The organism is Haloarcula sp. CBA1127 (assembly GCF_001485575.1).
Taxonomy (GTDB): Archaea; Halobacteriota; Halobacteria; order Halobacteriales; family Haloarculaceae; genus Haloarcula.
This window is the reverse complement of sequence record NZ_BCNB01000008.1, coordinates 1-40,595: the sequence shown is the minus strand read 5'-3', so window position 1 is coordinate 40,595 and position 40,595 is coordinate 1. Positions and strand designations below refer to the sequence as shown.

General features: G+C 62.5%; 63 protein-coding genes and 1 pseudogene. 14 read left to right on the top strand and 50 right to left on the bottom strand.

Going from position 1 to position 40,595, the window contains the following annotated elements:
- The 40 genes and pseudogenes from AV059_RS20700 to AV059_RS22850 all read right to left on the bottom strand — a co-directional run.
- A partial coding sequence (locus AV059_RS20700; protein WP_050038760.1) for a hypothetical protein occupies positions 1-1,162 on the bottom strand: 1,162 nt, incomplete at its 3' end.
- Positions 1,162-1,737, bottom strand: a complete 576-nt coding sequence (locus AV059_RS20695) for a hypothetical protein (RefSeq protein ID WP_050038759.1) — start codon at positions 1,735-1,737, stop codon at positions 1,162-1,164. The genes AV059_RS20700 and AV059_RS20695, both read right to left, overlap by 1 nt.
- Entirely contained in the window at positions 1,737-2,816 is a 1,080-nt protein-coding gene (locus tag AV059_RS20690) for a hypothetical protein (RefSeq protein WP_050038758.1), read from the bottom strand. Before AV059_RS20690 ends, AV059_RS20695 begins: the two co-directional genes overlap by 1 nt.
- 176 nt (positions 2,817-2,992) lie before the next feature.
- Entirely contained in the window at positions 2,993-3,493 is a 501-nt protein-coding gene (locus AV059_RS20685) for a hypothetical protein (RefSeq protein ID WP_058997851.1), read from the bottom strand.
- Between the two features lie 24 nt (positions 3,494-3,517).
- Positions 3,518-4,420: a phage tail tube protein gene (locus tag AV059_RS20680; RefSeq protein ID WP_228841859.1), complete on the bottom strand. Its 903-nt coding sequence runs from the start codon at positions 4,418-4,420 to the stop codon at positions 3,518-3,520.
- 366 nt (positions 4,421-4,786) lie between these two features.
- Positions 4,787-5,434 (bottom strand): tyrosine-type recombinase/integrase, encoded by a 648-nt coding sequence (locus AV059_RS20675; RefSeq protein ID WP_255356218.1) that lies wholly within the window; start codon positions 5,432-5,434, stop codon positions 4,787-4,789.
- 42 nt (positions 5,435-5,476) lie between these two features.
- On the bottom strand, positions 5,477-6,721 hold the full coding sequence (locus AV059_RS23060) for a glycosyl hydrolase family 28-related protein (protein ID WP_058997849.1): 1,245 nt from the start codon (positions 6,719-6,721) through the stop codon (positions 5,477-5,479).
- A gap of 2 nt (positions 6,722-6,723) precedes the next feature.
- The gene (locus AV059_RS20665) at positions 6,724-7,050 is read right to left on the bottom strand and encodes a hypothetical protein (protein ID WP_058997848.1); all 327 of its coding nucleotides are present in this window, start codon (positions 7,048-7,050) and stop codon (positions 6,724-6,726) included.
- Between the two features lie 9 nt (positions 7,051-7,059).
- Complete coding sequence (locus AV059_RS20660) at positions 7,060-7,314, bottom strand: hypothetical protein (protein ID WP_058997845.1); 255 nt, start codon at positions 7,312-7,314, stop codon at positions 7,060-7,062.
- Between the two features lie 12 nt (positions 7,315-7,326).
- Complete coding sequence (locus tag AV059_RS20655) at positions 7,327-7,851, bottom strand: hypothetical protein (protein ID WP_058997844.1); 525 nt, start codon at positions 7,849-7,851, stop codon at positions 7,327-7,329.
- A complete protein-coding gene (locus tag AV059_RS20650; RefSeq protein WP_058997842.1) occupies positions 7,848-8,360 on the bottom strand; it encodes a hypothetical protein in 513 nt (170 codons plus the stop codon). The genes AV059_RS20655 and AV059_RS20650 overlap by 4 nt, the downstream gene beginning before the upstream one ends.
- 1 nt (position 8,361) lies before the next feature.
- Positions 8,362-9,111 carry a hypothetical protein gene (locus tag AV059_RS20645; protein ID WP_058997839.1) on the bottom strand — a complete coding sequence of 250 codons (750 nt, stop codon included), beginning with the start codon at positions 9,109-9,111 and terminating at the stop codon, positions 8,362-8,364.
- Positions 9,112-9,117: 6 nt separating this feature from the next.
- Positions 9,118-9,486 (bottom strand): hypothetical protein, encoded by a 369-nt coding sequence (locus AV059_RS20640; RefSeq protein ID WP_058997837.1) that lies wholly within the window; start codon positions 9,484-9,486, stop codon positions 9,118-9,120.
- A gap of 11 nt (positions 9,487-9,497) precedes the next feature.
- A complete protein-coding gene (locus AV059_RS20635) occupies positions 9,498-9,680 on the bottom strand; it encodes a hypothetical protein (protein ID WP_058997835.1) in 183 nt (60 codons plus the stop codon).
- 11 nt (positions 9,681-9,691) lie between these two features.
- Positions 9,692-10,726 carry a hypothetical protein gene (locus AV059_RS20630; RefSeq protein ID WP_079990832.1) on the bottom strand — a complete coding sequence of 345 codons (1,035 nt, stop codon included), beginning with the start codon at positions 10,724-10,726 and terminating at the stop codon, positions 9,692-9,694.
- Positions 10,726-12,417 carry an XkdF-like putative serine protease domain-containing protein gene (locus tag AV059_RS20625; protein ID WP_058997833.1) on the bottom strand — a complete coding sequence of 564 codons (1,692 nt, stop codon included), beginning with the start codon at positions 12,415-12,417 and terminating at the stop codon, positions 10,726-10,728. Before AV059_RS20625 ends, AV059_RS20630 begins: the two co-directional genes overlap by 1 nt.
- Before the next feature lie 67 nt (positions 12,418-12,484).
- Positions 12,485-12,670, bottom strand: a complete 186-nt coding sequence (locus tag AV059_RS22855) for a KTSC domain-containing protein (protein WP_228841858.1) — start codon at positions 12,668-12,670, stop codon at positions 12,485-12,487.
- Positions 12,583-14,301 carry a phage portal protein gene (locus AV059_RS20620; protein ID WP_228841857.1) on the bottom strand — a complete coding sequence of 573 codons (1,719 nt, stop codon included), beginning with the start codon at positions 14,299-14,301 and terminating at the stop codon, positions 12,583-12,585. The genes AV059_RS22855 and AV059_RS20620 overlap by 88 nt, the downstream gene beginning before the upstream one ends.
- A 96-nt stretch (positions 14,302-14,397) precedes the next feature.
- The gene (locus AV059_RS20615; RefSeq protein ID WP_058997831.1) at positions 14,398-15,990 is read right to left on the bottom strand and encodes a hypothetical protein; all 1,593 of its coding nucleotides are present in this window, start codon (positions 15,988-15,990) and stop codon (positions 14,398-14,400) included.
- Positions 15,983-16,687: a hypothetical protein gene (locus AV059_RS20610; RefSeq protein ID WP_058997829.1), complete on the bottom strand. Its 705-nt coding sequence runs from the start codon at positions 16,685-16,687 to the stop codon at positions 15,983-15,985. Before AV059_RS20610 ends, AV059_RS20615 begins: the two co-directional genes overlap by 8 nt.
- 102 nt (positions 16,688-16,789) lie before the next feature.
- On the bottom strand, positions 16,790-17,035 hold the full coding sequence (locus AV059_RS20605) for a hypothetical protein (RefSeq protein WP_228841856.1): 246 nt from the start codon (positions 17,033-17,035) through the stop codon (positions 16,790-16,792).
- Positions 17,035-17,352, bottom strand: coding sequence for a hypothetical protein (locus AV059_RS20600; protein WP_058997824.1), 318 nt, complete (start codon positions 17,350-17,352; stop codon positions 17,035-17,037). The genes AV059_RS20605 and AV059_RS20600 overlap by 1 nt, the downstream gene beginning before the upstream one ends.
- Positions 17,353-17,578: 226 nt before the next feature.
- A complete protein-coding gene (locus AV059_RS20595; RefSeq protein ID WP_058997823.1) occupies positions 17,579-17,938 on the bottom strand; it encodes a hypothetical protein in 360 nt (119 codons plus the stop codon).
- Positions 17,939-17,943: 5 nt separating this feature from the next.
- The gene (locus tag AV059_RS20590; RefSeq protein ID WP_058997821.1) at positions 17,944-18,510 is read right to left on the bottom strand and encodes a hypothetical protein; all 567 of its coding nucleotides are present in this window, start codon (positions 18,508-18,510) and stop codon (positions 17,944-17,946) included.
- A gap of 166 nt (positions 18,511-18,676) precedes the next feature.
- Positions 18,677-18,907: a helix-turn-helix domain-containing protein gene (locus AV059_RS20585; protein WP_058997819.1), complete on the bottom strand. Its 231-nt coding sequence runs from the start codon at positions 18,905-18,907 to the stop codon at positions 18,677-18,679.
- Complete coding sequence (locus AV059_RS20580) at positions 18,904-19,638, bottom strand: ParB N-terminal domain-containing protein (RefSeq protein ID WP_058997818.1); 735 nt, start codon at positions 19,636-19,638, stop codon at positions 18,904-18,906. The genes AV059_RS20585 and AV059_RS20580 overlap by 4 nt, the downstream gene beginning before the upstream one ends.
- On the bottom strand, positions 19,631-20,032 hold the full coding sequence (locus tag AV059_RS20575; RefSeq protein WP_154021062.1) for a hypothetical protein: 402 nt from the start codon (positions 20,030-20,032) through the stop codon (positions 19,631-19,633). Before AV059_RS20575 ends, AV059_RS20580 begins: the two co-directional genes overlap by 8 nt.
- Positions 20,025-21,089: a hypothetical protein gene (locus AV059_RS20570; RefSeq protein ID WP_154021061.1), complete on the bottom strand. Its 1,065-nt coding sequence runs from the start codon at positions 21,087-21,089 to the stop codon at positions 20,025-20,027. The genes AV059_RS20575 and AV059_RS20570 overlap by 8 nt, the downstream gene beginning before the upstream one ends.
- An 817-nt stretch (positions 21,090-21,906) precedes the next feature.
- The gene (locus AV059_RS20565; protein ID WP_058997812.1) at positions 21,907-22,218 is read right to left on the bottom strand and encodes a hypothetical protein; all 312 of its coding nucleotides are present in this window, start codon (positions 22,216-22,218) and stop codon (positions 21,907-21,909) included.
- Positions 22,218-23,060, bottom strand: a complete 843-nt coding sequence (locus AV059_RS20560; protein WP_058997809.1) for a hypothetical protein — start codon at positions 23,058-23,060, stop codon at positions 22,218-22,220. Before AV059_RS20560 ends, AV059_RS20565 begins: the two co-directional genes overlap by 1 nt.
- Positions 23,053-23,631 (bottom strand): hypothetical protein, encoded by a 579-nt coding sequence (locus AV059_RS20555; protein WP_058997806.1) that lies wholly within the window; start codon positions 23,629-23,631, stop codon positions 23,053-23,055. Before AV059_RS20555 ends, AV059_RS20560 begins: the two co-directional genes overlap by 8 nt.
- An 84-nt stretch (positions 23,632-23,715) precedes the next feature.
- Positions 23,716-24,000, bottom strand: coding sequence for a hypothetical protein (locus tag AV059_RS20550; protein WP_058997805.1), 285 nt, complete (start codon positions 23,998-24,000; stop codon positions 23,716-23,718).
- Positions 23,997-24,239 (bottom strand): hypothetical protein, encoded by a 243-nt coding sequence (locus AV059_RS20545; RefSeq protein ID WP_058997803.1) that lies wholly within the window; start codon positions 24,237-24,239, stop codon positions 23,997-23,999. Before AV059_RS20545 ends, AV059_RS20550 begins: the two co-directional genes overlap by 4 nt.
- Before the next feature lie 191 nt (positions 24,240-24,430).
- Positions 24,431-25,285: a hypothetical protein gene (locus AV059_RS20540; protein ID WP_058997800.1), complete on the bottom strand. Its 855-nt coding sequence runs from the start codon at positions 25,283-25,285 to the stop codon at positions 24,431-24,433.
- Positions 25,285-25,416 (bottom strand): hypothetical protein, encoded by a 132-nt coding sequence (locus AV059_RS23055; RefSeq protein WP_255356217.1) that lies wholly within the window; start codon positions 25,414-25,416, stop codon positions 25,285-25,287. Before AV059_RS23055 ends, AV059_RS20540 begins: the two co-directional genes overlap by 1 nt.
- The gene (locus tag AV059_RS20535) at positions 25,413-26,102 is read right to left on the bottom strand and encodes a hypothetical protein (RefSeq protein ID WP_058997797.1); all 690 of its coding nucleotides are present in this window, start codon (positions 26,100-26,102) and stop codon (positions 25,413-25,415) included. The genes AV059_RS23055 and AV059_RS20535 overlap by 4 nt, the downstream gene beginning before the upstream one ends.
- Entirely contained in the window at positions 26,099-26,524 is a 426-nt protein-coding gene (locus tag AV059_RS20530; RefSeq protein ID WP_058997795.1) for a hypothetical protein, read from the bottom strand. The genes AV059_RS20535 and AV059_RS20530 overlap by 4 nt, the downstream gene beginning before the upstream one ends.
- Positions 26,521-26,709 carry a zinc-ribbon domain-containing protein gene (locus tag AV059_RS20525; RefSeq protein WP_058997793.1) on the bottom strand — a complete coding sequence of 63 codons (189 nt, stop codon included), beginning with the start codon at positions 26,707-26,709 and terminating at the stop codon, positions 26,521-26,523. Before AV059_RS20525 ends, AV059_RS20530 begins: the two co-directional genes overlap by 4 nt.
- Position 26,710: 1 nt before the next feature.
- A complete protein-coding gene (locus AV059_RS20520; protein ID WP_058997791.1) occupies positions 26,711-27,001 on the bottom strand; it encodes a hypothetical protein in 291 nt (96 codons plus the stop codon).
- A 224-nt stretch (positions 27,002-27,225) separates the two neighbouring features.
- Positions 27,226-27,492, bottom strand: a pseudogene (locus AV059_RS22850) (PadR family transcriptional regulator); the annotation flags it as partial.
- Between the two features lie 676 nt (positions 27,493-28,168).
- Between AV059_RS22850 and AV059_RS22185 the strand changes: the two are divergent.
- Positions 28,169-28,336: a ribbon-helix-helix domain-containing protein gene (locus tag AV059_RS22185; RefSeq protein WP_154021060.1), complete on the top strand. Its 168-nt coding sequence runs from the start codon at positions 28,169-28,171 to the stop codon at positions 28,334-28,336.
- 129 nt (positions 28,337-28,465) lie between these two features.
- Here the strand turns inward: AV059_RS22185 and AV059_RS20510 are convergent, their stop codons facing one another.
- The 8 genes from AV059_RS20510 to AV059_RS20480 all read right to left on the bottom strand — a co-directional run bounded on the left by AV059_RS20510 (position 28,466) and on the right by AV059_RS20480 (position 32,161).
- Positions 28,466-29,458 (bottom strand): Cdc6/Cdc18 family protein, encoded by a 993-nt coding sequence (locus AV059_RS20510; protein ID WP_195156699.1) that lies wholly within the window; start codon positions 29,456-29,458, stop codon positions 28,466-28,468.
- Positions 29,459-29,598: 140 nt separating this feature from the next.
- Positions 29,599-30,015, bottom strand: coding sequence for a hypothetical protein (locus AV059_RS20505; protein ID WP_058997787.1), 417 nt, complete (start codon positions 30,013-30,015; stop codon positions 29,599-29,601).
- Positions 30,016-30,324: 309 nt separating this feature from the next.
- Positions 30,325-30,522: a hypothetical protein gene (locus AV059_RS20500; protein ID WP_058997785.1), complete on the bottom strand. Its 198-nt coding sequence runs from the start codon at positions 30,520-30,522 to the stop codon at positions 30,325-30,327.
- On the bottom strand, positions 30,519-30,683 hold the full coding sequence (locus AV059_RS22180; protein WP_154021059.1) for a hypothetical protein: 165 nt from the start codon (positions 30,681-30,683) through the stop codon (positions 30,519-30,521). The genes AV059_RS20500 and AV059_RS22180 overlap by 4 nt, the downstream gene beginning before the upstream one ends.
- Positions 30,680-31,015: a hypothetical protein gene (locus tag AV059_RS20495; protein ID WP_058997783.1), complete on the bottom strand. Its 336-nt coding sequence runs from the start codon at positions 31,013-31,015 to the stop codon at positions 30,680-30,682. The genes AV059_RS22180 and AV059_RS20495 overlap by 4 nt, the downstream gene beginning before the upstream one ends.
- Positions 31,015-31,344, bottom strand: a complete 330-nt coding sequence (locus tag AV059_RS20490; RefSeq protein WP_058997782.1) for a hypothetical protein — start codon at positions 31,342-31,344, stop codon at positions 31,015-31,017. Before AV059_RS20490 ends, AV059_RS20495 begins: the two co-directional genes overlap by 1 nt.
- Positions 31,344-31,622: a hypothetical protein gene (locus AV059_RS20485; RefSeq protein ID WP_058997781.1), complete on the bottom strand. Its 279-nt coding sequence runs from the start codon at positions 31,620-31,622 to the stop codon at positions 31,344-31,346. The genes AV059_RS20490 and AV059_RS20485 overlap by 1 nt, the downstream gene beginning before the upstream one ends.
- Positions 31,622-32,161: a hypothetical protein gene (locus AV059_RS20480; RefSeq protein WP_228841855.1), complete on the bottom strand. Its 540-nt coding sequence runs from the start codon at positions 32,159-32,161 to the stop codon at positions 31,622-31,624. Before AV059_RS20480 ends, AV059_RS20485 begins: the two co-directional genes overlap by 1 nt.
- A gap of 122 nt (positions 32,162-32,283) precedes the next feature.
- Between AV059_RS20480 and AV059_RS20475 the strand changes: the two genes are divergently transcribed.
- From AV059_RS20475 to AV059_RS20425, 13 genes are all read left to right on the top strand, one after another.
- Positions 32,284-32,526, top strand: a complete 243-nt coding sequence (locus tag AV059_RS20475) for a hypothetical protein (RefSeq protein ID WP_228841854.1) — start codon at positions 32,284-32,286, stop codon at positions 32,524-32,526.
- Entirely contained in the window at positions 32,510-33,139 is a 630-nt protein-coding gene (locus AV059_RS20470; RefSeq protein ID WP_058997775.1) for a J domain-containing protein, read from the top strand. Before AV059_RS20475 ends, AV059_RS20470 begins: the two co-directional genes overlap by 17 nt.
- On the top strand, positions 33,129-33,413 hold the full coding sequence (locus AV059_RS20465) for a hypothetical protein (protein WP_050038772.1): 285 nt from the start codon (positions 33,129-33,131) through the stop codon (positions 33,411-33,413). The genes AV059_RS20470 and AV059_RS20465 overlap by 11 nt, the downstream gene beginning before the upstream one ends.
- Positions 33,414-33,439: 26 nt before the next feature.
- Positions 33,440-33,637 carry a hypothetical protein gene (locus tag AV059_RS22175; RefSeq protein WP_154021058.1) on the top strand — a complete coding sequence of 66 codons (198 nt, stop codon included), beginning with the start codon at positions 33,440-33,442 and terminating at the stop codon, positions 33,635-33,637.
- Entirely contained in the window at positions 33,634-34,149 is a 516-nt protein-coding gene (locus AV059_RS20460) for a 3'-5' exonuclease (RefSeq protein WP_079980896.1), read from the top strand. The genes AV059_RS22175 and AV059_RS20460 overlap by 4 nt, the downstream gene beginning before the upstream one ends.
- Positions 34,142-34,516 carry a hypothetical protein gene (locus tag AV059_RS20455; protein WP_050038769.1) on the top strand — a complete coding sequence of 125 codons (375 nt, stop codon included), beginning with the start codon at positions 34,142-34,144 and terminating at the stop codon, positions 34,514-34,516. Before AV059_RS20460 ends, AV059_RS20455 begins: the two co-directional genes overlap by 8 nt.
- The gene (locus AV059_RS20450) at positions 34,509-34,700 is read left to right on the top strand and encodes a hypothetical protein (protein ID WP_058997771.1); all 192 of its coding nucleotides are present in this window, start codon (positions 34,509-34,511) and stop codon (positions 34,698-34,700) included. The genes AV059_RS20455 and AV059_RS20450 overlap by 8 nt, the downstream gene beginning before the upstream one ends.
- Positions 34,697-35,335, top strand: coding sequence for a DUF6884 domain-containing protein (locus AV059_RS20445; protein WP_058997768.1), 639 nt, complete (start codon positions 34,697-34,699; stop codon positions 35,333-35,335). The genes AV059_RS20450 and AV059_RS20445 overlap by 4 nt, the downstream gene beginning before the upstream one ends.
- Positions 35,332-35,526, top strand: coding sequence for a hypothetical protein (locus AV059_RS20440; RefSeq protein ID WP_050038767.1), 195 nt, complete (start codon positions 35,332-35,334; stop codon positions 35,524-35,526). The genes AV059_RS20445 and AV059_RS20440 overlap by 4 nt, the downstream gene beginning before the upstream one ends.
- Positions 35,513-36,175 carry a hypothetical protein gene (locus tag AV059_RS20435; protein ID WP_058997766.1) on the top strand — a complete coding sequence of 221 codons (663 nt, stop codon included), beginning with the start codon at positions 35,513-35,515 and terminating at the stop codon, positions 36,173-36,175. Before AV059_RS20440 ends, AV059_RS20435 begins: the two co-directional genes overlap by 14 nt.
- Complete coding sequence (locus tag AV059_RS22170) at positions 36,172-36,309, top strand: hypothetical protein (protein ID WP_154021057.1); 138 nt, start codon at positions 36,172-36,174, stop codon at positions 36,307-36,309. The genes AV059_RS20435 and AV059_RS22170 overlap by 4 nt, the downstream gene beginning before the upstream one ends.
- A 174-nt stretch (positions 36,310-36,483) precedes the next feature.
- Entirely contained in the window at positions 36,484-37,311 is an 828-nt protein-coding gene (locus AV059_RS20430; RefSeq protein ID WP_058997765.1) for a ParA family protein, read from the top strand.
- A complete protein-coding gene (locus tag AV059_RS20425; protein ID WP_058997763.1) occupies positions 37,312-37,752 on the top strand; it encodes a hypothetical protein in 441 nt (146 codons plus the stop codon). It abuts the gene before it with no gap.
- Between the two features lie 480 nt (positions 37,753-38,232).
- Here AV059_RS20425 and AV059_RS20420 read toward each other — a convergent pair whose 3' ends face one another.
- On the bottom strand, positions 38,233-38,448 hold the full coding sequence (locus AV059_RS20420) for a hypothetical protein (RefSeq protein ID WP_058997761.1): 216 nt from the start codon (positions 38,446-38,448) through the stop codon (positions 38,233-38,235).
- Positions 38,449-38,500: 52 nt separating this feature from the next.
- A partial coding sequence (locus tag AV059_RS22575; protein WP_195156698.1) for a hypothetical protein occupies positions 38,501-40,595 on the bottom strand: 2,095 nt, incomplete at its 5' end.

The window sequence follows — 40,595 nt, the reverse complement described above, 5'->3', positions numbered from 1 at the left end:
ACTCTCTCACCTCGGATTTGGCGACGATATCGGAGACTTGGCCGGATACCCACTCATAACCTGCAGCTATTGGGTCGAGTCGAGTGACCAGTCCGGAGGGCGGTGCTGTGCCGTTGTCCGGGACGGTAAAGAGTGCGTTGTCCTCACCTCGCCAGACATTCATATCGAGACGATGCGTGTCGTCGTTTGCCGTATTCAGCCATTCAGTCTGGGCTGTGACTCGTTCAACACCAATCCGTTCGAAGTCGATAGACCTGATTCGCCAGTCGGATGCCCCGAGCGAAACTTGGCTGTATGTATCGTTTGAGCCGTCCCAGCGATAGGCGACGAGCTCGTCATTGATATTACTGTAGTCCTTGGTGTCGATGTTGAACTCGAGCTTCAGGTTCTCATTCTTGACCACGGGGTGGCCGATGAACTCGTGGCTACTGACAAAGCACCGCTGCCACGCTGGATCGATAGTCTGGACGCTGCCGTTGACAGTTTCGTTGATCGCTTTGTCTCGATTGTACGTGTCCCAGACAGTGACGTCAGCCTGCCACTCATCTTCGTATGGAATCTCGTACAGTAAGACCGGGTTGTCTAGCCCGTTGCGAGCATCGTGAATGTCGATGTACGTATGCTCTCCCCAGACAACCCGCTCTGGGCTTGCATTGACCTTTGAGCCAGTGACGTGGTCCCACCAGACCTCATTGTATGCATCACGCGGAATCGCGGCACGGGCGTCTGTGCCAGAGCCGAACGGGTTGTCGACCTGCTGTGGGCTGCAGTACAGCGCTCGGTAGTGTGAGTCGCGGGTGCCAGCAAGCGAGAGGCGCCCGTCGAAGCGTTGGAGTCGGGACTCCTGAGCCGTGGACTGTTCGAGCGTGACGTCCTCGAGTGCGACGTACGCATCCGTCTGGTCCTCGCGGTCGCCGTACCACGGCACGACTTCGATGCCGGTTGCGCTGAAGAGTTCCTCAAACTCGCGGGCGATCATGTTGCTGTACTTGCCCGCGACGACGCCTGCCAGCGGCCGCGAACCCGGGTCTGCGCCGAGGGTATCGACCTCTGGGGCGTCGCTGTTGAGCGGGGAGTTACTCGCGATCTGAAGCGATTGCGACTGACTCGGCTTTTCCAACGCTGAGTCGGGAACTCTGAGTGCGTATAGTGTCCGCGCCATTATCCTGTTCGCTCCGTTGCACTGACTGCTTCGCTGAGGTCAAGCGTCCGGATGCAGGTCAGGCTCATCGGGACGGTGCTACTCTTGTTGCGGTCCACAGAGCCCTGTGGATCCTCAATGTAGACGTTGACGTAGTCCTCGGGCATGATGCCGTCTGGTGCGTAACCGCCGTAGATGAGCCGCGCCGGCGTCATCGAATCAGGTTCCCCTTTTTCGAGGTAGTTGAGCAGTACCTGCTTTTTTTGGTACCGGTCGCCGGCGGTCGCGCTCCCAGAGTCGAGCACAGACTCGTCAGCTGTGTATCCCCACTGCCCGTCGTCGCCGTCGTCGCGGATCTCAACGTCCAGGTCCCAGTAGCGTTGCCCGGCACCGTTGTTGACGGTGATCCCATCAAGCTGCTGCTCGCCGATGATCTCGGAGATGGCGGCGAGTGCTTGCGAGAACCCATTATCGACGAGCGGGCCCGTGCGGATGCCGCCCTGAACTTTTGCCTTGCGCATCTCGAAGCGTCCGGTGCGCTGGGCACCCTCTATCTCAGCTTCGATCTGTAGGATGGGATATTCTTGCGCCGGCATCAGAGGGACCTCTCAAGGTCACGGCGCACTTCGTCGACGGTGCTGCTGATGATATCTTCCTTCTGACGCCGGTCGAGGCTCGCGTCCTGCTGGACGTTGACTGTCGTATCGCTGTTGATCGTTGTCTCACGGGTTTCAGCTTGCCTATTGCCTCGGCCAGCGCCGAAGCCCGGGAGAGTCCGATCAGTGAAATCGTTGGCCGTGTCTAACAGCTTGGGTAAGATGTTCACCGGCGGGATGATGCCGCCGGGCACACCTGTCGGACTGCCGCCGCTGCCACTGAATAGCTTCGCTGCACCGGCGCCGGCACCAACGATCCCACCAAGACCGAGTGCTTTGAGGATATCAGACGCAGAGATATCGGTCACCGGATCGATAATATCTCCAATGCTGGGGGATGCAGGGGACGATATCACATCGCTTGCAGTGACTGCAGCCTTCGTCCCAATGACTGCAGCTGGCCCAAGGACTGCACCTTGCGACACGACCGCCGACGCAGTCACAACTGCTTGGTCGCTGATGAGATCATTCGACAGGATCGACGCCGGGTCAGTAATGATATCGGCGACTGTCACCGATGCAGGCTCTTTGATGATATCCGACACAGTGACAGCTGTCGGACTGGGCGTCGGCTGTGGTGACGGTTGCGGACTCGGCTGCGGTGCTGGCTGCGGGCTTGGTGATCCGCCATCTCCGGGTGGTGGCGTTCCAGCATCCTGACCACCCGTCGGCAGACTATCGAGCAGTCCAGTCAGCGCACCAGAGAGGCCGGCGATCGCCCCGCCGACAGCGCCGAACCCGGCCCCGAGCAGCCCCAGTGTCCGGCCGCTGCCTCGGGCCCTCGAAAACCGCTGTGACTCAGACGACTCCAGCAGCTCACGCAGGAGATCGTTGCGTGTCTCGTTGAGGTCGAGATTGCGGTCGAGGTGGTCGACGGCCTGCTGAACTGCTCGACCGCCGGAGCGGCTCGAGCCGTTTGCCGCCGAGGACGCACTCACTTCAAACGCATCCTCGATTTCGGCCTGTGCGCCTTCGATACTGTCGATAACGAGCGTACCTGTCGCGTCGAATCCGGTCATAAGTCAGTCACCTGTCCACCCCAGCGTCCCGCGGACGTCGAGGATATCATGGATCGCGAGCCAGTCCAGCACCGCAGTCCAGTCCATCTTGTCAAACGCCGACGGATCGCCGCCCCTGTCGATGTAGACCGCACGAGCGTACCGATAGACAGTCTGCTGGTCCAGCTCATCGTCAGTCAGGTCTCCTCGGGCGAGTCGCTGGAGCCGATCACGTTTCCCTCGGGATCCATCAGCTCATCTATCCGCGAGCTGGCCCAGTCGCGGTAGTACGGATGCAGTTGCCCGACTGCCGCAGCGGTCATGTCGTCGTCGCCATCGTCGTCGACGTACGGTGCGTCGACCGTGCCGTCGGCGATGAGCAGGAGGTCCGTCCCCTCGCCATCGCGTTGGGCGGACTCTTTTTCGATGCCGGCGAACGCGCCGGCCCGAACACCGCTGAGAGTGACGCCGTCGACGTCCACGTCCCACATCGGGAAGTCATCGCTCTCATGTGCACGGTCTCGGGCCCAAATCGCACCCTTTCGTTGCGTCGCGAGCTGTGATCGCTGGCTCTGCAGGCCAGGTACGACTGGGTTGTCGTCGTCCAGGTCGTCCAGCTGCTCGGCGATCTCTTCGATCTGTTCCTCGAGCGCCTCGATTGAGTCGTCGAAGCTGATGTATGTCTCGTTGAACGTCATGTGATGCTCACCGCCGGCTCGCCGTCAGCGTTCCAGCTGATTGATTCGGTCGTGTCGTCCTCGGAGATGACGTTGTTCCAGGCCTCGGTCGCGACCGTCAACGCCGAGAAGTTGTACGTCGAGACTGGCGTCCCGTCGATGGGTGATGTCGACGGATCCGGGCACGGAGACCAGCTGGTCTTGTGGCGAGGTCGCGTCGGCAGCTCCGAGCGCGTACTCCAGCCGCGAGGGGCCGGTGAAGATGCCCTCCGTCGTGACCTCTGTCTCTGGCTTCTCGATGACGGCGTCGACGGGCTCGGGCCCGACCGAGCCGTACTGGAACCGCGCGATGTTGCTGATGGATATCTCGGCCGACTGCAGCTTCGTGATCGTCGTGCCGTCGATGTCCACGGTGATCGCGTGCGACGGTGCGGACGTCCCGCCCGCGACCGCCGTCACGTTCGACGGCGTGATCGACGTGTCGAGATTCTCGGTCGCGTACAAGAACGATATCGAGAACGTCGTCATCCCGCCCTGCTCGTAGCTGACGGGTGTGAAATCGACCGGGATGCAGCCGACCAGTTCGCGCTCGGCGACGCCGTCCAGGTAGTCGACGCCGGCGTAGATCTTCGCCGAGTTGGGGCGGCCGTTCGTGAATTGCGTGCCGCCGTCGTTGAAGACGAGGTCCTCGACGTCGTTGAACGTGTCCGACGAGATGGCTGCCTCGACCTCGACCGAACCCTCGAAGTTCTGTTTGACCGATTCGACGCTTTCGACAGCCCCGGCCTCGTCGAGGCGCTGGAGTTGGTTGTCCAGCGAGAGGTCGCTCAGCGTCTCGTCGCGACCGAACTGCCAGTACTGCGGGTCGCTGTTGGCGTCGGTCTCCAGCGAGCCCTTGAACGACTGCTCTTTCCCGAACGCTAGGCTTCCAGAGCCGGCGCTAGTCATGCTGTACCTCCGCTAATCGTGTGTCTCATGATCATGAATAAGTCCTCGAAAACGCCGCGTGGTATCCTCGACGCCGGCCGCGGCCACTGGCGCGTCATCAGTGTCACTTAGTCTTTACTTCCGCTGTGGGGCGGTCGTTTAACCGCCCGACGGCCGACGGTCTACACGAGCACGGTATTGCCATCTAGGAAACAGTGGCCGGGTGCTAGAACACCCGACCGTGCTTGGCTGCACCAAGCATGTCGACGTACGATTCCGGGCCATTTAGTCGTGGCCCCACGACAGCGAGCAGTACTGACTGCTCAATAGCACCCAATCCATCGCCGAACCGCTGAAAGAAAGGCCGCGAAAAAACGAACTATGTCCTCAGAACTGGATGTCTCGGATGGCGCGAGCGGTCGCCTCACCCGACCGTCGGATGTAGTTGTGGGCGGTGCTCAGGTTGCTCCACCCGAACATGGATTGGAGCGCGACGGTATCCAGCCCCCTCGAAGCGAAGCGCGTCGCCGCCGTCGCTCGGAGACCGTGGGGCGTCACCATGTCGGGGTCCAGCTCCTCGGCGATCTCTGCCGCGCGGGTTACCCGGCGGTTGATCGCTGTCTGGCTGGCCTGGAAACGACCGTACTTATCCAGATAACGCTCGACGGCGAGCTCTGCGCGGGGCTCGGCGTCGAAGGGCACCTCGCGTGCGGCGGCCGACGTCTTCGGACTCCACATCGACTCGCGGGCCTGCTCGAGGTCGACGTCGTCGTTGTGCTCGGCCTTCTGGCGAGCCGATTGCTCGCACGCGCCGCAGATGCCGCCGTCCTTGCCCTTCTGGCAGGATTGGTGAGCCGGGATGACGATCATCCGGCGCCGCTCGTTGAGCCACTCCTCGCGCATGTGGCAGATTTCGCCCGACCGAAGGCCGAGGCGGCCGGCGGCGAGGACGATGAAGCGACTCTCAAGGCCAAAGTAGTCGTCGTCCATTCGGTAGGTCGCTTCCAAGAGGAGTTCGAATTCGCGGTCGTCCAGCGCATACTCTTTTGAGTGGTGGACGCCGTCAGAACACTCCGATTAGACGATCTGATCCCATCCACCAGTCTGATCGGGGACCCAGACAGTCCCGTCGTCGGTGTTTCTGACCTGATTCACAGATAGACGTTCCCATCGGTCGATCCAAGTCGGGCTGTTACCTAAGCCAGCCGCCTCCTTGCCGATCCCGTCGATTGCGCAGAACGATCCGTTGTTCACTGGGGTCTCGAACCCTCCACCAGTCGGGATAGTGTAACTTTCGAGGGTGCAAATGGATGCCTCAGAACCCAACTCGATGGGCGTTGTTATCGCCTCTCCATCCGGACCAGCGAGAATATGCGCCCCACTAACCGTCGCATCTTTAACACCAAAAGTCCCGTCAAGAGCATCAAGAAGGATCCCACGCTCCATTCGTGAGGATGCTTTTACCCAGTTATCCGTGACTGAGACGCCTTTGCACTGCTCGACCCCTATCCCAACACGCGCATCGTTGACAAAATTGTGTCCGACGAAGATTCCTTCAGCTACTTTTGAGTCACCCGTCTGTTCGAGGATAATCCCGAACTCTGCTGTGTCGGTAACTTCATTGCCGACAATCCAGGTCGGGCACGGCCCAGTCACTTCCCCAAGTCCAATCCCGATGCCGTTTCCGCCCGTTGTCTCCCCATCAGTCCCCGCACCCTCAACGATGTTGTATCGGTAATGCTGGTTGATAATCGAGTCGCAACCGATTGCTGACGCGGGAGTATCGTGTGCGTAGCAGCATTCGATGACGAGATTCCGCGTCCCGTCATCGGTCGCCCCCGGCTTCAAGAGCCAACATTTCTCACTGGGCCAGTATTCCACACCATTCCATCCAGTAGATCCGTCAACCTCCAGACCGTAGAAATAGAGGTTCTGGAACCCATCAACGTTTTTGTAAACTGCTTCGTCATAACTGAGATTCGGGCCTGCGTAGAGTTTGGCTCCCGTCCACGGTTCGGGAGCGATGTGTGCGGTATTTGACTTGGGCTTGAGATGTGAGTCGATTAGGTAGCCGTCGTTGGGAGTCGGGTAGTAAACGACGCCCATGCCGTCAGCGGATGCAGCGTCGTCTATTGCGGCTTGGATCGCAGGTCCGTCGTCGGCAACACCGTCTCCAACAGCACCGTACTCGGTCACGTCGAACCACGGCTTTCCTTTGAAAGAGGCGTAATTGGCATGTCCTTCGTCTGTACTGAGCGCTGGCCCTTCGAGTTCTCCGTCTTTCTTTTCTCGCCACTGATTGATGAATCGAAATAGTCCCATTGTTAGTGTGCCTGCTGAATTGTGATGTCCGCCGTCTCACCAGCCGCTGCCGCGTCGGTCACCCGGATGCGAACGTGAGCGTCGCCGGCGATGAACGTATCCCGGATGTCTTGGGGATCGTCGACGTCGGCCTGGTCGTAGATCTCTTCGCCGTCGAACCAGTCGCCGGCGTCGCCGGTTGGACTGACGTCGAGGGCGTACGATGCATCAGCTGTCGCGTCGATGTTGAGCGAGACAAGCGCATCGCCGGGCGTCTCCGCTGTCAGCACCACGCCAGTCGTGCTGATATCGGCGTCGCTCTCTCGGGTCGTTGACTGTTTTTGAACCATCTGCAGCTCCTAATTCGTGGACGTGTCGCCGTCGAACCAGACGACGCTGTCCTCGTCTTCGAGGTAGTAGAAGCCGGGCTCGCCATCAACCAGATCGCTTGCTGACGCGACCGTCGTCGCGCCGACTTGGCCGTCGGCCAGCAACTGATCGATCTGCTCGAAGGCCTGCCCGTACAGCGTCGCCCAGTCCGGCGTTGCGTCGTACCCTGTGACCGGGTACTCGATGCCGTGGGTATCTGTCGTATCAGTCGTGTCGTTTGCCATACTAAGTGCTCCTCAAATATCCGGAAGCCGTTCGAAGCCGTCGAAAATGACGTCGACATCCCAGCGATAGTAGTCGGACCAAGTCTGGCTCTGGGGCGCTGCGTTCGCTAGCTCCAGGTGCGTGTAGTCGATGCTGGGGGTGCCTGTGTCGGGATAGCTTCGGACACGCAGGATCGCCCGCCGGATCACCCGGACCAGCGAGGACCACGGTGCCCCGTCGTCGCCGCTGTCGTCGACGTAGCCGAACTCGTCGGCGTCCAGCCCTTCGATGCGGATGCCGGCAACTCGCTCGATATCGTGGTCGTACTCAGTCCCGATCGGCGACGTGGATTCGTCGACGCTAGCGATTGAGACGATGTTGCCCCGCGTCAGCTCGCCTTTGCGCTGCTCGATATCGTCTTCATCCTCGATGTTTTGCCGGTCGATCAACGCCAACGGCGGTGGATCCTCGCCAGCTGGCCGCAGGCCGGCCGGCAGGCTGCCGGCGCCGTACTCCTCGCGGATCCGCTCGATCAGAAAATCGACTTCCTCAGTCATGCTTGGCCAACCTCCCGTCGCAGCCAGTTGAGGCTGTCACGGACGGCGCGGGACTCTGGAATGCCGCCTGTTTCGCTGCCCCAGTCAACCGACTCTGTCTGGATCCACTGGTCGATTTGCTCCCAATAGAAGTGGAGCAGTGGGTCGCCCTCGATGGTGTGTGGGCTGACGCCAAACTCGTAGAACATCGGTAAGTTACCCAGCCACGACCACTCGACGTGGATGGATGTCCGGTCGCGCTGGTAGTCGACGCCAGAGAAGGTGTCACTGAAAAAATCGAGGTCGTAATTGTGCGATGTAGCATATCCGTCGACGGCCTCGTGGACGCGCTGCACGCTCTGGAACACGAGGTTGCCACGGGCCCCGACCATCGTTGACTCGACGCTGTCAAGTAGGGCCTGCCGGGCCGCATCGGAGGGCGCGCTCGGGACCGCGATGTCGAGCGTCGCCCCAAGCGGGTCGGTCTGGAGCTCCAACTCGAACTCGATGGTGATCGAGACATCAGCCACGTCACCGGTACACCTCCAGGAGTTCCTCGGCCTTGCGCTCGAACTGATCGGCTAGCGATTCGACGTTGTAGGCCTTCGCGTTCTCCGGTATCTGCATCGCGGCCTCCTCGACGAAGTCTGAGGCTGCCCGGAACGCAACGGCTCTGCGGACGTTCTGGGGAATCCCCTCGTTGCCATATTTGAAGAACACGTACACGGCGTTGCTGAACGTGTCGAGCACGTACTCCTCCTTCTTGTCGTCGTACAGGTTGGTGACGTCGAGATACAGGTACGACCAGCCGCCGTTGTTCTCCCGGACGTAGTAGTCATCACCGAGCGCGTCGGGGAACTGGCCCCCGGCATAGTCGTCGCTGGCGACCCAGTCGGTGTAGCCACCATCAGCGTCCCGGACCAGCAGCTGAGACACTTCGCCGGCGTCGCGACGGTCCAGCGAGATCCGGGCGTAGTCGCCCTGGTAGGTCTTTGGCGCTGGGCCATCATCATCGACAACGAACGCAGACGACGTCGGGATATCCTCCTCGTCGTTGCGGCTCTTGGGCTCGGTCGGGATGTCGATAGCCGTTGCCTCGTCGAGGATGTCGGCCCCGGTCGGGGCGTACCAGTGGCGCTTGAGCGACTTCTCCAGCCATTCGGTCTGGGCCGTGATCGCGTCAACGGCGATCTGCGTGTCCTGCGAGAGGTCGCCAGAGAGTGATGCATCTTGCATCGCTCGGCGAAGGTCCTCAAGCGTGCAGTACCCCGTGTCAGGCATGGGTCGTTACTCCTCCAGTTCGTCGCGTCGGGCGTCGACGGCTTCGATCACCGTGTCGCTCGTTTCGACCTCGGCGATTGCTTCCAGGTGGTCATCGGCGCGACCCTCGCGGACGTCGTCGGCTCGCTGCTGGTAGTCGAGATCCAGCCAGGTGTCTTCGGACCACTCTTCCCAGTCGTCGGCATCGGGTGGCCCGTCCTCCTGACCGACAGTGTCATCCTCAGACCCGTCGACGCGGGTGAAGTACCCGACCTCGTCGCAGAGGTAGTCGACAGCACTGGGCGAAACCTCGTGGGTATCGCCGTGGCCCGAGACGTGGTCCAGCGCGCTGTGGCTGTACCGTCCTGGGCCGTCGGTGTGTTTGATAGTAGGCATACCTGCTCACCTCACACCGCCGTCGTGTCGACGGTCACGACCGCGCCCGCCTCCTGGGCGCGCAGTTCGTCGAGGTCGGTGCGATACCAGACGGACCCGTTGACGCGATCATCAGCGTCGGGATCACTCGAGACACGACGGACGATCCGGTACTCTTCCCAGGCCTCACGGATGCGCGCTTGCGTGGTTGGCATCAGTGATCACCTCAGGCCAGGGACGGCGCGGCGATGTTGGTCCCGAGCGCGCCGGCCTGGAGCTCCTCGATCTGGTAGTCGAACTGCCCCTCGATGAGGTTGCGCGAGTGGAGGCGGCGCTCCATCGTCTTGTCCGTGTTGGTGAGCTGAGTCATCTCGACCTCGGTGAACAGACCGTAGGCCAGGTTCTGCGGGTTGACCAGCATCATGGCGTCGTCGGGCCAGTAGGAGACGCCCATGACGTCGTACTCGAACGGCGTGACGTCGTTGTCACCCAGCAGCGCCGCGACGCCGAGTGCGTCCTCCCGCTCGGTGAGGCGGTAGGCGTAGCTCTGGACCTGGGACTTCGAGGTGAGGAAGACGAGATCGTCCGGATCCCGGTAGCGCTCCGGGACCGTCTGGATCATGTTGTTGAACAGCGTGGTGTTGACCGGCTGAGCGGAACCGCCACCGTCAGCGTGGTCGTAGGACGGCATCGTCGAGGCGTCAGCCTCCTCGCCGGTCCCGATACGGGTCGAGTCCGTGTCGTTGCCCTCGGCGATGCTGATCCAGCCGTCGAACGTGTCGTTGAACGTCGCCGGGAGTCCGCTTCCAGACCGGCCGGCGTTGATGCCGATGTTCTGGACGTCGTTCCCCCAGGCCTTCTCGAAGTGGCTGAGGATGACCTCGGCGACGCTGTCCTCGTTCGTGATGGCGTTCTTGACCGAGTCTCGCTTGAGGTCGTACTGGATGTAGTACGACTGGTCCGTCGCGTTGAACTCGACAGACCCGGTTGCGGCATCAGACGTTCCGGTCGCGTCTTCGCCACCCTCGGCGCGAACGTCACCGGAGAGTTCGGGGACGCCGATCTTCGGGACGCCCATCTCCAGGCGCGGGAGGTCCTCGACACGGACCATCGAGAGCAGCTCGGCGTCGCGCTGCTGGCGCTCGATGAACCGCTCGTAGAGGTCCCGCGGGAGCTGGGCTCCGTTGAGGTCCGTCGTGTCGATTGTCTGCTTCTGTAGCGAGTTCTTGTTCGTCTCTCGTGCGTCTTCGATAGCGCTCATCAGAAGTCACCTCCGCTCGTACCGCCCAGCGCTTTCTTGAACTGTTCAGCCTCTTCAGACATGCCGCCCTCGCCGTCAGTGCCGGCGCCCTTCTCGGCACCAGCCAGCTGCTGGCTCGCGCCGGTCTGCTTGGAGATCGCGTCGAGCGTCTCCTTGATGTCGCCGATAGCCTCGGCGTTCTTTTCGGCCTGCGAGGGCTCTTCGTCAGGGTTGTCGGCGTTCTTGTCTGTCGATTCCTCGTCGGCGGTGAGGTCTTTCAGGGTGTCCTGGATGTCCTCGAGCGCCTCTGCGTTCTGCTCAGGGAGGGACTTCTCGTCCCCCTCGGGGTTGTCCTTACTCATTGTCAGCTCCGCATCTGCACCGCTGTCTGCAGTGACCCAGTCAGCGAAGTCGTCGGTGATGGGTGTTTCATCGCGCTGTTCGCGGACGTACTCGCGGTACTGCCAGCACGCCTCGTCGGCGGCGAACGCTGCGTCGTCACCGAGTGCATCCGTTGTCCACACCCACGACGAGAACTCGCCGAACGGCGCCTCGCCCTGGGAGTCGATGAACCGCTGGATGGCGTCCATGACGAGGTTGCCCTGCTCCTCGGTGAGCTTCTCCACCGGGGCAGCCTTCTCGCCCTCGTCTTCGTCGTCACCACTCCAGCCGTACTCGGAGAGGTGGAAGTCGCTGTCTGGGTCGTCTGTAAAGCGGTTCGTCTCGATATCCATTTCCGACGCCAGCGACGCCTCGACGGCGTCGTGGGCTGCCATCAGCGCCTCGCGGTTGTCGCCGTTCAGCGTCCGGCCCTCTTTGGCTGCATCGAGAGCCTTCGCGAGCGCGACCTCGGAGACCTCGGACAGCCCAGGCTCGGGACTTACGTCGTCATCGGACTCCGACTTCTCGGCCGGGTCGGCCGTACTGACCGCCCGGCGGAGACGCTTGAGGAAGCCGACGTCCTCGTCGTCGAGGTCGCCGGCGTCGGGATCTGTCTCTGGTTGTGATTTACTCATTGCATCAGCGGGGCCGGCCTTCGCGGCCGACTCCAAGTAACTCCACAGGTCGCGGGCGTCCGTCTCGTCATGCCCGCGGTTGGACATGACCTGGACGAACTCATCCTCGCCGGCGACGTCGTCGACGACGGATTTACTCGCGCCCTTGGTGCTCGTGAACTGTGCCGAAACCACGGCCGGGATGTCGACGTCCGAAAGCTCGGACACGTAGCCGTTGGTCACCTGGACCGGCGGCCAGTACTTGTCGTCGACGCGGTCGGGGTCGACAGCATCGGGGATGGCGACGTCGTCGGGGAGGTCCTCGACAGAGTCGTACTCGACGGCCTCGGTGACCTCGCCACCGATGGAGTAGCCATTGAGAACGCCCCGGTCGACGAGGTCCCACAGGTCGTCATCCGTGTACTGGCGCTGGACGACCCAGTCGCCGGCCTCGAACTGCGCACCGTCGATCTCTTCATCCTCGTCGAGGACTTCGTTGCGGACCAGCTCCGCATCGTCCTCTGGGAACCGACCGTGCATGACGCCGTGATCCGGGTCGGGGTTGAACATCGCCTCCACCCCCTCGGACCGGAAGAAATCCAGCTGGTGGTCGACCTCGTCAGCTGTCAGCGCCAGCCCGGTGGCTATCTGCTCGTCGTCGTTGGTCGCCTTGATCGCGACCTGTTTGGTAAACTGGCGACTTTGTGACTCTGTCATCTATCAGAAGGCCGGTACATGTCTCGGGCAGAGGCCCCGGCGAGGCGTGCCGTCATCGATCAGTCAGTTATACGTCGGTCAGCGGTTCGTGGAAGTCCGTGAGCTCCTCGTAGGAGTAGTCCAGCCGGATGTTATCATAGTGATAGGAGCCGTGCGAGTCCGCAGCTACCAGCGATTCCCACTCAGACTCGGGGACGTCCTGGTAGACATACACCGAATTAGTCCCGTCCTCGCGCTCGAACGAAATATACAACTCCTCCTCGCCGATGTCGTAGAGCCCGTCGACGAGATTCGACGAGTCGAACTGCTCGGTCTCGATAGGATCCTTGGCAGTGACGCCCGGCCGCTCACCGACCTTGTTCTCGGCCGGCGGCTCGTCGTCGGTTCGGCCCTCCTTGTCGAACTGGATGGGTTGCCGCTGCCGAGGTTCGATAGCAGTGTGTCGCCGTCGACGTCGTGGTCGTCGGGCAGCGGGTCCAGGTCGAACTCTGCCCGGGCTTCGTCGACGGTCATCGTCCCACGGGAGCCGGCCACGCGCTTCCGTGCGATGGTGGCGTCCCGATCGGGCCGGTCGGCGCCCTTGAGCTTGAACTGGATGGTCCAGTCCGAGGCATCCATCGCCGTCTTGTGAAGGATTTCGTACAGTCGCGCCTCGAACTTCTGTTGCTCGGGAGCGACGACCTCCTCGGCGAACTCCCGGATCTGCTCCTGGCTGTTGGAGCGGTTGGACTGCCCCGGCCGGTTGTACAGCACCGGCGGGACCTCCAGGACCTTCGCGATGTCCTGCTCGGCTTCTTTCCGGAGGGTCTCGTAGTCCATCTCGCCGGCGTTATCGCCAGCCAGCGGGCGGAGTTCGACCTCGATGTCCGACCCGCTCTCGCCCTCGAGGCTGAGGTCGTTGGCCTCCTCTTCCAGCTTCTCCACTTCGAGGACGGACGCTCGATGCGGGTTGTCCTCCAGGTTGTTGAGCATCTCCTGGAGGTCTTCTTTGCTGTCCTCGGTGAGAGTGCCGCCTTTGACGATGACGGCGAAGTGCGAGATGCCGAAGTGCTCCAGCTTGTCGCGGTTGTACCGCTTGGCTGCCTGATCCATCGACACCGTCTCCATCGCCGGGATCCAGTCGGGGATGCCGTAGTATAGCGAGATGGGGCTCGGGTTCGGTATCCAGATGAGCTCGTTCGCCGGCTCGTTGTCGAGGTTCTCCGCACTGTCGTAGGCGATGTCGCCCGTCTCCCTGTCGACGAACACACGCCGGTCCGTCGGGTCATCCTCGTCAAGGTAGCGGTCGCCGGCTTCGGCGAAGTATCGACGCCGTCCCGCCCGACGCTGGACGTAGCCGTGGCCTCGGGTGACGATGGTCTCGCCCTCCTCGGTTTCCTTCTCGGTCTTGCGGACGCGGACCGTCGTCGCCGGGACGTGGGCTAGTCCGACCGGGTCGCCCGTGGCGTCGACGAGGATCTCCAGGGCACACCAGCCGATGAGATGCCAGTCCATCCGTGCGAGTTCGACGATCTCCGTCGGTGACGTCGCCGGCGTGTGCTCGGGCCCGGTCTGCCACTGTGAGGAGTCGCCGTACCAGAACTCTTCGACGGTGTCTCGCTCGCTGTCACTGGCTTCTTCGGCATCGAGGCTTCGGTGGGGGACGATGTTGAACCCGTAGCCGACCTCCCACCGAGACTTCTTCCGGACACCAGCTCCCAGCGTCTCGTTGAGCTCCTGGAAGGCAGCCAGCGTCTCCGGGTTGTACGGCGGCTGGATACCGAAGCCACGTCCCGTTGCGAGATGACGCTCGTCCAGTTGCGTGGTCTCGCGAGCTTTCGACATGGCGCCGTCCTGCCCGAGTTTCGTGACCGAAACCGAGACGTCGCCCCCGTCGTCACTCATCGTCTTCGCCCTCCTCGTCGACGGCGTCGCGGAGTTGTTCGACGGTGTCGGTTCCGCCCACGATGCCGTGCTTCTTGCGAGAGTCGTTGTCAGAAGTCATAGGTGTGTCACCGCCCCAGAGTCGTCATCGTCGTCAGCATCCTCCTCGAGCGCACCGATGCCCTCCAGATGGCGGATGCCCTGCTCGGCCATGTACCATCCCGCGATCAGGTCCGGCGTGTGGCCCTGTAGCTTCCCGTCCTGCAACGTCAGCGACATCGCTGCCTGGACGAAGTCCTCAGTCCCGGAGTGACCCCGATAGAACTGGATGCCGCCGTTTTCGACGAGACGACGGAGTCGCGGGATACCGTTCTCCCAGCTGTGTTTCTTTCCCGTCGTCGGGACGCCCGTAACTTTCGCTCGCAGCGAGGCCGAGAACTCAAGGGCGTCGTTGGCGACGTACTGCTGCATCCCGTTGGACTCGATCACGATCACCGCCGGATCGTAGCGGTCGTCGTAGTCGGCGAGCGTCGCCTTGACTTCCGAGGGCTGCATCCCCGTCTCGGCTTTGGCATCCAGAAGGCGACGACGACCATCGCGACCGACGCGGAACGCGGTGAACGCAGCGTTGTCGCCGGTCGGAGACTGGGCCGGGTCGTGGGCGACGATCGTCGCCTCGCCGGCGCCGGGCGTGAGACGGTGTGGTGGCTCCTGCCCGCGGATGGAACAGCCGCCGTCGTCGACGAGGCGGTTGATGTCTTCCTCCTCGATGAGGTTGCCCGACGCTCCCTGGATCGTGAGCGTGTACTCGCGCCAGAAGAGGTAGTCTGCCATCTTCGAGCGCTTGTTCGCCAGCCACTCTGGACCCCGAGCCTCTGGCCACAGCAGCTGGAGTGTCCCGCCGCCCCACGGGTTGTCGACCTCGGTGTAGAGGTCTTCGTCGGGCCGGCGGGCCTGCCAGTCGTCGTCCTCGCGGAACTTCTGGTCCCAGGTGTCGAGGATGGCAGGGAACTCTCGCAGCGAGTACCCCTCGTAGTCTCGGTAGTGGCTGTAGATGTCGTCAGGTCGCTTGCGTGTCCCGACGATCACCGTGCGCCCGTCGTCCTTGACCATCGGCTGGGCGACGCCGTCGACCCAGTTGAGGACGCCCTCGGTCGGGCCGTCACCCTGCTCCGAGATGATGTCGTCTAGGATCAGGAGGTGGGCACGGGCCCCTTCGATGGACCCCTTCAGCCAGCCCGTCGTCAGCGACGAGCCGTTCGCGAACTCTTTCGTCTTCTTGCTGTCCGTCTCCCGGGGCTTGTTCAGGTTGACCAGCCACGGGTTCCGCTCGATGAACTTGTTGAGCTCCCGATCGGCCTTCTCGTAGGCCTGCTCCTGCGTGTTCATCGTCCAGATGACGCGGTACCCGTCGAGGTACTCCATGCAGGCGATCGCGAAGGCCGAGATGATCGTCGTCTTCAGCCCGTCGCGATGACACAGGAGCGCGAGGTCGCCGTCGACGTCGGCCTCGCCGGCGAGGTGTCGAAGCCATTCCGAATGGTGGCCGCCGAGCGGAGCCCAGTCGTCGTACTCCGCGTCCATGTACCCCTGCGTGAGCTTGTTCGCGAAGTCCAACCAGCACCCATGCTCGAACGGGTTGTAGGCCGCGCGGATCTCCGCCCGAGAGAGGTCGACCTCGGTTGTGCCGGCGTCGGCGGTACTACTCATCGTCAAGCGTCGCCTCCCTGATGGTCGCAGCGGCTTCCTCGTCGAGCGAGACCGTCGTGTCCAACTCACCGTCGACGTTCATGTTGATGTCCGTCGTGTAGACGCCGAGGACGTCCGCCTTCTCGTGCATGTGGGCGGCCATCTCTTTGCGCGCCATCGCCCGCTTCTTCGGGTCGGGTTCGTCGCGACGAAGGCCGGCCATCGCCTTGCGGTACTCCGGGAGGCGGCCCCGTTCAGCGCCGACGGGATACTCGTCGCCGGGCTCGATGTAGCGGGTCCCGTCGGTGAACTCGATGATGATGTCGCGCTCGCTTGCCCACTCGGGCCGGTGATCGTCACCAGGCGGGACGCGCTCCCAGTCCGAGACGCGCAGCTCGCCATCGCCGGTGTGGCGGTCCTGTTTTGGGACCATCGCGACGACCGGCTCGTCCTCGACGGCGAGGTCGAGATCCTCGCGAGCCTCCTGGTAGAGTCGTTCGAAGCGGTCGGCCGCCTGCAGACGGATGTCTGCGTGGCGCTTCTCGATCGCCTCGATGACCTCTTCCTTGGGCTTCTCGTTGAGGTAGTCCCGGATGGTCGACCGGGTGTACGAGCCGATGCCCTCCTCCTCGAAGCGGTCCCGAATCTCTGCGACGCTGAGATTGTCGAGATACTTCCACTTCAGGGCGATCTGTACCCGGCGGTCTCGTGAACTCATGATGGAAATCTGTCGTGCAGTGTCGGTAGCAGTATTATACTTTAAAAGGCGCAGTCGAACGGCGGTTCAACAGCTTGTCGTGACGCACGGCCTGTGTCAAAATCACGAACTATCGTCGTCTCCATCGCCACCCTGGACGTCCTGTGCCTCCTCGAGGGCAGCCCCGAACGTGCGCTTGCCGAAGACAGCGTAGCCGGCGGCGATGACGATCGCCAGTGCGACGACGTCCCACAGCGTGCCCAGGCCCTGGCCCGACAGCTGGGCGTGGGCCCACAGGCCAAACGTCACGAGTAGGACGACCGTCCCGACGCCAGCCCGAAGCGCTCGGTAGGGACGCTGCGGTTTCATCACTGATCGTCCTCCGTTTGCTGTGCTCGAACCTCAGCAAAGGCGGCTGCGAGGGCGGCGTAGTCGGCCACCTCGATGCCGTTGTACAGCCCGAGCGTGACGATGCCCAGAACGGTAGTGATGGTCGCGTCGGCGTTGGTGAGAAACAGTGCCGATAGCGTGATACCGATGATGCCGGCGTTGACGAGGATGCTCCGAAGAATTTTGAGTGTCTTGAGCATCCGGAGGTCACCACCGGAGCGTGCGATCTCGCAGTAGTCGTCGACCAGTCCGTCTGGAACGTACCAAGGCAGAGTCCGAGGCTTTGAGTGGCTCATGATGCATCGTGGGCCCCAACCCCAGGCTTGGTCGGTTGTCTGCTACTGTACTGGATCATAGGCCCGGTTGGGGAGTTGCACCCCGCGCTCGTGAAGTGGTGTTGGGGGACGAGCGCTCTACGACCGGGCAGGGCGGCCGGCGGTGTGACACCCGAGCTGGATGCCGGCCGGTTGACGGGCGATGCATCCCCTCGTCTACTGCCTCTGCTTCGTGGCAGTCACCGCGTCATCGGGGATCCGTCGCGATGAACTCTCGAATGTCTTCGACCTGGGTCGCAGTCCAGCGTCCCGATCGGCGCGCAGCTTTGGTGTTGATGCTGATCGGGTAGCCAGTGACGACCTCGCGCTCGTCGACGTCGACGACAAGACGATAGGTCACGCCGCCGAAGGTCTCCCGGAACCAGACGATCTTCGACGAACCCGAGTCGTGGTTGGCGGTGCCGTCTGTGATGCAGCCCGCGACGATCTCGCCGTCCAGGTGTCGCGGCGGCCGGTCGTCCTCGTACCGGTCGTGGAACCGCTCGGGGAAGTGCAACGACGGACGGTAGGCCGACGGCTCACGCGGGCAGTTGTCGGCAGTGGCCATGTGAGTTACTCTGTTAGGGCAGCAGTCTTGCCGTCAGTCGACCCAGTAGCCGTGGCCGGCGTTGTCTCGAGGGCACGGGCGAACGCGACCGCGAACATCTGGGACTCCTTGCCCTGGGTGTCGCGCCGGCCGACTTTCAGCTTCGAAAGTTCGGTGCAGAACCGTCGTTTGTCCAGCGACAGTGGAGTGTGATCGCGGATGTAGGCGTGCAGGTTGACTGCAAACGCTTTCATCTTCTCCCAAGGCAGTTGGTGGTGACTCGGTTGCGTGTCACTCCCGCAGTTCTCGCAGAAACACGTCCCGAAGCGTCGGGTGTTGTCCCAGCTAGTGTACTCCTGGGATCCGAGGTCCGTCCGCTCGTACCACTCGTTCGTCGTTAGCTCAAGATCGGGTACGTCGAGTTCCGTTCCGTTCGTCCGCCGGAGGACGGACGAGTACTCAGGCCCGATGTCTCGGACACGCGCGAAACAGTGGCTGCACAGCTCACTGTTGTACCAGATGTACTCCTCGAACGCCTCGATTCCGTCACGGTCCTGCTGGTCGAGGTCAAAGCGGTCTGTTGATACTTGCATCTATGAAAAAGACGGCCCACGGCGGGCGGTCTGATCGGCGAACACCAATGGTGTTCTATCTGATATGACATACGTGCGCCGAGTGTAATGAACGAAACTGTTGCACCAGTATTGGAAGCATCTTCGGGCTAACCAACAGTCGTCCGTCGACGGCACGTTGTGTTGGTTAGTGCTCAAGATAGTACACCCGGCGGCGGGCGTCAGCAGTGCTATAGTTGTAGTCGACGACACCCACATCGATTAGCTCTGAGAGCGCATTCCCAGCTGTTGACGCACAGAGGTACGACTCCGCACAGATCTCTTGTTTGGTCAGGGGTTGGCTCTCTTCGAGCACGCGATACACCAGCAAAGCGCTCGGCGGTAGGTCCGACAGCTCTGCGTGCTCGCCCTGGCTCATGCCGACGCTTGCTCCTCCTGGCACTGTGTCGACTGCAGGTACTTCGACGGGATGCTGAGCCCAGTCACCCGGTCCCCCCAGCGCACACGAAGCCTCGCGATGGCGACATCGGCCTCGGACTGTGAGTAGCTACCGTCGAGGTGATTCTCGACGAACAGCTGGGCCGCGTCCCACTCGTCGACGTGGATGACGTGGGCCCGGATGTGGTCTAACCCAGCAAGGTGGGACACCCACAGCCGCTTGTGGCCGTTGACGACTTCGTAGCCGTCGTCGACGACACGGACGACTGGTTCCGGAACTGGGTAGCCACGCTCGCGAACGCTGTCGATGAACTCTTGGTTGGCCTCGTAGCAGAAGTTGCGTGCATGGTACGGTGTCGGCTGGATCTCGTCGACGGCGACCGTCGTCGGACTGAGACTGCCGACGGCCTCGAGGCGTAATGAAGGGAAGGCGTACAACGGCACACCGTCAGCAAGCAGTCGGGAGAGTTTGAGGTGCTGGTAGCCGGCGTACTGTGGCCGATGCTGGTCCAGGGCCTCTCGATAAACCACGATCACCACCCGGTCATCGGCTGGGTACTCGGGATTGTCTTCGGCAACGGTCCTGTCGCGGTCCTCGAGGTCCCAGTCAGCAACCGGGACTGGCGGTGTGTTCACCACGACCGCGTCGTCGGGGCTGTGCTGCTCGCGGTCCTGGACGATATCGCCGGGGGAGTGTGGGCAGTTACGCATCGCTGGCCTCCAAGTCATCGATGTGACGCGCTGCCTGCTGGATCAGTGCTGTCGTCGGGTACTCCTGTGCGTTTTCGTGGCCGATGAGCTCACGGAGGTCCTCATCCCTAGTCGGGACAAGCCGCCGGCGGCCGTTGCGGTCCCGCCACATGATTGCGTCCTCGGCGTTGATCACCGCCTGGATGGTGGCGTCGACATCGTCTCGATGATAGGGCCCGTAGCCGACTGGCTCACCGACAAGCAGCCGGCGGATCGTTGAGACCGACGCCCCAGGGATTTGTGGCCCCCCGACGTGTTCGTGGGCGATGCTGAGCACGCGCTCGTAACGCCGCACGGGATCATCCTCGTCTTCAGACTCGGGTTGGGCACCGTCTCGGATCTCGACATCAGTCATCACGATCACCACGCGGAGCCGGCCCACCGCCGTCTGTTGCTGCGCTCGATGGCGAACCTGAAGTGCCCGCAATTGACGGATCCGAGTTGTCCGTCCAGTCACTCATCGTTGTCTCTGTCGTCTCACCAAGCAGACTGCCTACATCAGCGCTGATGTACTCACGAATCGTTTCGGCGAGGGTTTCGTCGGTGATCCCACCCGCAACGTTCACACCGATTGTTGTCGTCTCGCCACCCCGATCAAGTTTATAGCCGTCTTCCAGCGCAACCTGATTCAGGAGATCTAGGACACTCGACAGAGAGATATTGTGGTCGAATACCTTACTGCGGACATCTGTCGCCGTGGCCCTCGCCTGCCCCCCGCACTTTCCAGCGTGTTTGCCGAGGGCGAGTTTGATCCGTTTCACTCGCTCATCACGATCCAGTAGATCAACTGGGCGACGTATCTCGCGTGGCACGCCGTCCGTCGCTATTTCTTTCGCTACCTCAGCCGGCACCCAGACTTTCCGCTGCGCCTTGGGATGGGGCTCGTAACCCAGCCGGGACACGACACGCTCGCGATACTTCTCAACAGTCGGTTCTGAGCTACCCGCAACATCAGCGATCTCGGTAGTGAGCTCGTCATCTGTAAACTGCTCACCCAGTCGGTGACAGATGGTGATTGTCCGTCGCTCGACCGCACTGAGCCCATCGCTGGTACTTTCACTTTCGTTGAGTTGGGAAAGAATAGCCTCTGCATCATCGACGACCCGGTCCAGTTTATCCTCTAACCGGGATGCCCTTCCGCCGTCACAGTACAGTTCTAACGCACGACCAAACGCGACGCCATAGGAGTCAAACGCCGAGTCATCGGCGGCAGACTTGAACCGCTCTTTGACGCGCTTGTCCACACGGATAGTCACACGAGTCGTAGCCTCAGATGAGAGTGGGGAGCCCCGTTCATCTGCGCTCTTTTTTTCTTTGCAGCGGTCTTTGGGAGTGCGACCGGCGGCACGGACGAGACGGTCAATCTGATCCTCGACAGTTTCGTAGCCATCAGCCTCGGAAAATTCATCCATAGCATCCGCGGCTTTTCGGCCGAGATAGCCCTCAACAGAGCCGTGTTCAGATTGGACCTTATTTCGGAAATCTTGCCAGGAACACTCAGGAACCATCCAGTCCAACATGACGAGATCACGCATCGGGACCACCCCCTGAACCAGCCTCACAGCTATGTGCTGTGTGGGTGGGGGCTGCACCACCGCCACACACAGCATCATGCTGTGAGGCAGGGGGGCGGGGCACGCATCGGGACCACCCCCTGAACCAGCCTCACAGCTATGTGCTGTGTGGGTGGGGGCTGCACCACCGCCACACACAGCATCATGCTGTGAGGCAGGGGGGCGGGGGCAAGCCCGCCCCCTGAGTGCTGCTCTGGTTGAGCCTGTCTCATCGACAGGCTAACGCCGCTTTCAGCGGCTTTGGGGGTGGCTGGGTACCCCCTCTTGTGGAGTGGTTCCCCTGAGTTCAAACAAAAAATCTGTTTGCAGGGATCGCTGCTGGATAGGGTCACTCTCAAAGACGGTTCTGTAGTTCTGTACGACGACGGTCGTCTGTTGTGCGATCTCTGCATGCTCGTAGTGTCACGGCAGACCCGACGCCCGAAGGCGACGGCAGACGGTCCTCTGCGTAGAGCGGGGGCTCTTGGTAAAGGCTTAAGACCGTCTACCCAGAATAGAACGCTACAGTCAACGGTTGCGTCCCGGGCGAATCCCGTTGGCGCGGGTCCGAGCCCGGGACGGCGTCCCATTCTCAGGTGAGTTGTGTTCTCGTAGTCCTTGCTCTGTCTCTCGAATTGCTCATCCGCCGACTTAAAACCGCTAGTTGCGTCAGACATCAGTGATCGTCCTCCAGTTGCGACTTGACAGCTTCTTGTCGGTATCTCGGGTCCGTGTCGAGTCGGTAGGCCGTCTGGATCATGCCCCACCGAGCGACCAGCATCATCCCCGAGGCCTCGTGGTAGCGGTAATACGACCCCTCGATGTCGGCGTAAACGACGTCCTCTGCTTCGCGCCACATGGCACGGAGGTTCGTGCCTTCCCACTCGGAATCGCAGCGCTGGTCCCACATCTCTCGCGGGTGGGACTTCCGGACGATCTGGCCGTCTTGGTGCTGGTACTGCCCGCCGCCCAGCTGTCGTGCGGCCATCACTGCTCACCACCCTCGATGGCGTTATCACAGATCGGACACTCGCCGCCCTCGTCGACGATGACGTAGTCGGCGAACGACTCCTCGCAGTCGTGCTTGACCTTGCCCTGGTCGAGCCGACACTCGACGCAGATCTTCACGTCTTCATCGGGCCAGTGACCGTGTCGCTCTTGGTAACTCCAACAGTCAGCGCACCGGAGGGTTCCGTCGTGCTGTTCCCAGCCGTCATCGAGACCCGGACACACGGTGTCACAGTTTTCTGTCCCGCATGTCGGGGCTGTGATACTGCCACCGTCGGTCATGAGGTCGTCGGGATCGTCGACGCCGCAGTTCCGGGTCAGGTGGTAGAGTGGTTTCCGACCGGTCGGCCAGCACCAGCCCGCCGGCGCGAAGTCAGCGAGGACGTCTTCGATGCGGACGAATCGTCGCCGGGTGTGAGTGCCGTCCCACAGCACGTAGAAGTGGTCGGACCCGTCGTGGTCGACCAGCCGCGTGGTCACGTGCCAGAGGTCTCGGCGATCCTCCGGCGCGTCGGGACGGTCGTTGTACAGGACCGCGCCTACGCCAAGGTCCCAGTCGGGTGTTTCGTCGAGGCGCTCCGCGGCCTCGGTCCAGGACTCCCCCTCGCCGACGCCGATGTCTTCGATATCGGTATCGAGGGCAGACGAGCCGCCATCTGCGACCGGCACAGTGACCTGCTCCTGGACACGCTCGAGCACGACCTCGCGCTGATCCGCTGCGAGCGCATCGTCGACGACAACCGACACGGCCATCCGCGGATCCTCGTCGAACTCGGTGACCCGGCGGGCGGCGCTGTCGACGTAGTCGGACAGGTTAGACATCGGCACCACCCCGACCCACGGCCTCGAGGTCTGCTTCGAGCTCAAGACGCTCCTGCCACTCGTCTTTGCTGTGGACTGTCACGATGTAGTCGCGGTTGCTGTGTTCGAGCTTCAGCCGCGCCTGCAGGTCTGCGGCTTGCTGCGCGAGTGTCTCGTTCGGGAACTCGAAGGTCTCACGCTCACCGTCTCCGTTGTCGTGCTGTCGAACTAGCACGTGTGGCTCGGTGTCGGTCGCATCGAGACTGTCCCGTGCGTGCCCACAGTTGTTGCGAGCGATGGATGTATCGCGACCGATGTGGAACGCGAGTGGCTCGTCCTCGCCGTCCTGATTGACCGTTTCGTAGGCCACGCTGAACATCCGGTCGTGGGTGCGCTCGCGCTCGACCAGCCACGTGGTGATGAGCAGGCGATGCTCGCCGTCGGTCGTCACGCCGAGCCCGCGGTCGACCGCTTCGCCGTCGGGGTCGTCGTTCCAGTCCAAGACCTCGAAGCTCCAGGGGTTCGGCAGGTCGTTGACGCGGTTGAACCCGAACCAGTGCGGGGCCCGCGGGTCTGACCCGTCACGCTCCATCGCCGTCACCTCCGAGGGCGTCCAGACTGTACCGGGTCCGACAGTTGATACAGTCGATGAGCACGATCTCCCGCTCTTTGTGGCTCAGTGCGATGACGGCTGGTTGTCAGCACACCGGGGACAGTCGCCGTGACTGTGGCCCGGCGTCGCGATCCAGCCGTCGTCGAACGACCCGGGTTCCACATCGGCGTTGTCGCCGACGCGGTCCTGGACGTTGATCGAGCGGCCGGTCGTGTCTATCCCGAAGCCGGCTCCGGGCAGGATCTTGCCGTCGGCTTCCTGGACGTTCTCCGCCCACTCGATCAAGCGGGGGGCATCGTCCTCGTACAGCGGGACCGCGCCGGCGAGCAGCTCGGCCAAGGCGCTCACGACAACGCACCTCCGTTGCCCTCGACAGCCCGACGGTTCTGGACCGAGTGGCAGTCGAAGCAGAACGACTCGTGAGACTGCCACCAGATGTCGCGGTCCTCGCCGTCGCCGGTCCGGTACTCGACGCGGTCGACCTCGTCGGCGTCGAGGCTGGCTCCACACAGCGGGATGTACTGACCCAGCCCGGACTCGATGTGGTTGCGGCCGGCCTCGAGAATGATGTCGCCCTCACTGACCATCGGCCGACACCTCCTGGTCAGTGGCCGTGTCTACTGTGCAGTGTAGACACTTCTCTACCGAGCCCGGTTTAGGCCATCCGGTCCCAGAACTTTCGCAGTCGTGGGCTAACATCGGCCCTTTCGGTCCATCAACCAGCAGGTTTCTCGGGTGCGAGAAACGACCGGGGCGCTCAGTACCGCCCAAGGACTGCTCACTCGGCATCGGCTTCACCCCCGCTCATGGTGACGCTGTCGAGGTCGTCCAGTGACGTCTGACTCTCGTCGGTTAGTTCGACGTTGCCGACGTCGGTGCGCTCGTGGACGATGTCGTAGACGGCCTCGTCTTCGTTCTCGGCAGCGAACGCGTAGGGGAGGATCTCCGACGAGACGAACTCCATGAACTCCGACGTCTCCATGTCGGGTTCGAATACTTCGACCCAGCCAGACTGCGCAAGGGAGACACGGCGGAACTCGTCCTGGTAGTCAACGTCGAGAGTCAGGACCGCGTGGTCGCGGATGGCCTCGTCGATGGCGTCGGCATCCAGCGATTCGCGACCCGACCACGTCATCGTCGTCTCGAATGCCGGCTGGTCTTTCCCGATCTCCCACACGTCGAGTCGGTCACGCTTGTCCTCGAGCCACGACCGCAGGTCAAGATACGCGGGCTCGATCCGACAGTTCGTCTGCCGAGCCCCGAGTTGCTTGAACGCGAACGCACCTGCGCTTGTTGACGTCATCGCGAAGCCGTCGTGGCCGTTGGCCGCCGGGACTGCTGCCCATTTGGTCCCGGTTCGCTGCCGGACGGTCGACTGCCCCTTCTCGACGGTGTTGCCTGCGGGATACCACTGCTCGGGCTCTTTCTCTTCGTCCCAGAGCGCAGCACCCTCGTAGACCTCGACATCGCCGATCGTCGACAGCGTTGCTTGCGTGGAGTCGTCGACAGACAGCATCCGGACGAACTTTTTCTCGCCACTGTCGATGAACCGCTCTTCGCTAGCGCGGTACTCCGCAGCGACGGGGTCTTCGAGCCAGCCGTCGGTGACGATCCCGAGCTTGCCGCACTGCATCAGGCCCCACCTCCGAGCATCGAGCCGGACCGTCCGCTGCTCTCGTCATCGTCGAACAGCTTCCCGCACTCCGAGCAGCGGAAGATTTCGGTACTCACTGCATCGCAGACCGGGCAGATGTTGTCGCTCACGACGATCCCTCCTGGTACTGCCGCCAGGTATCATCGCCGCCGGGCGTCTCGTCTGGGGAGGATGCGTCAGCAGCCAGCGCTGCGTTGACCGTGTCCGAAGCATATCGCCCGGCGACGCCCATCTCCTCGAGTCGCTCAACAACTTCAGACCGGTACATCCGGTCTTCGTTGCCCAGCACGGCCCGCTGTCGGCGATAGGTTTCGGTCTTGTTGTGACCCTCGTAGACGTAGAGCAGCCACACCAGCATGTCCGGGTCGTCGGGCCGTGGCTTGCTCGTCTCAGCCTCAAACCGGCACGCTCGACAGCAGTATCGCCGCGAGTCTCGCGACGGCCGGAACGTCTGGCCACACATCTCACAGTCGCGGTCGTCCAGCTCCCGCATCCACTCGGAGCGACACTCGTTTCCACAGAACCGCCGGCCGTCGGCGTCGGAGGGCTTGACCTCAAACTCTTCACCACAGCCCTCGCAGGTCAGCGTTTCGCGGTTGCGCCTGGACGCGCCGGTACAGGACCGCGAGCAGTACTTGCCCTCGGTGCCGGCCGAGACCTCGAACTCGTCGCCGCAGTGATCGCAGGTCGACAGCTCCGGCTCGACCAGACTCTCGCCGTGGGTGCGTGCATGATGGATCCGCATCGCCTCCTGGTCGTCGAAGTCTCGCGTGCAACTGGGACAGTCGACCGTCATGGCAGATCACCGTTGAGGAAGTGCGATTGCACGTCATCGAACGGGACCAACTCCGGCCCGCCGCGGGACTCGACCAGTGACTCGATGAGGGCAGCCGATGCCTCGCTGACGTGGCCCAGCGTGGTGTCGCCGTCGACGGCGACGCGCTCGTAGCGGCCGACCTCGTTGCTGGCTCGGACCAGCACGGTGTTACCGTACATATCGTCCGCGGGGAACCGAGCGACGACGTCCTGGCAGGAGTCCAGCGTCTGGCGGAAGTCCGTCCACTGCGGGACGGCCTCGGCCCAGTCGCCGTGGTAGTTCAGAACGCGGATGACCGACGGGTTCGGGGCCTCCAGCAGCAGGTCACAGAGTGCGTTCCCGACGACGTCGTCGGGCTCGAGCTCGGCGCGGGCCTCGTCTGGGTCCGTCGCGGCACTCATGCTGCCTCCTCGGCATGGGAGTAGATGGTCAGCTGGCCACCCTCCAGCGCGACATGTGCTTGCGAGTCGCCGATGACTCCCTGCTCGATGAATTCACTGTCGACGGCGAACACCTGAGCGGCGTCGACGGGCTCGCCACAGTACGGACAGAAGTTCGCAGTTGGGCGGTTCTCTTCGGCCGCCATCTTAGGCCACCTCCGTCACGTCGACCGTGCTGTCGGTCTTGATCCACTCGTTTCCAGCGACACCGGCCAGCGTTGTATTCGAAAACTCTCGGAGCGTCACCGCCGGCGCGAACACGGACTGGCCAGCGCGACCAACGCACGCGATACCGGTGTCGGGAATCTCGCTGCGGGGCGGGTTGTCTTTACTGTCGGATTCGGCCGCTTCGACGGCATCGCGAACGTCGGCGTCGGTGGCGTCCGGACGCTGGCGGCGAGCGGCGGCCTGAACAAGAGAGAGCCAAATGGGCCACATCAGGCATCACCGTCCTCAACGACGACTGGGATGTCCTCGCCACTGCTACGAAGATGGTCGATGACTTGGCCGAGGTCGTCTAGCTCGCCCTCATCAAGTGACGGTTCGACCTCGGTCAGCACGCCCTCGAGCATTGCCGCCGCGCCGTGATCGGTGAGCCCGCCGACCGTCTCGCGGGTCGCGCTGACGGCCTCGGAGTGTCGCCGGGACCGCTTCCACAGCAGGTCCTTCCCCGCCTCGGTCAGCGCGTACTCGTTGGTTCGTTTGTCGAGTTCGCTCTTCGTGAGCAGCCCGTTCTCGACGAGCGTGTCGAGGTTCGGGTACAGGCGGCCGTGGTTAACTTCCTCCTCGTAGTACGCTTCGAGCCGTTCCTTGATGCCGAGCCCGTAGTCGGCACAGTCACGCGCCTCGGCCAGCTGGAAGAGGATCTCGAACTGGAAGCGTGTCAGGTCGCCGCCGTCGTGGGCCGGGCGGACGCCCCCATCGGCCATGACCGCCGGCTCCGTCGGCCGGATCGTCACATCCTGGGGCTGGTAGAGCTCACCGTTGACGATGAGTCGGTTGATCTCGTCGAGGACGTCCGGCAGCTGGTAGGGACTGGTCGTAACCGCTCGCGTGACGACCATCCCGACCGGGGCCTCTTCGCGCTCGCCGCCGAGCGTCTCGATGGCGTCGTAGATGACGGTCGTCGTGGTTCGCTGGTCGGTGCTCGTGTCGGTATCGTTTTGAGTATCGTGTGTGTTTGACATCGTGGTCTCGATTCCTGCCTGAAGCCACAATCGAGACTGCCCTGCGTGCACGGGCTCGGCTTTGGTAGGGTGAGTCCGTGTGCGTAGACAGGCTCGCGGGCTGGGCCGGGTCGTTGATTGGTGAGCTGTGCTACTGGTCTGCCGGGACTAATTCATCGAGGTCGACGTGAGATGTGGCATCTCGAAGCTGGTTTCGAATGTACTCGCTATTCGAAACACCCTCTAAACCCGCGGCAATGCCGACCTTTTTCTTAAGCTCGGAATCCACCCGGATGTGTATCCGAGGATCGTCATTTTCCGGCATTAGTTATGTGTTGCAAGTGTTGCGACTTAGTGCTTGTGGTGCAATAATTACAGTTAATGGGAACATTACACGCATGGCCCTATACTTATATGTGTTGCTGGGCAACACAGATGTATGGCGAAGCAGCTGAGTGTTCGCATCGACGACGAATTGGAAGAAATGATCAGCGAGGAGGTAGAGGCACATCCCTACGAACCATCGGAATCGGATATTGTCAGAACTGCCCTGAGGGAATATCTCCAGGGAAATGCGAACAGCGCCCAAGTCGCAAAGGCTGACTGACGACATTTTACGCGCCCCCTCCAGCGTCGGCCCTGATGCGGTTCTCTTCCATACACCTGTACTGACAAGACCAACTTTCAAAACGAAAGGGGAGGTGTTTCGCGAACTTCGTGCCGCGCCGTCTGGCGATTAGACCGTTTCGTACTCGACTGCCGACCACTCTGGTTTGTTGTCTGGGCCCGCCCGCTCGACGTGGTTGTACTGCTCGAGCTTCGAAAGGTAAGTTTGGACGGTCCGCTTCGTCCGGGCGTCGTCGACGCGGTCTCGATACTGGTCCATCACGCCGTTGGTCGTGATCGGGCCGAACTCTTCGACGACACAGAGCACGGCTTCCTGGTGGTCGGTCAGCTGGTCGCGACTCTTCTGGCGTAGTCGGTCCCGGGCCTGAGGCAGGATGCGTTCGACGACGTCGTCGGGGACTTCCCCATCCTCTTCGATGGCGATCCGCAGCGTGCGGACGCCGACCCGAGCGTCACCGTCGCAGTGCTCGGCGATGTGCATCATGTCCCGTTCGTCCCACCGTGAGCCCGCCCGGCCGAGCACATACTCAGCCCGCTTCGACAGGATCGCCGCGATCTCCCGGTCGGCGTATGCACCGCACTCGATCCGGCGGCCCACGCTCAGCCGGCTTTTGAGCCGGTCGGCCATGCCAGCGAATAGGTCCTCCTCACGGTTCGCGACGAGGATAAGATTGACCGGAACGCTGTGCAAATCGTAGAGGACGTCCTTGTCGTGCAGTTGGTCCACCTCGTCGAGGACTAGGTACTGCGGATGGCCTGGGTCGCCTTCGAGATGCGATATCAGTTCCGACCGACCGGTGGCGTTCTCGTGGACCGGCGCTCGGCAAAGCTGATCGACGGTCTGCAGCAGGATATCCCGGCGTTCGTCGTGGCGCCAGGCATTCACGTACGCGCTCTCGAACTCCGGCATCTCGCCGTCCTGCTCGAGGAGGTCAAAGGCGAGCTTCGAGAGCATCGTCTTGCCCGTGCCCGTCGGGCCGATAAGAAACATCAAATCCGTTGGCCAGGTGTCGCCCGGCCGCAGCGCCGCCATCAACCGATCAAGCTCGTCGCGACGGTGGACGACGAGGTCCTCGTCGGGAACCCGCTCTTCGTCCAACACATGTCTGGAGGAGAGCATAAGTAACTGGATAGTACTCAGATATGATATATAAAGCAACAGGGGGTCGTTTCGTTCGTTTCGTGCGCCGGTGCGCTAACCAACAACCGTGCGCAGATACCACCGGGTGTTGGTTAGTCTCCTCAGCCGAAGATGAACAGCAGCCCTAGAAGGAACCCTAGGATGAACGTGAGGATAAGGAAGTTGCCGAACCAGCGCATGATGAGCAACGACCCAGACAGAAATGGATTGTCGCGAGCGTCGCCGCCGAGCACGTCCTGCAGTGACCGCCCGCCCAGCTGGAACAGCGCTTCTGGCAGTGCGACCAGGAAGAAAAAGTACGGAAACACGAGGACGCCGACAACACCCAGCACGACGCCGATGTAGTAGTCGCGCTTCCGGTTGGAGTCGCTGGTGGGCTCGTCCGGGACATCACTACCGTCGTAGCCGGCAGTGGCGCTGTCGGTGTCGATTTTCGCGTAGTTAAACCCGCCACACTCACGGCAGGCCGAGTTGTTCCGCGGCGAACTGGTCCCGCAGTCCTGGCAGATCCACGTCACTCGGTTCGTCGAGTCGAGCCGGTCTGTATCGCTCGGCTCGAGCTTGGCGAACTGCTCACTAGCGCACTCTCGACAGGGAGGGTCGTTGCTGTCGTGACGGGCCCCGCAGTCCGCACAGATCCACAGCGGCCCGTCGGATGGTCAGGCATGGCGGCGATGTAGCTATCTGGTCACTAAATCGGGATAAAGCTGGGGGCATCAGTGGCTTAACCAACAGTCGTCGGCGGAGCCGGCCAGTGTTGGTTAACGCTCGCAGTACGCCCCTCCTGTCAGCGTGGGGTAACCGCTTAAAACAAGAAATGAACGCTGTCAGTTCTCCGCGGCGGGACTGTCGCAGGTCGGACCGTGCTCGATCCAGTCGATGTTGCGGGCCCCGCGGCCACAGTCACAGCAGACCACGTAGCCCGTCGGCGCGCCGATCTTGATGCCGTCGACGTCGACCGGGACGCCAGAGCGAACCAACCTGAACTCGGACTCGGGCAGCGCCCAGGCCGGCGGCCGCATCATCGGACGTCCACCTCGAGGCCGGTCGACCGACGGTAGGCCAGCAGCGTAACGTGGTCGCTGACCGGGCTCGGGAGGTAGACACCGAAGCGCATCGACGACAACGGCGTGATCTCGACGTGGGCCCAGTCGATCCAGCCCTGGCCGTACTGCATCTCCGTCATCGGGACACCCCGTCATCGATGTGTTCGAGCAACGAATCGTCGATGGCATCACGGTCGACCCCGGCGGGGATCTCCCGCTCACCACGACGGAACTGGATGCGCCGGCAGTGCTTGCACCCGCCGTCGGGCCGCCGGTGGAGCATGTCCGGGCAGTCACAGGTCTCGGCGACCAAGTCGATGATGTACCGCGTGCCCTTGTTGTAGACAGCCACCTGCTCGTCCCGTGTCGCCGGGTCGTCGGCGTAGATATCCATGTGCTCGGTCAGCGCTCCGACGTCGCGACTGTCCAGCTGGGCCAGCGCTTCGATGTCGGCACTCGCTGCGGCGGCCATCAGTCGTCACCCTCCGCTTCGAGATCGTGGGCGGGCTCGGTCAACTGCAGCCGGGAACGCGGGAACGCGTAGCGCCGGGTGTTGTCGATATCGACGCACGTCCGCTGGGCGTAGACCACTTCGATGACGGCGTCGTCGCTGGGGTAGTCCTCGTTGTAGTCCGCGACCGTCGCATCGTCACCGACGGCGTACTCGTCGGCGTCCTGGGGCGGCGTCGCGACCACCAGCAGCGTCGCCGCGTCACCGTCGTCGTCAGCATCGCGGTCTTCGACGTGGTCGCCGACAAAGACATCCTGGAGGTCGGCCGGACAGGTTCGAGCGCCAGACATCAGTGATCGCCCTCCATGTAGCCCGCATCTTCAAGCGCCTCTCTCACCGCGAGGTCGTGGCTCGACCCATAGCCACGACCAACCGGCGAAGTCCCGATCGAGATCAGGCCCGCTTCGCAGTCGTAGACGCGGACCTCGTGGTCAAGACCACCGACGCCTGTCATCCGGCTGCGGATGGCGACCGTCCACTCGCCGTCGGTCGCCCAGCCGCCGGGCAGGCCGGCGTCCTCGATCTCTTCGAAGCCGCGGTCGGCCAGCGCGTCGACAAGCTCGCTCATCAAGCCTCGACCTCCTCGGGGTAGAGATCGCGAACGACGGCGCGGTACGCATCGCGAGCGTCGGCGTCGACGGTGTCACCGTGACCTTCCGGCCGCGAGATGACGGCCGCCCAGTCCGACAGCGGCCGCACACTGTCGCCGTTGCCGGCGGCCTGGGACTCGATCACGACAGCGCGACCGCCGTCGGCCGTGACGAACAGCGTCTGGATGGCTGGCCGCTCCCGGTTGGGGACGCCGGTTGCCTGCCCGCGGTCGTTGGTGTTGTACTCCAGCTGGAGGCCGGCCCGTGCCTCGACGGCGAAGTACCGCTCTTCGTCAGCGGCGGCGTCTTCACGAGCGCCGTTGTCGGCCCACGTCTCCGGGATGATCTCTGGGTTGTCTGACTGATCGATCCACTTCCACACTCGGTCCGTGCCCGAAGGCTTACTTCGGGTGGATGGAATAGTACTCATTGCTTCGTTGGTAGCGAAGCGGTCGGACGCGGTGCAACGCGTCCCGGCCATCGTGTTCTGCGTCGGATCGCCGGTGTTCCGCTTCACGTATAGTAGTCATAGCGCCATGCACTTAATACTTACTCTATAGCGTATACACTCCAAAGCGTGCATACGCATAAGCGTAAGTTACTTACTCCAAGGCGTATACTTACGACATGAGGTAATATATGGCTGTCCAAGAAACAGACGAGGTAATGAGTGAAGAGGGACGCGCGCTGCTGACTGATCGCGAACGGGAGATAATCAGTGGCGACGCCGATGTGTCGGACAACTACCGGTACAAGGTGGAAAGCACGGTTCGAAACCGCGTCAAGAAGCATCTCGGTGAGGATCTGGATTTCCTACAGGACCACTTCCCCGAAGTATATGAAATGGTCGTCGACGAGGTGAACGATGCCCAGCAAGACTGACCGCACCGGCGGGGAGATAGACTGGCCTCACTGGGCTGAGCGAACGCAGCGCCCAGAAAGCACGCCGAAGTTCTCGGTCACGCTCGCGCAGGCGATCAACGATATCGAGACTGAACTCGAGGACAGACTCGGCGTCGACGACTGGCGACTGTCGACCGCAGCGCCCCATCGCAAGAAGGACGGTCGCCCCTACGCCGACGCGAACCCGGCCGATCCCGGCGCTGTCGTCAGATGGACGATGGACGGCGAGCAGTACGCCGTCGCCGCCGACCAGTACGACGGCCTCCGGGACAACGTGCGCGCCATCGGCCTCTACATCGCAGAGAAGCGGAAGATGAACAACCGGCCGGTCCACACCGGGCAGGATGAGTTCGCGACGGCGCAGCTGCCCTCGGGGAACGAAGACGTCATCGTCGCCGGCGACGGCTCGGGTGTCGCGTCGACGGAACCGCCCCACGAGGTCCTGGGCGTCGCTGAGGATGCTTCCGACGACGTCGTCGAGGCCGTCGCCCGCAGGCTATCGGCGAACGTCCATCCCGACAACGACGACGGCGATCGCGAAGAATTCCAGCGGATTCAGGAAGCCAAGGGGGCGATGCTGGATGGCGAGTGAGCAGGAAGGCGCAGTACGCACCCTGCTCTCGGAGTCGAACAATCTCGACTCGACGAACGATATCGACTACCTGCTCGGCCTCATCGGCGAGGCTATCAGGAGCGACAAGGGGTTTACTGACGACACAGAGCGCGCACAGTGGGTCGTCGCACAGTGGTCCCAGGAGGTCGGTTACCAGCCTGACCTCACTGAGTATCCGACTGGGAAGACCGTCCCCAGAGGCACGGTCCCGCCGCGACTGAGTGAGCGGGGCCTGGAGGACGCCCATGTCTGAGTGCGAGCAGTGTGGCGTCACGTCCCGTGGCGCCCATCCGCGAGTTCGACGGTGAAACGCTATGCATCGACTGCGCAGCGCCGGGCGACTGCTCTCGCTGCGGGACCGACACATCGGAGCTCACCCTCGCCGGCGAGTGGCTCTGTAAGTCCTGCCAGGACATCCGGAGCGACCGGGACACCACACGCGACGCCAATCAAGAAGGTCTCGGGAGGTTCGCATGATGCGGGTCATGGTCGATATCGAGACGCTTGGGCTCGAACGGGGCGCGGCTATCCTGAGCATCGGCGCCGTCAAGTTCGACACCGACACGATCGGCGGCACGTTCGAAGCCTCGATCAGTCGCGAGAGTTGCGAGGCGGCTGGCCTCACCGTCGACGAAGATACGCTGGAGTGGTGGCAGGATCAGTCCGACGCCGCTCGCGAAGCCTTGGACGGTGGCGACGCCCTCGAGGATGTCCTGCAGGACTTCTCGCTCTGGGCCGGTGGCGCTGATGAAGTCTGGGCAAACAGTCCGTCGTTCGACTGTGAGATGCTCATCGAGGCCGGCAAGGCCGTTGGTGTGTCGATGCCCTGGGAGTTCTACGAGGAGCGGGACGTACGCACGCTGAAGTCGCTCCCCGTCGCGCCGGAGCTCGAACATGACGGCGTCGAACACGACGCGCTTGATGATGCGATCCACCAGGTGCGTCTCGTGCAAGCGACACTCCGCCGGTTGGAGGACAGTGATGTCTGACAGCCACATCGCTGTCTCATCGTGGGACGACATCGACGCCGCACCGGAAGCCTCGTCGCGAGTAAAGCAGCGCGTCGCGACGATCTTCACCGAACAGTCGTGGGACCACGTCGTCTGGCTCCCGTCGTGGCTGCTGGAGGACAGCGACAAGGATATCGAGACGGTCGATGCATCCGATCACCTGGCCGTCGGCGACGTCGAGGACTACAGCGACAAGGCGTGGAAGTTCGAACAACCGCATCGCAACGGCCTCGGCGGCTATCTCCCAAAGTCGTCGGTTGTCGTCTTCGAGCGCGTGCGCGGTGTCGAGGAGATCGCCACGCCCCAGACAGGACTGGCTGCCTTCGCGCGTGGTGACGATGCCTGACCTCGACGATTACGTCGACGTTCGGGAACTGCACCCGGCCTGTGTGAAGCTCCCGTGTCGCTACGAGCACTGCGACGCTGAACGCTGGGTCTGTGGGTCAGGGTCGACGCGTGGCTACACGGTCTGTCCTGACTGCGGGCCCGATATCGACCACCTCACTACTGGAGCGACTGTTAGACTATGACCGGTACTAATCGTTGCCACTGGTGCGATTCCCGGCTGGCTTCCGGCGAAGGACTCGACAGTAAGTTCTCTCACGTCGACGGCCAGGTCTGCCGTGAGTGCGTTGCTGCGCCACGCATCGCGCTGGTCGGCTGTGGGTCATCGAAGATCGCCCTCGACGACGGCGAGACAGTGGCGGCGAAGGACCTGTACGACTCGCCGTACTTCTCGCTGAAACGCGAGTTCGCCGAAACCTGCTGTGACAAGTGGATGATCCTGTCTGCGGAGCACGGTCTCATCTCGCCCGACGAAGAGATTGGGGCCTACGACGCCTCGCTGAAGCCGAGTTCGAACAGCTACATAGGCGACTACGAGGCCGGGAAGTGGTCGGTCAACACATCCAACGAGATCCGTGTCTTCGATTCGTTCCAGGCAGTGTATGCGAGCTACGTCGTACTGGCAGGAGAGGACTACGTTCGCCATATCGAGGACGAACTGGCAAGCGGCCACCGCCGCGTGTCGTTCCCGTTTCGGTCGGACGACCTCGGCGGGATCGGGGACCAGCAGGGCTGGCTACGCGAGCAGATCGACAGCTACCACCCACCGGACAGGGCCGATCTAGATCACTACGGAGCGGTCGGTGGTGAGTCGGCGTGAGCGAAAGCGACCTCCCGTTCGTTGAGGTGACTGTGCGCCACCGACTGCCGTGTCCCGAGGACGCATCTGAAGAAGAGGCGTTGCGCGCTGCGGAAGCAGAGTTTGCTGAGGTGCGCGAGTCCGACGAGGCCGACTTAGAGCTCCGATACGTGGATGCCACTGACCAGGAGGGAAACCGTGGAGATCACTGACCCCTCCGACATTATCGTCGAGAACCCACTCCCGCGGCAGACACTGCGCAACGCCAGCTGGGGCTACCATGTCAGCTGTAGCTCACGCCGCTGCGAGTGGGCCGGATTGTTCCCGACACTCCCGCTCGCCGAGGAAGCTGTCAATGCGCACCTCTATCGACGACGTCGTAAGCAGGATGCCTATCACGTCGGCCGCTGTGGCGCGGACTGCACCCAGTTGGAGGCTGACCGAGCCCGTCGCCTGGGCGATACTCATCACGTCTACATCGGCGACGCCGGCCCGGCCGAGCCACTCTCGTTCGACAGCGAGTCCTGGGGCCCATGGTATCCGCGCTCGACCGACGACGTCGACGGGCTCGTTCAGCGCGGTGACCGAATCGAACTGCCGGGCGACCGTGAGGGCAAGGTCGCGCGGGTGACCGAGACGCGATCGTGTGGGATCGCGACGTGGTCGGTGGCCTACGCTGATCCCGGGACGGACCTCACACGGGACGACTGGCAGTCGAAGTTCCAGAACGAACTCGTCGCTCGCGATGGCGACGTGTACTGCCGCTACGGCGAGGAGTTCCTCGGCGCACCGGTCTTCGAAGTCGTTGGCGAGGCTGAGCACCAGGCGGACTTTACCGAGTTCGCAGGAGGGTCGGTGTGAACGTCGCTGACGCCGACGAGTATTGGATGTGCGACGAGTGTTTCGAGCAGTTCGACGCGGCGATATACGACAAAGGCGACTGTCCACGGCCCTACTGCGACAACTCCTCGAACACGACCCTCGACGATTTCTGACTAACCAACACTGCACAACTTTTCTTGTTCGATGTTGGTTAGTGCCTGTAGTTAGTCTAACTCTCCGGTCTAATCTATCAGTCTAACCCACCAGTCTAACTGATCAGACTCACCAGTTAGTGTGCGTCGTACGTCTGACGAGTGTTTATGCCGGTTTAGACTCACGAGTGAGACATGCTCGCGTACACGATCTACAGCGAGGCCGGCGGCGTCGGGAAGACGACGCTCGCTGCGAGCCTCGCGACGGCGCACGCTGACCACGGTCGCGATGTCCTGGCCATCGACCTCGACCCACAGCAGGGGTCGCTGACGTATCTCCTGGGCGTCGACGCGCCACGGAATGACGGCGACGCAGACAACATCGCCCGGCACCTCATCGACCGGCCACTCGGGCCGTTCGCTGACATCGTCCAGGAGACGGACTACGGCTTCGACCTCGTGCCCAACCACGACATGCTGGAGAACCTGCCCAGCCTGCTCTCGAAGGCCGACGAGATGGCGGAGGACCTCGGCGAGTACTTCGCGCCGAACGAGCGCCTGTTTGAGGTCCTCGTCGACGCCGGCGTGATGGAGGACTACGACACGATCGTCGTCGACCCGCCGGCGACCGCGGGCCCACAGCTGTACAACGCGATCCACGCGACACGGTCGCTCGTTGTCCCGGTCGAACCGACGGGCAAGGGGATGCAGTCCGTCGAAGGCCTCGAGGACGTTGTCATCAACCTCCAGGACTCGCTCGATATCGACATCGGCGTGATGGCGGTCATCCCGAACGGCATCGGTTCGACGAGCGACCAGCAAAAATATCTTGAGCGGATCCGCGACCTCGGCTTTGACGCGCCGGTCGCGATCGCCGACCGCTCCTCGCTCTTCGAGGGCTGTTGGGACACGCAACTGCCGGCGGCACACTACGTTCAGGAGGTCCGCAGTGCCTACGACTACGAGGAGGAGACGCTCGCCCAGCTGGATGAACTCGCGACCCACATCGAGGAGGTGGCGTAGATGGGCAACGGCATGAAGTCCGGCTCCGGTGAGGATCCATTCGAGGGCATCGAGAGCAGCGACGACCAGGACGAGGAGCCAGCCGGCGACGCTACCGCCGATGCGGCCGATGAAGCGGCCGCCGCTGCGGATGCGCCTGGTAGTGATGATGAGGGATCGGCCGACGGCGGCGTCGACAATAGTGGAAACGGTGGTGTGTCGACGGGGCTACCCTGGAAGTACTCACGGTCGAATGCAAAAGACGGCCGGGAGATGGTGCAGTTCTTCCTCCAGGAAGAGACCCAGGCCGCCGAGGAGGTCGCGCAGTCCGAACTCGGCGATCGCCTCGACGAAGACGTCCTCGTGCTGGACCTCAGGGAGGCAGCGTATCAGGTCGCCCTCGAGCAGCACCTCGACGACGTTGCCGAGCAGCTACGCGAGTGGGGCTACGACGCCGAGTAACGACACCGAACCCGCGATCTGTTTCAGGAGTGGTTCGCTCACAAGGAACCATCCCAGAACAAACGCGTCTAGGAGAATGAGCAGTATGGCTATCACCGCTGCCGCCCCTATGATTCTTTCAAGCACGACAGCTGGTTTCCCGGTGTAACTTATATACCTTCTCCAGCTTCGCAGTCTGATCGAAATTTGTATAGCGCTATACGCTATATAGAACTGGCGACACCCCGCGTTTCGAGTGTTCTCGCGGGATAGGCACACCACTGTTTCCGGAGTAAAACCGCCAGACGGCGACGGGAAACACTCGCAGAGTGGTGTCAGATTCACAAATACTGTCTCTTATCTGTGGAGGTGGGTGGGGTGACAGCGCTGCCGCTGGCGAGCCCGCTCAAGTTATAACCAACGCGAACCCTCAGGAGTGTCGGTTAAGAAGTAGTTGGACTCCTGGGGTTGGCCGCGACAAACGAGTCGTCTAAACCGCGATCACTCACGGATCCTGTCAGTATTGTCCTGTGACTGCTCGACCGCCGGCACGGGATCATCAAGATCTTCGAATGCCGCCTCGACGGATCGTTCGCGAGCCTTGATCCGGGCGATCTCCCGGGTGTTCTGGTTTATTTGACGATTGAACAGCAAGATCGTTATGCAGCCCATCGCGAAGATGAGGACCAGCACGCCTGCTGTGAGTGGATTAGTCATATGGTAAACTTGTGGCGAGTAGTTTGTAAGCAAACCCCCATGCTGACAGGTTTCAGGTCCGCTCGGCGTTCTGCGAGACGCGGGCCCGGATGTCGTCGATGATCTCCTCGAGGGGCTGGCGGGAGCCGATCCGTAGGTCAGTCCCGGAGGCCGACGGCTGGGCGTCGTGGATGTCGACCTGGTCCGGCGTCGGGAGCGCCTCGAACGCCCGCGACTCGACGAGCGACCAGTCTGTCCGACCGGCGGAGAGTGTGACCGTCCCCTCAGTCACGGGCGTGTCCAGTTCACTGGCGAGTTGCTTCGCGACGAGCGTGCACTCGCGGTCCGTCGTCAGCCCGGTGATCGACCGGACGATAGTGTGTGGATCCGACACGGTCGTTGAAGACTCTCCGACAGGCCGATATCCGTAGTCGATGGCCACCTCCTGGCCGTCGCTGATGTTGCCCGATGACAGCGCGACCAGTTCACCGGGCTGGGCGTTGAGTGAGTAGTCTTGGCCCTCGACGTACTCAGTTGATGTGCCGGGATCGTAGACGGTCTCGCGGCCATGCACGAGTTCGTTCTCGTCCAGTGGGACAGCCGTGTCGTGCTGGGCAGTCACGCGCTCATCGCGACGCCGCAGCACCGAGCCCTTGATGACGACCTTGTCGACGGCCTGCTCAACGCGACGCTCGTACTCCCAGTTGGAGACGTCGTCCTCGACGTCGGTTGTCCGCTGGCCGGCCTCGGTCCAGACCACTTGGTAGGAGTCGCCGTCGCGAACGGCCTGCCAGACCGTCCCCGGCGGTGCGATCTGGTTCAAGACTGTCGCGGCGTCGTCGTCGAACGTCTGGTTGATGACGAGTGGTTGCTCGTTGAGGTCTGCATAGAGCTCGTACGAACTGACGGACTGAGCGTTGTACCCGTTCGCAGGAGATTGCTGTCGACCACTCCCGTATCGGCTCAGGCCGAACCGGGCACGGACTGTGCTAGACGATTGGCTGAATGTGACATCAACCGACTCGGTGTTGTTCTCGGAGCCGTCCGACGGCGCGTAACTGCCGCCCTGGTCGTTCGAGACCTGCAGTTGCTGGTTGTTCGAGACGTCGTCGTACGCTGCGTTGAGCCGGGCACCCTCCGCCGAGAGCGATGTGATGGCGTCGTCGGTATCCTGTAGTAGCAGCTGTGGATGGGGTTCCGGGCCGGGTAAGTAGCCATCACTGTTGACATTGTCTGGGAACGTGTAGCTGAATCTGGCGTCAGTCAGGCCGAGCGTGTCGACCTCGATGACGTTGCCGTTCTCTTCGGTGACGGAGATTTTGACACTAACCGAACTCCCTGCAGAAACACTCGGGGCGTCATTGGCTCCGGACCTTTGCAGGAAGGTAAACCGATCACTGCCGTATCCACCGGCAGGGATCAAGTAAACACTATTGCCGTCGATCGTTACCTCGAATCCGGGCCCAGAACCACTCGGCGCTCGAAGCCTGATCGAGGCACCAAGCTCGCCGGCCGGGATGTCGTACTGTGGCGTCCACGAGTATTCCAGTTCGTGCACTGTGCTACTCATCGCGACCATCTCACCAGCACTTGCGTTGCTGTCAGACCGGACGCCGCCGAAGAACGTCTCCTCTTCGGCTTCTCGGAGCCACGATGTTTGCGCGACCTCAAGCGTGCCGTTGTTCAGCTGCAGCGGCGATGTGCTCGGAAGGTCAGGCAGTAGCTGCTCCCATTCGCTCTGCGTGCTTGCTGACTGTACGAGTGTTTCCGTAGCTGCACTGGGCGGCGCATCGACGTCAGCCGTGTATGGCGTCTGTCCGATGATGTCATCAGCAACAAGATGCGCCGGTCGCGAGTCGACCTCCATCCGGACACGCTCGTCGAGTTCGACGGCGCCGCGTCCCTCTAGGATCCAGCCCCGCTCGGTCGCTCGCGGTGTGTCGACCTGATCGACCGGTAGCCGGACGCCGTTGAACCAGGCCCGCATCGGCTGGCCGTCGAAATCCCCACGAGCGTAGCGGTCGCTTGCCCGCACAGGAACCGATAGCCGCGGCAGGCCATTGATCGTCGGCTGTGGCGTGGGCTCGCCGACGACGTCCGGCCGCCAGATGTTGCCGTCGGGGTGGTCCACTTCTAGATACCAGCCGCGGCCGGGGACTATCGACGTC

What these genes read in the sequence shown, in the direction of transcription:
- AV059_RS20695 (WP_050038759.1), bottom strand. Translation starts at nt 1,737, where the DNA reads ATGCCGGCGCAAGAATATCCCATCCTACAGATCGAAGCTGAGATAGAG.
- AV059_RS20690 (WP_050038758.1), bottom strand. Translation starts at nt 2,816, where the DNA reads ATGACCGGATTCGACGCGACAGGTACGCTCGTTATCGACAGTATCGAA.
- AV059_RS20685 (WP_058997851.1), bottom strand. Translation starts at nt 3,493, where the DNA reads ATGACGTTCAACGAGACATACATCAGCTTCGACGACTCAATCGAGGCG.
- AV059_RS20680 (WP_228841859.1), bottom strand. Translation starts at nt 4,420, where the DNA reads ATGACTAGCGCCGGCTCTGGAAGCCTAGCGTTCGGGAAAGAGCAGTCG.
- AV059_RS23060 (WP_058997849.1), bottom strand. Translation starts at nt 6,721, where the DNA reads ATGGGACTATTTCGATTCATCAATCAGTGGCGAGAAAAGAAAGACGGA.
- AV059_RS20665 (WP_058997848.1), bottom strand. Translation starts at nt 7,050, where the DNA reads ATGGTTCAAAAACAGTCAACGACCCGAGAGAGCGACGCCGATATCAGC.
- AV059_RS20660 (WP_058997845.1), bottom strand. Translation starts at nt 7,314, where the DNA reads ATGGCAAACGACACGACTGATACGACAGATACCCACGGCATCGAGTAC.
- AV059_RS20655 (WP_058997844.1), bottom strand. Translation starts at nt 7,851, where the DNA reads ATGACTGAGGAAGTCGATTTTCTGATCGAGCGGATCCGCGAGGAGTAC.
- AV059_RS20645 (WP_058997839.1), bottom strand. Translation starts at nt 9,111, where the DNA reads ATGCCTGACACGGGGTACTGCACGCTTGAGGACCTTCGCCGAGCGATG.
- AV059_RS20640 (WP_058997837.1), bottom strand. Translation starts at nt 9,486, where the DNA reads ATGCCTACTATCAAACACACCGACGGCCCAGGACGGTACAGCCACAGC.
- AV059_RS20635 (WP_058997835.1), bottom strand. Translation starts at nt 9,680, where the DNA reads ATGCCAACCACGCAAGCGCGCATCCGTGAGGCCTGGGAAGAGTACCGG.
- AV059_RS20630 (WP_079990832.1), bottom strand. Translation starts at nt 10,726, where the DNA reads ATGAGCGCTATCGAAGACGCACGAGAGACGAACAAGAACTCGCTACAG.
- AV059_RS20625 (WP_058997833.1), bottom strand. Translation starts at nt 12,417, where the DNA reads ATGACAGAGTCACAAAGTCGCCAGTTTACCAAACAGGTCGCGATCAAG.
- AV059_RS20620 (WP_228841857.1), bottom strand. Translation starts at nt 14,301, where the DNA reads ATGAGTGACGACGGGGGCGACGTCTCGGTTTCGGTCACGAAACTCGGG.
- AV059_RS20615 (WP_058997831.1), bottom strand. Translation starts at nt 15,990, where the DNA reads ATGAGTAGTACCGCCGACGCCGGCACAACCGAGGTCGACCTCTCTCGG.
- AV059_RS20610 (WP_058997829.1), bottom strand. Translation starts at nt 16,687, where the DNA reads ATGAGTTCACGAGACCGCCGGGTACAGATCGCCCTGAAGTGGAAGTAT.
- AV059_RS20605 (WP_228841856.1), bottom strand. Translation starts at nt 17,035, where the DNA reads ATGAAACCGCAGCGTCCCTACCGAGCGCTTCGGGCTGGCGTCGGGACG.
- AV059_RS20600 (WP_058997824.1), bottom strand. Translation starts at nt 17,352, where the DNA reads ATGAGCCACTCAAAGCCTCGGACTCTGCCTTGGTACGTTCCAGACGGA.
- AV059_RS20595 (WP_058997823.1), bottom strand. Translation starts at nt 17,938, where the DNA reads ATGGCCACTGCCGACAACTGCCCGCGTGAGCCGTCGGCCTACCGTCCG.
- AV059_RS20590 (WP_058997821.1), bottom strand. Translation starts at nt 18,510, where the DNA reads ATGCAAGTATCAACAGACCGCTTTGACCTCGACCAGCAGGACCGTGAC.
- AV059_RS20585 (WP_058997819.1), bottom strand. Translation starts at nt 18,907, where the DNA reads ATGAGCCAGGGCGAGCACGCAGAGCTGTCGGACCTACCGCCGAGCGCT.
- AV059_RS20580 (WP_058997818.1), bottom strand. Translation starts at nt 19,638, where the DNA reads ATGCGTAACTGCCCACACTCCCCCGGCGATATCGTCCAGGACCGCGAG.
- AV059_RS20575 (WP_154021062.1), bottom strand. Translation starts at nt 20,032, where the DNA reads ATGACTGATGTCGAGATCCGAGACGGTGCCCAACCCGAGTCTGAAGAC.
- AV059_RS20570 (WP_154021061.1), bottom strand. Translation starts at nt 21,089, where the DNA reads ATGGATGAATTTTCCGAGGCTGATGGCTACGAAACTGTCGAGGATCAG.
- AV059_RS20565 (WP_058997812.1), bottom strand. Translation starts at nt 22,218, where the DNA reads ATGGCCGCACGACAGCTGGGCGGCGGGCAGTACCAGCACCAAGACGGC.
- AV059_RS20560 (WP_058997809.1), bottom strand. Translation starts at nt 23,060, where the DNA reads ATGTCTAACCTGTCCGACTACGTCGACAGCGCCGCCCGCCGGGTCACC.
- AV059_RS20555 (WP_058997806.1), bottom strand. Translation starts at nt 23,631, where the DNA reads ATGGAGCGTGACGGGTCAGACCCGCGGGCCCCGCACTGGTTCGGGTTC.
- AV059_RS20545 (WP_058997803.1), bottom strand. Translation starts at nt 24,239, where the DNA reads ATGGTCAGTGAGGGCGACATCATTCTCGAGGCCGGCCGCAACCACATC.
- AV059_RS20540 (WP_058997800.1), bottom strand. Translation starts at nt 25,285, where the DNA reads ATGCAGTGCGGCAAGCTCGGGATCGTCACCGACGGCTGGCTCGAAGAC.
- AV059_RS20535 (WP_058997797.1), bottom strand. Translation starts at nt 26,102, where the DNA reads ATGACGGTCGACTGTCCCAGTTGCACGCGAGACTTCGACGACCAGGAG.
- AV059_RS20530 (WP_058997795.1), bottom strand. Translation starts at nt 26,524, where the DNA reads ATGAGTGCCGCGACGGACCCAGACGAGGCCCGCGCCGAGCTCGAGCCC.
- AV059_RS20525 (WP_058997793.1), bottom strand. Translation starts at nt 26,709, where the DNA reads ATGGCGGCCGAAGAGAACCGCCCAACTGCGAACTTCTGTCCGTACTGT.
- AV059_RS20520 (WP_058997791.1), bottom strand. Translation starts at nt 27,001, where the DNA reads ATGTGGCCCATTTGGCTCTCTCTTGTTCAGGCCGCCGCTCGCCGCCAG.
- AV059_RS22185 (WP_154021060.1), top strand. Translation starts at nt 28,169, where the DNA reads ATGGCGAAGCAGCTGAGTGTTCGCATCGACGACGAATTGGAAGAAATG.
- AV059_RS20500 (WP_058997785.1), bottom strand. Translation starts at nt 30,522, where the DNA reads ATGATGCGGCCGCCGGCCTGGGCGCTGCCCGAGTCCGAGTTCAGGTTG.
- AV059_RS22180 (WP_154021059.1), bottom strand. Translation starts at nt 30,683, where the DNA reads ATGACGGAGATGCAGTACGGCCAGGGCTGGATCGACTGGGCCCACGTC.
- AV059_RS20495 (WP_058997783.1), bottom strand. Translation starts at nt 31,015, where the DNA reads ATGGCCGCCGCAGCGAGTGCCGACATCGAAGCGCTGGCCCAGCTGGAC.
- AV059_RS20490 (WP_058997782.1), bottom strand. Translation starts at nt 31,344, where the DNA reads ATGTCTGGCGCTCGAACCTGTCCGGCCGACCTCCAGGATGTCTTTGTC.
- AV059_RS20485 (WP_058997781.1), bottom strand. Translation starts at nt 31,622, where the DNA reads ATGAGCGAGCTTGTCGACGCGCTGGCCGACCGCGGCTTCGAAGAGATC.
- AV059_RS20475 (WP_228841854.1), top strand. Translation starts at nt 32,284, where the DNA reads ATGGCTGTCCAAGAAACAGACGAGGTAATGAGTGAAGAGGGACGCGCG.
- AV059_RS20470 (WP_058997775.1), top strand. Translation starts at nt 32,510, where the DNA reads ATGCCCAGCAAGACTGACCGCACCGGCGGGGAGATAGACTGGCCTCAC.
- AV059_RS20465 (WP_050038772.1), top strand. Translation starts at nt 33,129, where the DNA reads ATGGCGAGTGAGCAGGAAGGCGCAGTACGCACCCTGCTCTCGGAGTCG.
- AV059_RS20460 (WP_079980896.1), top strand. Translation starts at nt 33,634, where the DNA reads ATGATGCGGGTCATGGTCGATATCGAGACGCTTGGGCTCGAACGGGGC.
- AV059_RS20455 (WP_050038769.1), top strand. Translation starts at nt 34,142, where the DNA reads ATGTCTGACAGCCACATCGCTGTCTCATCGTGGGACGACATCGACGCC.
- AV059_RS20450 (WP_058997771.1), top strand. Translation starts at nt 34,509, where the DNA reads ATGCCTGACCTCGACGATTACGTCGACGTTCGGGAACTGCACCCGGCC.
- AV059_RS20445 (WP_058997768.1), top strand. Translation starts at nt 34,697, where the DNA reads ATGACCGGTACTAATCGTTGCCACTGGTGCGATTCCCGGCTGGCTTCC.
- AV059_RS20430 (WP_058997765.1), top strand. Translation starts at nt 36,484, where the DNA reads ATGCTCGCGTACACGATCTACAGCGAGGCCGGCGGCGTCGGGAAGACG.
- AV059_RS20425 (WP_058997763.1), top strand. Translation starts at nt 37,312, where the DNA reads ATGGGCAACGGCATGAAGTCCGGCTCCGGTGAGGATCCATTCGAGGGC.
- AV059_RS20420 (WP_058997761.1), bottom strand. Translation starts at nt 38,448, where the DNA reads ATGACTAATCCACTCACAGCAGGCGTGCTGGTCCTCATCTTCGCGATG.